The sequence below is a fragment of the Kribbella albertanoniae genome (genome assembly GCF_004348455.1).
GTDB lineage: Bacteria > Actinomycetota > Actinomycetes > Propionibacteriales > Kribbellaceae > Kribbella > Kribbella albertanoniae.
The window spans coordinates 1-56,985 of the sequence record NZ_SMKA01000007.1; the positions used below are offsets into that span (position 1 = coordinate 1).

Below are 56,985 nucleotides of genomic sequence, written 5' to 3' on the forward strand. Positions count from 1 at the left end.
CCCTTCACCTTGTCCCTTCTCCCCTCGAAATTTCAGGGGAGAACCAGCACATTGAGGGGATATCCGGGCTCTTGCTCGGTGTGCAGGTTCTGTACGGCGGCGGTCGTGGTGGCGCGCGTCGCTCGGATGCGCCCGGTCTCCTACGGCGTCGGTGTGCGGGTTCTGTACGGCGGCGGTCGTGGTGGCGCGCGTCGCTCGGATGCGCCCGGTCTCCTACGGTGGCGGTTGCCCGCCCCTGCGGCCGGTTTACAGATGGGTGTGGCTGGGCGAGCGCCTGGCTGGGCGAGCTGGCGAGGCCGGCAGGCAGAGGCGGAGGTCGGCGGGCAGAGCTGGAGGCCAGCGGGCAGAGGTGGAGGTCGGCGGGCAGGGGTCAACGAGGCTTGGGGCGGACGGGTTGTGGTTGCTGCCGGTGGTGACGAGGCGTGTCGCGGACCCGTCGCGGGTGGTTCGAGGCAGCGCGGGTTGGTTGGGCGTGCTGTAAACGGCTGTCCGGGCGCGGCTGGGGAGTCCTACCACCCGAAAACGACGGGCAGAACTCCCCAACCCCCGCAGCAACCAGCCGAACAGCCGAACCGCGTACACCAACTGGGGACCCCGGACACCCGACCAGGTGTCCGAACTCCCCAGTTGGTGACCGCAGTACGCCAGCTCACCTGCACGCGGCCCAGCAGAGCGCCGTACCGCAACGTCCGAAGCACCCGCACACCAGGCCCTCCGGATCGTCGGACGCTAATCACCGCCCGGAGCTAACGTCCGAAGGACACGCGCGCCTGGTCTCCGGATCGTCGGACGTTAATCACGGCCCCGGCTAACGTCCGAAGGACGCGCGCGCCTGGTGTTCGGATCTTCGGACGTTGTGACGGGCAGGACGGGCACACGCCGGACAGGAGAACCAAGAATGAGGGGAGGAACGGGGGTCCGACGATGGAAGCAACGTTCATGCTGCCGCCGGGGTGGCGGTCCGTCGGCGCTTGCCATCCGCAGGGTGGGTTCACTCGACGCGGCACGTCAAGCAGGGCGGGCTGGGCGGTTCCGGAGTTGTGTTCCTAACCACACCCTTACGCGAGGGGTGAGACGAGGGATGCCCAGGGGGCGACCGGGGAACGTACTCTGGGGTAGCCCCCCAGGCAGGGTTCGTTGCCGAACCCCGCGCCCCCGCCCGGCATAGGCCGGAAGACCGCAGGAGCACCAGATGTCCGGATCCAAAGTTGTCGCGCTCGGCCACTACCAGCCGGAGCGAGTGCTCACCAACGCCGAGCTGGCGACCATGGTGGAGACCAACGACGAGTGGATCCAGAGTCGCGTCGGCATCAAGGAGCGCCGGATCGCGGCGCCGGACGAGCAGGTCGACGAGATGGCTTGGCGGGCTGCCGACAAGGCGCTGGCCAATGCCGGTATCGACAGCAGCGAGATCGACTACGTCGTGGTCGCCACCTGTACGGCGATCGACCGCTCACCGAATATCGCCGCCCGGGTCGCCGCGCGGCTCGGCCTGGCGCACCCGGCCGCCCTCGACATCAACACCGCCTGCTCGGGTTTCGCCTACGCGCTCGCGACCGCCGATCAGGCCATCCGGGCCGGCGCCGCGACGAAGGCGATCGTGATCGGCGTCGAGAAGCTGAGCGACTGGACCGACTGGACCGACCGCACAACTTGCGTGCTGATCGGTGACGGTGCCGGGGCGGCTGTGCTGGTCGCCAGCGACGAGCCGGAGGTCGGCCCGGTCGTCTGGGGTTCGGTGCCGGAGATGTCCGACGCCGTACGGATCGAGGGCCGCGAGGGGAAGTTCCAGCAGGCCGGGCTGAGTGTCTTCCGCTGGGCCACCACGCAGCTGCCGGAGATCGCTCAGCAGGTCTGCGAGAAGGCCGGACTGAAGCCCGAGGAGCTCGGCGGCGTCATCCTGCACCAGGCCAATCTGCGGATCATCGAGCCGCTGGCCAAGCGCCTCGGCGCGGTCAACGCGGTGGTCGCCAAGGACGTGGTCGAGTCCGGCAACACCTCCGCGGCGAGTATCCCGATCGCCTGGTCGAAGTTGGTCGAGAAGCGCGAGATTCCGTCCGGCGCGCCGGTGTTGTTGTTCGGATTCGGCGGCGGTCTCTCGTACGCCGGACAGGTCGTCCGTACCCCCTGACGCGGCAGGCGTCAACCGCTTCCGGAGCCCGTCCACGCGGGAATCCGGCATTGCACGGTCCAGATGCACGAGCGCGTGCACGCGCAACTGCAAGTTCAACCGGACCGAGGGTCCCCGCGAAGGTGGTCCGCGGGGACTTAGCACCCATGACCCGCGGACAACCGCATAGACTCACCTTCCGTGGCCCCGAACTCCGACAAGAACAGCACCGGCGCCCGGATGCGCGCGACCCTGATGGCAGTGGCACCCGGTACCGAACTGCGTGAAGGCCTGGAACGGATCCTGCGGGGCCGGACCGGCGCCCTACTCGTCCTGGGACACGACAAGGTCGTGGACTCGATCTCGACCGGCGGTTTCGAGATCGGCATCGAGTTCACCGCGACCGGTCTGCGCGAACTGAGCAAGATGGACGGCGCGATCGTGCTCGACCGCGATGCCACCAAGCTGATGCGGGCGGCCGTGCACCTGATGCCGGACCCGTCGATCCAGACCGACGAGACCGGGACCAGGCACCGCACCGCCGACCGGGTCGCCCGGCAGACCGGCTTCCCGGTGATCTCGGTGTCGCAGTCCATGCACATCATCGCTTTGTACGTCGACGACCAGCGTTACGTACTCGAGGACTCCGGCGCGATTCTCTCCCGGGCGAACCAGGCGCTCGCCACCCTCGAGCGGTACAAGCTGCGTCTCGACGAGGTCTCCGGCACCCTGTCCGCGCTGGAGATCGAGGACCTGGTCACGGTTCGAGACGTGGCCGCGGTCGCGCAGCGGCTCGAGATGGTCCGCCGGATTGCCACCGAGATCGACGGCTACGTGGTCGAGCTCGGCACCGACGGCCGCCTGCTCACCCTCCAGCTGAACGAGTTGGTCGCCGGAGTCGCCGGTGAGCGTGAGCTCGTCGTCCGCGACTACCTCCCGCCGGCCAGCGGTCGCAAGGCCAAGACGGCGGACGACGTACTGCTCGAGCTGGACGCGGTCAGCCCGACCGACCTGCTCGACATCGGCCAGGTCGCCCGCGCCCTGCAGCTCGGCGGCGCCGAGCAGTTGGACGCCGCGGTCACCCCACGCGGCTACCGCCTGCTCGCCAAGGTCCCCCGCCTCCCTGGCGCCGTCATCGACCGCCTGATCGAGCACTTCGGCCACCTGCAGAAGCTCCTCGCCGCCAGCATCGACGACCTCCAAACCGTCGAAGGCGTCGGCGAGAACCGCGCCCGCACAGTCCGCGAAGGCCTCTCCCGCCTAGCCGAGTCGAGCATCCTCGAGCGCTACGTCTGACCCGCGGTGTCAGGCGATGGTGAAGGCTTGCGAGACTGATTCGCGGCCGGAGAACTCGGCCTTGACCACGTAGGTCCCTGGCTTGGCCACCGGTTGTCCGGGGAGGCAGCCGGGGCCGGAGCGGTGTCCGTTCCAGACCACGGTGCTGGCAGCTTCTTTGCCCTTGGCAACGACTAGCGTGGCCTTCGGAATCGCTTGCCCACAATGGCCTGTGGTCCAGATCAGGTCCGCGCCGGAGGTGACCGAGACGGTCAGCGAGTCCGGCTCGACAGTTGCCTTGCACTCGTCAGAGACGGCGTCCAACCGAACGACGAAGTTCAGCGCCGCGCCGGAGGTGACTCGGCGAGCAGCCGGCATCACCTCGACCCGGACATTCGACGCGGAGCACTTCACGTCCTCGGGCGGCGTCGTCTTCGAAGACTTCTCGGTCGGCTTGTCACTGGTCTTAGCGGTCGGCGTCTTCGACGGCTTGACCGACGGTTGTGGTGTCTGCGACGTCTGCGGGTCGCCGACAGCCGCTGACTTCTTCGGGTCGCCACCACCGGGGAACAGCTGAAAGATCAGGAAGAACAGCAGCGCCAAGACGAACAACACCAGTCCCCGACGGAACCAGTACACGCTGGCGGGCAGGTGCCCGACCGGATGGAGCAGGCTGCTCATGCACGCACCCTAATATCGGCTCTGTGCTCTACCAGTCAGGCTCGCCGCTCGCCTCTCTCCACACCTCTGTTCTGGAGTGGTACGACGCCAACGCGCGCGTACTGCCGTGGCGGGATCCCGCAGCGGGTCCCTGGGCAGTCATGGTGAGCGAGTTCATGCTGCAGCAGACACCGGTCGCGCGCGTGCTCCCGGCGTACCAGAGGTGGTTGGAGCGGTGGCCGAAACCGGCAGACCTGGCCGCAGAGCCGCCAGGTGAGGCTGTGCGGGCCTGGGACCGGCTCGGGTACCCCCGACGCGCCCTGCGGCTGCACGCGGCAGCACAGGCGATCGTGGAGCGCCATGGTGGAGAGGTGCCGGACGACCACGCCGCACTGCTCGCTCTGCCCGGTGTTGGCACCTACACCGCCGCTGCGATCGCCTCGTTCGCGTTCGGGCAGCGGCACGCAGTCGTGGACACCAACGTCCGCCGAGTGCTCGCCAGAGCCCTCACCGGCGTCGCACAGCCGACCATCTCCCCCACTGCGGCCGACCAGCGCCTGGCCGTCACAGCGCTCCCGGAAGACGTCCGCACCGCCGCCCGCTGGGCAGTGGCGTCCATGGAGCTCGGTGCGCTGATCTGCACAGCCCGTACGCCGAGATGCGGCGACTGCCCGATCCGCAGCCAGTGCGCGTGGGTGCTGGCCGGCAGTCCGCCGTACGAGGGTCCGCCGCGCAAGGGCCAGACCTACGAAGGCACCGACCGCCAAGTCCGGGGCCGGCTGCTCGCCGTCCTGCGCTCCGAGCACGGCGCCGTACCGAAGAAAGCACTCGACGCCTGCTGGCAGGACCACGTCCAACGCGAACGCGCCCTCGACGGCCTGGTAGCCGACGGCCTAGTCGAGCCGCTACCTCGCAACCAGTACCGGCTACCTACCTAAGCTGACCCACACGCAAAGGCCGGCTCGCACCAAGCGAGCCGGCCTTTTGACGTCGTACTTAGTTCTTCTTGCTGCCGGTGGTGGCTTCGGCGTCGTCGTCGGCCAGCAGGTCGAGCGGCATCGCGGGCTGGCCGGACAGCGTCGCCAGCATCTGGCGGACGTTGGTCAGCTGCGCGTTGATGCTGTCCCGGCGCTGCGTCGCGGCCGCGAGCTCGCGCTCGGACTCGGCGCGGATCCGCTCGGACTTGTCCTTCGCGGCGGCGACGATCTCCTGAGCCTGACGGTTCGCGTCGGCCAGCTGCTGCTGGGACAACCGCTCGGCCTCGGAACGCGACCGGTCGGCCTCCCGCTGCACCTGCGCAGCGCGGTCGGTGACGGCAGCCAGCTGCTGCTCGGCGAGCGCCGTACGGGCAGCGAACTCCTGTTCGACCTTGCCCCGGCGCTCGGCCAGGGTGGTCTCGAAGGCGGCCGCGGCCTGTGCGGACTTCGCACGCTCCTGCTCGTAGAGAGCCTGCGCCTCAGACCGGCGGGCGGTCGCGTCGCGCTCGGCCTCGTCGCGCATGTCGTCGGCCTGGGTGCGGGCCTCCTCGAGGATGCGAGCGGCCTCCGCGTCCACCTCGCTCTTCCAGTCCAGGGAGTACTGCTCGGCCTCCTTGCGGACCTTCTTCGCGTGCGACTCACCGTCGGCGACGATCGCCTCGGCGTCGGTCCGCGCACGGGTCACCAGGTCGCGGGCCTCGTCATCGGCCAGCGACAGGATCTTCGCGACCCGCTCACCGAACTCGGTGAACGTCGGGGCACGGTCCTTGTTGTCCTCCTGGGCGGAGATAACGGCCGATTCCGCGGCGTCGGTGCGCTGCTGGAGCTCCTGGACGTGCCGCTGGAGCTGCTCGGACTGCTGCTGCAGAGCGGTCAGCGAGGTGGTCAGCTCACGGATGTGCTGATCCACCTGAGCGGGCTCGTAGCCACGCAGAACGGTACGGAACGGGGTTGGGCTTTCACTGCTCATGTTTTCCGATACTCACTTCGATGGGTGGGTGGATCACACATTGTCACTGACAAGGATCTGACTGTCACGTCCTCATCCTGATTCCCCCGTGGAACCCTCACTGGAAGACATTCCACCACCTGGGCGGAACCCCGGTACAGCGAGTGCCTCGATCACACCCGAAAGCTGGGTGAGCTCCTTGGTGATCTCGTCGCGGCGCTGATTGAGTGCCGCGACCCTCGCCTCGGCATCGGCGAGTAGTTTACGGGCCTGCGCGCGCAGTTCGTCCGCATGCTCGCGGGCCTGGGCCTCGAGCTGCTGAGCTTCGGCGCGGGACTTGCGAATCAGCTCATGCGACTGACGCTGGGCGTCGGCGAGATCCTTGGCCGCGCGTTCGCGCAGAACCTGGGTGCTGGACTGGGCTTCGGTCTCGCGGCGGGTGGCCCGGTCGACGATCTCCTTGGCCTCGAGCTCGGCCGCGGCCTTCACCCGATCGGCCCGGGCCTGCGCCTGCGCGGTCACCTTCTCGGCCTCGTGGCGCGCCGTCGACAGGGTCGCCTCGGCCTGCGAGGAGGCGGAATCCAAGGTGTGCTCGGCGAGCGCGGTGAGTTCGGCGTTCTCCTTGGCGATCGCTTCCTGGGTCTGCTTGAGCCGGCTGGTCGAGCGGCTGACGACGCGGCGCAGATGCGCCCGCTTCTGCAGCAGCAACTCACTGGCCTGCGCAGCGGCCTTCTCGCGAATGCTCTGCGCCTCGGCCTCGGCGGTACCGATCAGGTCGTCAACGGTCTTCTTGCTCCACAGCGTCTGCTTCTCGGCCTCGGCCAGCGCCGTCTCGGCCGCCTTGTTCGCCTCGTCGACGATCCGCTGGGCTTCGCCAGTCGCATTGCGACGGTCGGCCTCGATCGAGTCGACGACCAGCTTGGCCTGGGCCCGCGCGTCGGCCATCAGCCGCTCGTTGGACAGCTCGGCCTCGGCCTTGCGCTCGGCGATCTCGGCCATCGCCTCGGCCCGGACCTTGTCGATTTCCAGCGAGATCGCGGCGAGTTTGGCCCGCTCGGTCTCCTCGAGCTCGGCCGTCCGGCGCTCCAGCTCGGCCCGGTTCTCGCCGCGCAACCGCTCGATCTCGGCATGCGCCGCGGCGATCTGGACCCGCGACTTCTCCCGGGCTGCCTCGACCTCGCGCTCGACCGCGGCCCGCAGCTGGGCGGCCTCGCTCTCGGAGCGAGCGATCAGCTCCGCCTCGTTCTGTACGGCGGCCTGCGACACCAGCGCGGCCTGCTCACCGGCATCGGCCACCAGCTGCTGTGCCTCGCGGCCGGCCCGGTCGACCATCAGCTCGGCCGCTTCACGCGCCTCGCGGGCCGCCACCAGCAGCTCGTCGGCCTCGTCCTTCACCCGAGCGGCCTCGGACTCGGAGCTTTCCTTCAACCGGGCAGCCGCAGATTCAGCCTCGTGCTTGACCCGGGCGGCCTCGGACTCGGCCTCGGCCTTCACCCGGGCGGCTTCGGCCTCGGCACCCTGGATCCGGCGGTCGGCCGCGGCCTGCGACTCGGCCCGCAGCTGGTCGGCTGCCGCCTGGCTCTCGGTTCGCAACTGCTCGGCGGCCGTTTCGGAGTCGTGGCGCCGCTTGGCCACTTCGTCCGCGACCGTCGCGCGCAGTTGCTCGGCCGCGTGTTCGGCCCCTGCGGTCATCCGCTCGGCGAGGGTCGTTGCCTCGGATCGGACGCGCTCCGCCTCGGCCGTCGACTCGGCTCGGAGCTTCTCGGCCGCCTCCGCCGCCTCACGCCGTACCCGGTCGGCCTCGGCGGTGGACTCCGCCTGCAGCCGCTCAGCGGCCTCCTGGGCCTCGGACCGGACGCGTTCTGCCTCGGTCTCGGACTCGACGCGCAGCTGCTCGGCCGCGCGATCGGCGTCGTTGAGCAGGCGCTGCGCCGAGGAGGTGGCGTCCGCCCGCAGCTTCTGGGCCGCTGCCTCGGCCGCGGCCCGGAGCTGCTCGGTCTCGGTCCGGGCGCGCTCGGCCTCCTCGCGGGCCAGGTCGTTCTCGTACTCCGCCTGCTCGCGCAGGGTGTCCGCGATCCGCTGGGCCCGCTCGAGCACCCCGCCCGCTTGCCGCACACCAAAGGAACCGGTGTCGACGACCGGTTCCTGGGTCAGGGGCAGACGCGGCGCGTCCATGCGACGAGATGATTCCATCCTCGGCCCCCTTTCCGACAGTCCGGGCTCCATCAACGTGGTCACAGGGTTACAACGCGGTACAGGGGTGCGAGGTAACTTCTTTTTCATGCCGCTGCGCGATCTGCCCACCGAACGGCAGGCGGCAGCAGCGCTGATCCGTACTGATCTGCTCACGCATCGTAGGACCATACGACGTACCGGCAAACCTGGTGTAGTGCTTGCGTGTCTTGCGGCCGGCGCGCTGTTCGCGGTTCTGCTACCAGGCCGGACCGGCACAGGCTGTTACCTCTGGCGGGCCAGCATGCAACCGGTCGGCGGCCGGTCCGCGGCCCTCGTCCTGCCGGTCGTGATCGTGCTGCTGATCCTCGTGGATCGCTTGTCTGCCGAGAGTTTCGGGCTTCGGCGGCAGGTCCGCGGATGGGGTACGGCGATGGTCGCGGGGGTCACCATGGTGGCCTGGACCGGATTCGTCCAGCAGGGTCGGTCGACCTGTTCTTTCTCACCGGCTGTGATCGGCACACTGGCCTGCGGGACCATCGCCACCGCAGTCGCCGGGTACTGGGCAACCCAGTTGCTCAGGCGTCCGATGACGCCTCGGCCAACACTTGGGAACGACTCGCCGAACCCGTCCGCTGAGCCGCTGAATCAGTCCGAATTGCGGGCACTCTTTGTCCGAATGATCGATCGGACCGAGAGTTGGACCCCGATCCGGGGCCGGATGATGCCGTTCGCAACCGGCACTCTCGCCGTACTGGTCGTCCTCTCAACTGTCCTGCCGTGGCGTGAGCTCCGGGATCCGGTCGCGGTCGGTCTCCCGGACGCCGGGCTGATCCGGGTGCAGCTCTGGGAGATCCCGTCGGCCCGGAGCTGGGCGCTGCTCCTCTGCGCGCTCGCCGTCGCGACCCTGGCCACTCAAGGCCTTGTACGACATCTGGCGGCCGTCGCGTGTGGCGCCGCCACCGTGGCTGGGCTGGCGGCGCATCTGCTGTGGCTGCCACCGATACTGCCGAACGGCGTCGGGTATCGCTCAGGCGTCGGCGCCTGGACCGCTCTGGTGCTGGCTGTCCTTCTGATCGCCACTGGGCTGATCGGTGGCCGGCTGGTCGTTTTGCTCGGCGGAATCGGCGCAGTGGCCGGACTGCTCATTCCGTCTGCGACAGGTACGACGTACCGGCCGGAGACGACTGCGGGTGTGCCGCACCGGATGCTGGACCTGCACGGCAGCCAGCTGGTCGATCGGCTCGGGATGCGCGTCGCCATCGGCACATCTGATCCGCTCGACTCGTTGGCGAGCACTCTGGACGGTTCACCCGGGCAGTGGCTGCTGGGGCGGACAGGTTCGGAGAGCTCAACAGTCTTCGCGTACGACGGCGGTGTCGCCCTGCCCCAGGTGACGTTGAACCACGGTCCCACCGCACCGGCCCTGTGGGGTGTCACCGAGAACCACCTGCTGTTGCTGGCCGGTGGAGCGCGCGGGAAGCCCTGGGCGGTCCTGTCCGTCCCACTCGACCTGGCGCAGGCGGATATCAGCCTCAGCCACAAGGACCCCGACGGCAAGTACTACGTGACTCCCGGAGTAGAGGTCCTTGCCTCAGGCGTCGGTCCGGGGCTGAGCCATCGCAACGCGGACCGGTCGATTGTGCTGTGGGGTGGTTCGACCACTTGGCAGATCCCGGCCAACCAGCTCCGGCCCGGCATGCGGTTGCAGGACTTCGTGATCAACCCAGGAGCTGGTGCACCAGGTAATGCGGTGTCCAGTGGCCCAGACGGTACGACGGTCTGGCGCACGAGCGGGACCGGTCTGGCGATGGCACGTCCAGGCGGAGCCACTCAGCAGCTGACCGGGGTGGCGCCAGCGGGCTGCCTGTTGAGCAAGGATGCTGCCAGCTCCTCGATGACAGTCGATGCGTTCGCGGTCGATGTCCGCGGCAACATCTGGCTGGGCGGTGGTGCGCCGACCTCCGTGATCACACCGGACGGCGTACTGCGCAAGCTGCCCGGAGGCGCTGACGGTGTTAGCAGTATCGAGGCACGGCCGGACGGGTCGGTGCTGCTGGGGACTGCACCAGGTGGCGGTGGTCAGATCCTGCAGATCCCAGATGCGGCGAGCGCAGCCTCGACGTACCCGGCCGCACCCGAACCGGAGCCGCGCTGCGACCGACGGACACCAGCACGCGGTACGACGAACTTCCGGGCGACCGTACTGCCGCCGGTCGAGACTGTGGACCCGCAGCAGGGTTCGCCGGGCGTGAGTACCCAGCTCGGTCTCGACGCAGCCGGGAAGCTGGTGCGGATCCGGCTGCCGCTCGCTGCCCACGACTGGGCGCCCGACGGTCAGGGCGGAGTGTGGTGGACCCTTGCGGATCCCGACCGCGCCGTACACCTAGTGCGTGGCCGAAGCACAGTGCACCGCGAGCTGAACCTCTACGGACCGGACGGCGTACGACGGGTTGTGGTCAACGGTGAACTCCGGCCGCTCAGTGATGCGCCCGGGACCTGGTTCGCCGGACCCGATGGCAAGCTCTGGGGGTACGACGCTGTGCACCTGCTGCGCGTCGAGGCCGGCCGGGTCACTGTGCTCGCAGGTCCGGGGCAGGGTGTGCCGCAGGCTGCAGACCAGGTGACGGTGATCGGTCAGGCGCTGTACTTCCAGCTGGGTAACGATGTGGTCCGCTTGGACGTCGCCCGATGAGCACGCTCCCGGATGAAGAGCTGCCAATCCGTCTGGCGGCTGCCGAGCAGCAGCTGGCCGTCAACGAGCACCGGTGGTTCGCCCGGGCCGGAGTGCTCGCCGCACTGGCCACCGGCCTCACGCTGCTGCTGCCATGGACCTACAGCCGTCGACTCGGCCTGTCGGTCTGGCAACTGGGCATCGAAACCCAGCCACAGCTAGCCCTCACCTGGCTGGTCGGTCTGGTTACCACCGTCGCGTTGCTGGTCCTCAAGCCCGGTCACAAGGCGCAGGCCGCGGCCGGCATCGTCGCAGTCATCACTCTGCTCTTGCTGGCCGGTGCGCACCAGGCAGGTCAGGTAGAAGCCCTGGGCGACACGTGGCCCGGGCCCGGACCAGCCATAGCTCTCGTGACCACGGTCTGCTGGCTCGCGGCCACCACGGCCCACCTACTCAGCCAGCGCACCGGCCACAGCACACCGACCCCGGCAACCATCACCCGCACCATCAACCAGCTCCGGCGCCGCGAACCCTGATCAGACCTGGACCGCCGGTCTGCGTTCGAGGCGACATTCCAGGCGGGTGGCCAGAGCGCCGTACCCGGCCTCGAAGGCGACGTCTCGGGCTCGGCGGAGCAGACGGTCGGCCCGGCCGGGCTGTGGTGCGCAGTCAGCCAGGCCGGTGAGGGCTTCGACGATGCCCAGGGGGTGATCGCGGTCCTGGCTGAGGCGGAAGGCCAGCTCGAACTGTTCGGCAGCCGGCTCTCCACGGCCGGCGCTGAGCAGGCTGCGGCCCAGGTGCAGCCGCGCGTCGACCTCGTCGAGGTGGGTGCAGTTGCCGATCGCCAGCGTCAGGGCCTGCTCGTGAATCTCGACAGCCAGCTTGGTGCGGCCGAGGCGGCGGTGCGCCTCACCCTGGTGACACAAGGCGTAGCTCATCGAGAAGTCCAGCTCGTGCGCTGCGGCCAGGCGTTGCGCAGCACGTGTCGCTTCGAGGGCCGGCAGCGGGTTGTCTTCCGCGAGACGGCAGACGGCGATGCCGTTCAGCAGCTCCGGTTCGAGTCGCTCGTCACCGATCTCACGCGCCAGATCCAGCGCCCGCTCGTAGTACTCCAGCGCCATCGCAAACCCATGCTGCCGAACCGCCAGTGCAGCAAGGCGTCCCAGCGTCTCGACGACCGCTTCGCGATCCCCGGCCAGATGCGCGAGCCGCAACGACGTACGCAGCAGATCGGCATGACTCGACGACGGATCCAGCGTGCCCTGCGTGTACCCCAACGATCCCAGGATCCGCGCTCGCAACCCCGGCTCGTCCTCCGGCGCCAACTCCGCGGCCCGGCGCAGGTCGCACAATCCCTTCTGCGGACCACAACGGAACTGCCCGAAGTTCCCGCGCAGGAACAGCAGTCGCGCTTCACCGACCGCGTCCTGCTGCCGCACGGCAGCAGCCAACCCGATCGTCAGTACGGCGTCCAGCTCGTCCAGCCTGCTACGACCATGCAGGTAAGGGGCCAGCACCAACGCGAACCGCACCGCGGCCGCATCCTCAGCAACCTCCAACGCAGCAAGCAAGTTCGGCCGCTCGACGTCAGCCCAGGTCGGATCAGGCTCCGGCCCGGCCGCCGTCAGGTAGTACTCGACAAGCCGGCCGACTGCCTTCGCGTCATCGGCAACCTCCGCGGCATACCCACGCAGCAAGTCGTGGAACTCGTACCGCCCCGGCCGCGGCCCCAACAGCAAGCTCGCATCCACGAGGCTCTCCAGCAGCACCTCAGCCGCCGGTACGTCGATCCCGGCCAGCGCCGCGGCAGCGTTCGCGTCGAAGTCCTTGCCAGGGAAGAGCCCGAGGCAAGCGAACATCCGGCGCTGATCCTCGGGCAGATGCTCGTACGACACCGCGAACGCCGACCGGACCCCGTTCGAATCGCCGTCGAGCTCGCGTAGCCGGCGCCGTCCGCGCAGCCGTTGGTTCAGGTGCTGCATCGACCAGGCCGGCCGATGCCGCAACCGCGCGCCCGCTATCCGCAACGCCAACGGCAACCGCCCGCAGTGCTCGGCCAGCTCGCGCACCGCGGACTCGTCGCCACCATGCCGATCCGGCCCGGCGATCTCGATCAGCAAGGCCGTCGCAGCGTCCATCTCCAGCAGGCCGAGGCCGAGCCGGCGCTTGGCATCCAGCTCGACGAGCAACCGCCGGCTCGTCACCAGCACCGCACAACCCGATGCCCCCGGCAACAATCGCCGTACCGTCTCCGCCTCCGGTGCGTTGTCCAGCACGACCAGCAACCGCAGTCGCGCCGACTTCGACCGCCACAACGACAGCCGGTCCTCAAGGCAGCCAGGAATCTGATCCGCCGGTACGCCGATCCCGCGCAGCAGGTGGTCGACCGCCTGCTCGGTCCCGAGTGGCTCGCGCCCCGGCGTGTGCCCGTGCAGATCGACGAACAACTGACCATCCGGGTACTGCGCCGCCAGCAGGTGCCCGGCCTGGACCGCCAGCGCGGTCTTGCCGATGCCCGCCATCCCGTCGATCGCGAACACCGGCGGCGCGGATCCGGCAGTCGCCCGCAAGGCGGCAACCACCTCGGCCAGCTCCGCAGCCCGGCCGGCGAACGCAGCCCCGCCGTACGGGAGTTCGTTGCGCGACGGCACCGCAGGCGCCTCTACCTGCAGCAGCGTCTGCTGAGCAGCGCGCAGTTCGGGGCCTGGCTCAATCCCGAGCTGTTCGACGAGCGTCCGGCGTACTCGCTGATAGGTCTCGAGCGCCTCGGCCTGCCGACCACTCCCAGCCAGCGCATTCATCAGCAGTACGGCGAACCGTTCGTCGAACGGATGGTCGGCAACCAGACTGATCAGCTCGGGAATCGCCTCGACATGCCGGCCCGCGGCGAGCTGCAACTGGATCCGGGTGCCGAGCGCCTTCTCGCGACGCTCGGCGATCCGGCGGCGCTGTCCAGCCAGGTACTGCCCCGGCAGACCGCTCAACGGCTGACCGCGGAACAGCGCCAACGCCTGATCATGCAGTGCTAGCGCCTGCTCCGGATCACTGTGCAGACCAGCAGCCCGCACGGTCGTCTCGAAGCGCTCCAGATCAAGGACGCCAGGATCGAGCCGCAACACATAACCCGCCGTCGTCCGCTCCAGCCGCGCATCCGGCGGCAGCGACTTCCGGATCCGGTACACGTACGTCGGTACGACCTTGATCCCGGTCGGCGGCGGATCGTCGTCCCACACCAGATCGAGCAACTGCTCCGGCGTCAGCACCCGGTGGGCATTCAGCGCCAGCACCGCGAACATCGCCTGCTGCCGCAACGGCCCGACCGAAATCTCCGCATCACCGCTGCGGACGGTGAGCGGCCCGAGCAGATCGATCCGGAGCCCCGACGGCATCTTCGCAGTGTAGGAGCGTAATTGCCCGGCTACCCAGATCCGGACACCTTTCGACCACCGTCGAATAGCTCCTCACAGATGCGCAGGAAAACCCGCACGGTAGCGGCCGGGAGTCGTGCCGATCAAAGCGGTGAAGGCCTCGATGAAACCACTCGGATTCGACCAGCCACAGGCATGAGCGACCTCGGTCGTGGTGCGGCCGTCGGCCAGTAGAACGAGCGCGTGACAGATGCGGAGCTGTGTTCGCCACTCGTAGAACGTCATCCCGAGTTCGTCGTGGAACAGCCGGCTGAGAGTCCGGGCTCCGGCTCCGACAATCCGCCCGAGCTCGCCCAGCGGTCTGTTCTCGGCGGGGTCCTCGGCGAGGATCCGGGCAATGGCCCGCAGCCTGTCGTCGGTCGGTGCCGGCAGGTGCAAGGGTGGCTCGTCGGCTTCGCAGAGCTCGTCGACCAGGACACGTCGGAGGCGAGCCTCGGCACCGGCGTCATAGCTGTGCTCACTCGTGAGCGCGAGGATGACTTCGCGGGCCAGAGCGGAGGCGGTGAAGACCACCGGATGCTCGGGCACACGGCGAGCCAGCGAGACCGGCAGGAACAGAATCCGCATGTCCGTCGTGCTGTGCGCCCGATGCGCGTGCTGGAACCCGGCCGGCGTCCAGGCAACCCGGTTGGCCGGCACGACCGACGTACCGCGGACTGTTTGCACGGACAGTACGCCGCTGGCGGCGTACACCAGATGGCCCTGGGCGTGGGAGTGCAGTGAGCTGGTGCCGCCCGAGCGCCAGAGGTGGACGCCACCTGACGGCCACAGCCGGGACGCCTCGGGAGTTTGGCGTGCATCGGGCATAACTTGGCATCCTATCGGTGGTCGGCCAAGGCCGGCAGTAGCGACTGTGGACGCATGATGCGAGCTGCGGTGTGTGTACGGGCCGGTGGGCCAGAGGTGCTGGAGATTCGGAAGGTCCCGATTCCGGCCGTTCCGAGCGGGTGGAGCCTGATCGAGGTCAAGGGTGCGGGCCTGAACCGTTCCGAGCTCAGGACCCGCCAAGGACACTCGCCGAGCGTGACGTTCCCGCGCATCCTCGGGATCGAGTGCGTCGGCGTCGTGGCGGAGTCGGCCGATCCACGACTGCCCACGGGGACCACGGTGGCGGCCGTGATGGGCGAGATGGGCCGCGCGTTCGACGGCGGCTACGCGGAGTACGCCGTACTGCCGAACGACCTGCTGATGCCGATCACCACGACTCTTCCGTGGGAGGTGCTCGCGGCGCTGCCCGAGACCTATCTGACTGCGCAGGGCTCGCTGGATGCGCTGAGGATCGCGTCCGGTGACCGGCTGCTCATCCGTGGTGGGACCTCGTCGGTCGGGATGGCGGCGGCCGCGATCGCCACTGCCGTCGGCGCCGAAACCGCAGCCACTACTCGATCGCAAGCCAAGGCCGGCGCCCTGCGCACCGACCACGCCTTCGTCGACGAGGGCGGGTCGCTCCAGGCCGCCGTACGGGCGTTGTGGCCCGAGGGGCCCGATCACATCCTCGATCTGGTCGGCGCCCGGACCGCGCTCGACTCCCTGGCGCTCGTCCGTCGCGGCGGCACCGTCTGCATCTCCGGCTCACTGAGCGGCTGGCTCATCCCCGATTTCGAGCCGATCGCCGCCATTCCGTCCGGAACCAGACTGACGTCCTTCCACAGCAAGGACATCGCGGGTAACACCCGAGCCCTTCAGTACATCGTCGACCAGGTCGAGGCCGGCGCCTACCGGCCCACTGTCGACCGCGTCTTCGGTTTGACCGAGGTCGCCGCCGCCCACCAGCACATGGAGTCCGACCAGGCCGTCGGCAAGGTCGTCATCGTTCCCTGATCGGAACGACGAAGGGCCCCACGCCGGAGCGTGGGGCCCTTCGCTGACTAGCTGTGTCTTACGAGTCCTGCAGACCCGAGGTGCCACCGGCGGCGAGGTCGGTCAGCTCCAGGTCGGAAGCGCCGGCCTTCGGCGTTCCGGTGAAGGTGAAGTACTCGCGCAGGCCGTCGGCGTCGACGGTGTCCTCCGGGGCGACGTCGACCAGGACGATCTGGCCGGGCCGCAGCTCCCCGAACAGGATCTTCTCGGCGAGGACGTCCTCCACGTCGCGCTGGAGAGCGCGGCGTAGCGGGCGGGCGCCCAGGACCGGGTCGAAGCCACGGTCGGCGACCAGTGCCTTCGCCGCCGGCGTGAGCTCGATGCCCATGTCCTTGTCCTTCAGGCGCTCCTCCACCTGGGCCAGCATCAGGTCGACGATCTTGACGATGTCGTCCTTGCTGTGCTGGTGGAAGACCACGATCTCGTCGACCCGGTTCAGGAACTCCGGGCGGAAGTGCTGCTTGAGCTCCTCCGTCACCTTGGACTTCATCCGCTCGTACGAGCCCGAGGTGTCCGCGGTCTGCGAGAAACCGAGGGCCCCCTTCGAGATGTCCTTGGTACCCAGGTTGGTGGTCATGATGATGACCGTGTTCTTGAAGTCGACCACGCGGCCCTGGGCGTCGGTCAGGCGACCTTCGTCCAGGATCTGCAGCAACGAGTTGAAGATGTCCGGGTGGGCCTTCTCCACCTCGTCGAACAGCACCACGGAGAACGGCTTGCGGCGGACCTTCTCGGTCAGCTGGCCACCCTCTTCGTAGCCGACGTAGCCAGGAGGCGAGCCGAACAGCCGGGAGGCCGTGTGCTTCTCCGAGTACTCCGACATGTCGAGGCTGATCAGCGCGTTCTGGTCGCCGAACAGGAACTCGGTCAGCACCTTCGACAGCTCGGTCTTACCGACACCGGACGGGCCGGCGAAGATGAACGAGCCGCTCGGGCGGCGCGGGTCCTTCAGGCCGGCGCGAGTACGCCGGATCGAGCGGGACAGCGCCTTCACCGCGTCGGTCTGGCCGATGTAGCTCTTGGCCAGCACCTTCTCCATGTCGAGCAGTCGCGAGGACTCCTCCTCGGTCAGCTTGAAGACAGGGATACCGGTCGCGGTGCTGAGCACCTCGGCGATCAGCTCCTCGTCGACCTCGGCGACGACGTCCATGTCGCCGGCCTTCCACTGCTTCTCCCGCTCGGCCTTCGCGTTGATCAGCTTCTTCTCGTCGTCGCGGAGCCCCGCGGCGCGCTCGAAGTCCTGAGCATCGATCGCCGACTCCTTCTCCCGGCGCACGTTCGCGATCTTCTCGTCGAACTCGCGCAGGTCCGGCGGAGCCGTCATCCGGCGGATCCGCAACCGGGCGCCGGCCTCGTCGATCAGGTCGATCGCCTTGTCCGGGAGGAACCGGTCGGAGATGTAGCGGTCGGCCATCTGCGCGGCGTTCACCAGCGCGGCATCGGTGATGGTCACCCGGTGGTGCGCCTCGTAGCGGTCGCGCAGACCCTTGAGGATCTCGATCGTGTGCGCGATCGAGGGCTCGGCGACCTGGATCGGCTGGAAGCGGCGCTCCAGCGCGGCGTCCTTCTCGACGTACTTGCGGTACTCGTCGAGGGTGGTCGCACCGATGGTCTGCAGCTCCCCACGGGCCAGCATCGGCTTCAGGATGCTCGCCGCGTCGATCGCGCCCTCGGCCGCACCGGCCCCGACGAGGGTGTGGATCTCGTCGATGAACAGCACGATGTCACCGCGGGTGCGGATCTCCTTCAGCACCTTCTTCAGGCGCTCCTCGAAGTCACCGCGGTAGCGGGAACCCGCCACCAGGGCGCCGAGGTCGAGGGAGTAGATCTGCTTGTCCTTGAGCGTCTCCGGGACGTCACCACGGACGATCTGCTGAGCCAGACCCTCCACGATCGCCGTCTTGCCGACACCCGGCTCACCGATCAGGACAGGGTTGTTCTTGGTCCGCCGGGACAGCACCTGCATGACCCGCTCGATCTCCATCTCGCGCCCGATCACCGGGTCGAGCTTGGCCTCACGAGCGGACTGGGTGTAGTTCCGGCCGAACTGGTCGAGCACCAGGGAGCTGCTCGGAGCACCCTCCGCGGGTGCACCGGTTGTCGTGGGCTCCTTGCCCTGGTACCCGCTCAGCAGCTGGATGACCTGCTGCCGGACCTTGTTCAGGTCCGCACCGAGCTTGACCAGGACCTGCGCTGCGACACCCTCACCCTCGCGGATGAGGCCGAGCAGGATGTGCTCGGTGCCGATGTAGTTGTGACCCAGTTGCAGGGCCTCACGCAGGGAGAGCTCCAGCACCTTCTTGGCGCGGGGGGTGAACGGGATGTGCCCGCTCGGTGCCTGCTGCCCCTGGCCGATGATCTCCTCGACCTGGGAGCGGACGGCCTCGAGCGAGATACCCAGGCTCTCGAGAGCCTTGGCGGCGACACCTTCACCCTCGTGGATCAGGCCGAGCAGGATGTGCTCGGTCCCGATGTAGTTGTGGCTGAGCATCCTGGCCTCTTCCTGAGCCAGGACGACTACCCGACGGGCGCGGTCCGTAAATCGTTCAAACATCGCCAAAGCGCTCCTTGCCTCAGAGGAGTCGGACGTGCCGTGTGGGCCGACCCCCGTACATGCATGCTAGTCCCCGGTACCGACAAGCTCGCTCTGGGCGAACAAACAATCACTGTTGGATCGGACACCCGGGCGGCATCACAAGGGAACAACCCCACGGATCTCCAGGGTGTTCCCGCCTGACCACGATCGGACAGCATGTTCGCCACCAGCGAATTCCTGCTGGATGGCTGCCCGGTCAGGCACTCCGAGGACCACCTGTCGTGACCGAGATGTCCGCATCCTGAAACAACCGGAATGCGGACGGTCCCGATACTCCAAGAGTACCGGGACCGCAAGACCTAGCTGAAATTACTTGGCTTCGTTGTACGCCGCACGCACCTCGGCCGAGATCCGGCCGCGCTCGCTGACCTCGTAGCCGTTCTCCTTGGCCCAGGCCCGGATGTCGGCGGAGTCCGACGCGGACCGGCCGCGACCGCGGGCCCGTCCGGCGGCACCGCGGCGACCGGCCACCCGGCGGGCCGAGCCGACGTACCCGGCGAGGGCGTCGCGCAGCTTGGCGGCATTCTTCTTGGAAAGGTCGATCTCGTACGTCGTCCCGTCCAGCCCGAAAGTCACGGTCTCGTCGGCCTTACCGCCGTCGAGATCGTCCTCGAGGACCACCTGCACCCTTTGCGCCATCGATGACAATCCTTCCTGCACCCGTCACCGGGCACAATCCCTGCCGAATTGTTTGCACCTGATTTGTACCGCACAAACCACCCGCTTGTCATTCTCCGTGCGGAATGTTCCGGAAAGTTGTGACGCCCACCTCGTGACCTTCCGTATTCAAATAGCCCCAGAAAATGCAGTGGGCCGCGGATGTGCTATGCAGCATCCGCGGCCCAGTTGCACGAAATCTCCCGGATTCACTCCGGCCGGAGCAACGGGAAGAGAATCGTCTCCCGTATACCGGCACCGGTGTAGAGCATGATGAGCCGGTCCAGACCCATCCCCATCCCACCGGCCGGCGGCATCCCGAACTCCATCGCGCGCAGGAAGTCCTCGTCGAGTTCCATCGCCTCGGGATCACCGGCGGCGGCCAGCAACGACTGTTCCACCAGGCGATCCCGCTGGATCACCGGGTCGTTCAGCTCCGAGTACGCGACCCCGAGTTCGACCCCGTTGACGAACAGGTCCCAGGCCTCGACCAGGCCGGGGATTTCCCGGTGCGGCTTGGCCAACGGCCGCGCCGACTCCGGATAGTCACGCACAAACGTCGGCTGGATCAGGTCGTGTTCGCACAACTTCTCGAACAGGTCGACGGCGATCTCACCGGCATTCCGGCCCGGCTGCAGCTCGACCTCGTGCTGCTCGGCCAACTTCAGCAGGGCCGGCAGGTCGGTGGTCTGGTCGACACTCTCGCCGACCGCTTCGGACAGCAGCCCGAAAAGCGTCGCGTGCCGGAACGGCTGGGTGAAGTCGATCTCCTGCCCGTCGCGCGCGGTGACCGTCGTCCGCCCGATCGCCGCCCCGGCGTTCCGGATCAGCTCCTGGATGAGTTCGGCCATCGTGTCGTAATCGCCGTACGCCTGGTACGCCTCGATCATCGAGAATTCCGCCGCGTGGGTCGAGTCCAGCCCCTCGTTGCGGAAGGTCCGGCCGATCTCGAAGACCCGGTCGACCCCACCGATCATCGCCCGCTTGAGGTCGAGCTCGAGCGCGATCCGCAGCTTCATCTCCTGGTCGAACGCGTTCAGGTGCGTGCTGAACGGCCGCGCCGCGGCACCACCGTTGGTGAGCTGCAGGACCGGCGTCTCCACCTCGATGAAACCATGCGCGTCGTACGTCGCCCGCAGCGACTTCAGTACGCCGGCCTTGGCCCGGACCATGTCCCGGGCCTCGGGGCGAACGATCAGGTCGACGTACCGGAGTCGGACGCGCGCCTCCTCGTTCAGCGGCTTGTGCTCGTTCGGCAGCGGGCGCAGCGTCTTGGCGGCCATCTGCCAGCCGGTCGCCTGCACGGACAGCTCGCCGCGGCGGCTCGTGACGACCTCGCCCTGGACGGCCAGCAGGTCGCCGATGTCGACGAGCTGCTTGAACCGGGCCAGCTCCTCCTCGCCGAGGTCGGCCAGCGACAGCATCACCTGCAACTCGGTCCCGTCGCCCTCACGCAGCCGGACGAAGCAGAGCTTGCCGGTGTTCCGCAGGAAGATGACGCGCCCGACCACCGACACCTGCTGGCCGGTCTTGGTGTCCGGCTCCAGCTCCTGACCGTCGTACGTCGCGCGCAGGTCCTTCAGCAGGTGCGTCCGCGCTACCGAGATCGGGTAAGGCTGCACTCCTTCCGCCAGCAGGCGGTCACGCTTCTCCCGGCGGACCCGCATCTGCTCCGGCAGGTCGTCAGTCGGGTCCACGTGTGTATCAGTCATACGCCAAGGCTAGTGACTGACCACCTCCACCACCGAATCCTTTGTTCTGACCACGAGTACGGCGGCCACCCCCGCCCCGATCACACAGGCCGCTCCGCAGGCGAGGAAGGTCATCCGCGGGCCGAGCACGCCGCTGAGCAGCCCACCGAGCGGTAGCGCAATCAGGCTGAACCCCCGGACCGTCCCGGACAGCGCCGCGACCACCCGGCCACGGACCGCCTCGGCAACTCGGGTCACGATCAGGGTGCTGGTGGCCGCATTCAGCATGCCGCCCCCAGCTCCGGTGATGACTGCTCCGACGATCAGCAGCACCACACCGTTCGCCACGCCCATGCACGCCGTACCCAGGCCGATGCCGGCCATCCCGGCCAGTACGGCGCGCGCTCGGGAACTGGATGCGGTCAGCCGGCCGCTCCCCCAGGCGCCGAGGATCGCACCGGCGCCCTGAGCAGCCAGCACCCATCCGTAGCCGGCTGCGTTCAATCCGACCTCGTTCGTGACCAAGAAGACCTCCGCCACGTTCACCGCCTCGCCCACCAGGACGAACGCCCACAGGCACGCGACCAGCACCCGGAGCAGGGGATCGCCGAGCAGTGCACTCAGCCCGGCGCTGAAGCCACCGGGCTCCCGGGCGACACCAGGCACCGGCCGGCGCCGTGTGCGCACCAGACCGGCCACCACTGCCAGCAGTCCAAAGGTGGCCGCATCCACCAGCAGCGCATCGCGGCCACCGATCCACTCGACCAGAACACCTCCGACCGCAGACCCGACGAGCATGGCAACACCAATCAGCGCCTGACTCGTACCCGTCGCTCGGCCGACCAGGTCCTCCCCCACGATCCGCGGGATCAGCGCACCCCAGCACGGCCCGGCCACCGCCTGCCCGATCTGCAGCACGCACACCAGCCCCACGGTGCTCACCAGGTCGTGACTGAACGCCAGCGCCACACCGGCAACGGCCTGCAGCGAGGTCGCGCAGACCAGCACCACGCGCGAGTCGTAGCTGTCCACGATCCGCCCGGCCACCGGAATCATCACCACGGTCGGTACGGCGAACGCCAGCAGCAGAACCGTGATCGCCCCGGGCCCGCCGTACTCCTTGACCCGGAGCATCAGCGCGACCATCGCGATCGCGTCCCCGGCGTACGACAACGCCCGAGCCGGCAACACCAACCGAACGTCCCGCTGCGACCACAACGAACTCTGAAGGGTTTGCTTCACAAATGTGAAGTAAACCCTTCACATCTCCATCCGTCAACCCCGCCACCTTGAGCACCCCTCAACCACTCCGCGCGGCCACCCAGGACCGAACCGTGCCCAAGGTCGCGACCCCGCGGCACCTTGAGCACCCCTCAACCACCCGCCGCGCGTCAGAACGGTCGAACCGCTCCCAACGTCGTACCGGCTCTCGCCCCGCGACCTTGAGCACCGATCAACCATCTGACGCGGGCACGCGTGACTGAACCGTGCTCAAGGTCGGGGCGGGGCGCCACCTTGGGCACGGGTCGACCACTTTTCGGGGGTGCGGGTGGTTGAGGGGTGCTCAAGGTGGGCGCGGTTAGGGTGGCGGGGTGGCCGAGAAGACGCAGGTGGTGCTGACGGATCCGCGAGCGATCCGGGCGCTGGCGCATCCGGCGCGGCAGGTCGTGATCGACGAGCTGTACAACGGGCGGGTGCTGACTGCGACCGAGTGCGCGGAGCTGGCCGGGCTGACCCCCTCGGCGATGAGCTACCACCTGCGAGCGCTCGAGCGGTGGGGCATCGTGGAGCGCGCCGACGAGTCCGCCGACGGCCGGGAGCGCCCCTGGCGAGCGCCGGCGCGGGGGCTCGTAATCCCGTCGCAGTCGACGCCGTCCGGGCGGCTGGCGAACCAGGCGATGATGCGGGTCGCGGTGGACCGGATGCTCGAGCTCTTCGCCGACATGCCCGGGGACGACCCTTGGGACGACGTCAGCGCGATGAGCCGGTCCCGGCTGTGGCTGACGCACGAGGAGACCGGGCAGCTGATCACCGAGCTGCAGGAGCTGGTCGACCGCTACCGGAAGGGCCGCACCAAGGCGGACCACCCCGCGGACGCCCGTGCGGTCCACACGATGTTCACCGTCGTAGCGGCCGGAGAGGCACCGAAGGCCTGATTTCGGCCCAAAGTACTTCCCGGGTCAGTTAACTGGTTGCCGACCGATGTAACTATGGGTACATGGGGGAAGCGCTGGCAATCGCGATACCGACCGGTGGACTGGCTGTTCTGGCGTACCTGGTGGTGGGGCTCGTCATCGGCATCGAGAGCATGGGGGTGCCGCTGCCGGGCGAGACCACGCTGATCGCCGCGGCGCTGCTGTCGTCCCAGGGCGACCTGCGGCTCGAGTTCGTGATCGGGGCCGCCGCGACGGGTGCGATCATCGGCGACTCGGTCGGTTACTACATCGGCCGCCGGGCCGGCCGCGGCCTGTTCGACCGGCTCGGCCGCCGGTCCAAACACTTCTCGGCCGCCCGGATCGAGCGCGCCGAGAAGTACTTCCACCGGTACGGCGTCTGGACGGTCTTCTTCGGCCGGTTCGTCGCACTGCTCCGGATCTTCGCCGGCCCGATGGCCGGCACCCTGCGGATGCCCTACCCGAAGTTCCTGATCGCGAACGCGACCGGCGGGATCGCCTGGTCCACCACGATCGGGATCGTTGCCTTCCACATCGGTGACAACGCGGACAAGATCTTCGGCCAGCTGTCGATCTGGGCGCTCGTGGTGGTCGTCATCGGTGCGGTCGCGGCCTACGCCTACTACAAGATCCGCCGCCGGCACCGGGCCGACGAGCCCGGTCTCGAGACCGAGTCCGCCGAGGCCTAGGGCCGGATCCGCAGGTCCAGCTTCGGGGTGGTCAGCCCGTCCATGTTGCGGCCACCGGATGCGGCCGGTGGCAGCACCCAGCGGTACGAGTAGGTGCCGACGGCACCGATCTTGAACCCGAAGACGGCCTGCCCGCGCCGCAGCGCCACCAGCTTCACCGACTTCCAGCTGCGGGTCTGCCGGTTCCACAGCTGCAGGGTCGCCGTGGACGTGTACCCCGGCGCCACTCTGGCGAAGATGGTGACCATCTCGCCACGCTTCTTGTTGTTGCCGCCGAGGTACCCACCGGCGATCAGCCGGACCACTGCGCGGGTGAAGACCGCCGTACTGGCCGACTCGCTCGTCAGCACGCCCGGCTTGGCGTAGGGACTCGCCACTACTTTGTACGGTCGGCTACCCGCAGTGACGACCGGGATGTCGTAGTGCCCACCCGCCGTGGTCTTGCCGCGGGCCACCGGACTCCAGCGCGCCTTCGGCGTCACCTGGGTCAGCACGGTCAGCGGTATACCGGCCGAGGTGGTCTGCTGCAGTGCACAGGCGGTCTCGGCAGCGCAGAACGTCTCCTGCAGGACCACGCGGCCTCGCACCCGCACCGGCAGGCTGTACTGCGCCAGTGGCGGAACGAATACTGTCGCCGAACTGGTCAGCCCGACCACCTGGCCACCGAGGTTGCTCGACCACTCGTTCTCGGTCCGCAGCTGGAACAGGAACGGTGGCTTGATGCTGTTGATCACCTTCCGGGTCGAGGTCGTCCCCGGGGCGATCGGTGCCGGCTGCGTACCGGGCCGGCCGACTATCGGCACGTACTTCTGAGCCTTCGGACCGTCCACGTCGAGCGGGTCGTTCGGGGTGAAGTCCTGCCGTGCGGCCGGCACTGCCCAGCGGATCAGCACGCCACGGCCCTGGGCGACCGCGAAGGCCGAGTTCGGCCGGACCGGTCCGTCGGTGTCGAACACCGGGGACTTCGACGGCTTGCCGGTCAGCCCCTCCCTGGTCGTCCCGTTGGTGACGACCACGCGGTAGTTGCCGTCCGGCGGGAACGCCGAGGTCGGGATGTCCCAGCTGTTCCCCTGCGTGGCCGGCAGGTACTGGACGTACGACGGGCTTTCGCTGAGCACACCCTCGATCGTGATCCGGTTGGGTGCGTCGGCGTCCTTCCAGGTCACCCGGACGGAGTTCTTCGCAGCGCCCACCCAGCTGACCGCCACGGCCGACGGCGACGGATCCGCCGTACAGGCGGTCAGAACGGAAGCACTGGCCACAACGACCAGTGCCACGGCGAGTATCCGCCGCACTCGGACCACCTCGTTCCAGTACCTCACTACTGACGGGCTGCACGATATACCGTGGAAGCAGTCACCTCGGGGGGACGACCAAGGGGGGAACACCATGGTTTATATCGCAGTACCCGAGAACCAGGATTTCTACGACAAGCACCGCGCTCCGGCCGGACACGTGCCCAACTACGTCAGCGCCTTCGCTGCACGGCCGGCCGTCTTCGATGCCTGGCTCCAACTGAATGCCGCCGTCAAGGCATCGATGGACCTGCGCCGCTACGAGATCGCCACGTTCGCAGCGGCCACAGCGCTCAAGTCGAGCTACTGCAGCCTCGCGCACGGACAGATCCTCACCAACAACTTCTACACGGCCGACGAGGTGACCGAGTTCGCCGGCGAGACCGCTGATGACCCGGTCGACCGCGCAGTGATGGCCTTCGCCCGCAAAGTCGCCCTGGCCGCGGACACCGTCACGCAGGAGGACGTGGATGAGCTCAAGGCGCACGGTCTGGGCGACGACGACGTACTGGATGTCGTGCTGGCCGCAGCAGCGCGCTGCTTCTTCTCCAAGACCCTGGACGGCACCGGCACCCAGCCGGACTCCGTCTTCAACGCTCTCCCGGAGACCCTGCGGACCGCACTCACGGTCGGGCGTCCGATCGAGAGCTAGGCGTGGTTGCGCGCGAAGGCCTGGTGCAGACCGCGCAGGGTGAGCAACGGCTCGTGCTGGACCGGTGTTGCGAGGTCGCGCAGCAGCAGCGGCGCCAGGGCACCAGTCAGTACGACGGGTGTGTCCGGAGCGAAGGACTGGTCGGTGCGGATCCGGTTGACCAGTCCGTCGACCATGGCCGCGAAACCGTGCACAGCTCCGGACTGCAGCGCCTCGACCGTGTTCTTGGCGACCAGCGTGCGCGGCCGGACCAGCTCGACCCGGCGGAGCTGGGCAGCAACATCACCCAACGCGTCGGTCGCAGTCTCGATGCCGGGGGCAATCACTCCCCCGGCGAACGCACCGGCTGGGTTGACCACGTCGATGGTGATCGCCGTACCGACGTCGACGACCAGACACGGAGCGCCGTACAGCTGGACCGCAGCTAGTGCGTTGGCGATCCGGTCCGTTCCGACCTCACGCGGGTTGTCAACCAGCACTGGCAGACCGGTCTTCACACCCGGTTCCACTACGACACTCGGCACGTTCTGGTAGTAGCGCGTGACCAGGTCGCGGAATTCGTGCAGCACCTGCGGTACGGCGGAGCAGACCGCGATCCCGGACACCGGGGCCTCACCAGCGAGCAGGCCCTGGATCAGCACCGCCCACTCGTCCGCCGTACGGCGGGGGTCCGTGCCAACCCACCAGTGGCGTTTGACCGTGCCTTCGAACACCAGCCCCACAAGGGTTCTGGTGTTCTCGACTGCGACGGCCAGCAGCATCAGACGGCCTTGAGGTCCAGGGCGATGTCCAGCACCGGCGCGGAGTGCGTGAGCGCACCGACCGCCAGGAAGTTCACACCGGTCTCGGCGACCTCCCGGGCCCGGTCCAGCGTCAGCCCGCCGGATGCCTCCAGCTTCGCGCGGCCGGCCACCTTCTCGACGGCCTCCCGCAACAGTGGGACATCCATGTTGTCGAGCAGGATGAGCTCGGCACCGGAGTCCACTGCGATCAATGCGTCCTCGACCGAGTCCACCTCGACCTCGACCGAGATGTCCGGGAAGGCCTTGCGTACCAGCCGGAACGCCTCAGCCACGCCGCCAGCCGCGATCACATGGTTGTCCTTGATCAGTGCGGCGTCGGACAGACCCATGCGGTGGTTCTTACCGCCGCCACAGCGAACGGCGTACTTCTCGAGTGAACGCAGCAGCGGCATCGTCTTGCGGGTGTCCCGGATGACCGCACCGGTGCCCTCGACCGCATCCACCCAGCGCCGGGTCAGCGTGGCCACACCGGACAGGTGGCAGAGCAGGTTGAGCGATGTCCGCTCGGCAATCAGCAGCTGCTGGGTCTTGCCGCGAATCGTCATCAGTACGTCGCCCCGCCGTACTGACGCGCCGTCGGCCACGGAGTACTCGAGCTCGACCTGCCCGGGCGCTGCGACCTGCCGAATCACCAGTTCGGCAATCTCGAGGCCTGCGACCACGCCGTCGGCCCGGGCGACCAGCTCGGCGACCGAGATCTGCTCCGGGTCGACCGTGGCGGTCGTCGTGACGTCCACACCACCGGCGAGGTCCTCCTCGAGCGTGGCTCGCACGAGGTCACCGACCCACTGCCGGTCGACGGTGTCATCCATGCTGGTCGTTCTCCTTGCTCTGTGGAACGAAGGTCGCTCCGGGGCGGGCACACTCGCCGTCGGCGAGCAGTGTCAGGTCCAGATTGCCTGACCACTGCTGGTCGTCGCGATCCGGGTGGTCCTCGCGCCAGTGCGAGCCGCGGCTCTCCTCACGCACAGTCCCGGCGGCAATCAGAGCAGACGCGACCGTCACCAGGTTGGTCGCCTCCCAGCCCGGAGTGCCTGGCTCACCGGCCGGCTGCTCGATCAGCTTGGCCAGCGCTCCACCTGCTTCGGCCAGACCGGACGCGCTCCGGATCACTCCGGCTCCGACCGTCATGACGCGCTGTAGCTCCGGTACGACGTCCGCGTCGACCAGACCGGGGATGCGGGTGTCGACGGCCGGTTCACGCAGCTCCGGCAGGCCCTTGGCCAGGTGAACGGCGATGCGGTGCGCGAACACGAGTCCTTCGAGCAGAGAGTTCGAGGCGAGCCGGTTGGCGCCGTGGACACCAGTACACGCGACTTCGCCGCAGGCGTAGAGACCTGGCACCGAAGTCTGCCCGTTCAGGTCGGTCCACACCCCACCGGACGAGTAGTGGCAGGCAGGTGCGACCGGGATCAGCTCACGGACCGGATCGATACCGTGCGAGCGGCAGGAGGCCAGGATGGTGGGGAACCGCACCCGCCACTTCTCGTCACCGAAGTGCCGGGCGTCCAGGTACACGTGATCCTTGCCAGCGGCAAGCATCTCCCGCATGATCGCCTTCGCCACGATGTCCCGCGGAGCCAGGTCAGCCAGCTCGTGCTGCCCCTGCATGAAGCGTTTGCCCTCATGGTCGACCAGGAACGCACCTTCACCGCGGACAGCCTCGGAGACCAGCGGCTGCTGGCCTTTCGCGCTCTTGCCCAGCCACAGCACGGTCGGGTGGAACTGCACGAACTCCAGATCGCGCACCTTCGCGCCGGCCCGGAGCGCGAGCGCCATACCGTCGCCGGTGGAGACGCTCGGGTTGGTAGTCGCGGCGTACAGCTGTCCAAGGCCACCGGACGCGAGGATCACGGCGCGGCTGCGGATCGCGCCGATACCGTCGAGCTGGCCCTCACCCATCACGTGCAGGGTCACACCAGCTATAGCACCGTCCTCGGCGCGCAGCAGGTCGATGACGAGCGCGTGCTCGATCAGGCGGATGTCCGGCGCTCGCTTCACCGCGGCGACGAGAGCACGCTCGATCTCCGCACCGGTCGCGTCGCCACCGGAGTGCGCGATGCGGTTGCGGTGGTGGCCGCCCTCACGCGTCAGCGAGATCTCCCCGTTGGCCAGGGTGTCGAACCGCGCCCCCAGCTCGATCAGGTCCCGAACTGCATCAGGCCCTTCAGTCACAAGCGCCCGTACGGCGTCTGGGTCGCACAGCCCGGCCCCTGCGACCAGAGTGTCCTGCAGATGGTCTTCCGGAGAGTCCTCGGGGCTGAGCGCGGCAGCAATGCCGCCCTGCGCCCACTGGGTCGAACCGGAGGCGACAACGTCCTTCGTCACCACCAGCACGGTCCCGAGCTCACGGGCCTTGAGTGCGGCAGTCAGCCCGGCAATACCCGAGCCGATCACCACCACGTCAACTGTGTCGGTCCAGCCCGGCTCAGGTGCAGCTAGCCGTTGCGGGACAGCGGGTGCGGTCATTCAAGGACCGTATCAACCGAATTCATCGCAGCGTGATGGAAATGTTGTCAATGAGACGAGTCTGACCCACGCGGGCAGCTATGAGCATGCGGGCTTCGCCCGGGCCGATGACCGGGCCCAGGTCGGGCGCACGCAGCGCCAGGTAGTCGATCTTGACCGACGGGACCGCCTCCAGCTCGGAGTGGGCAGCAGCCAGTACGGCGTCCGGTCCGTTCATGCCGGCCTTCGCGCCGGCCGTGAGAGCGCGGTACAGAACCAGCGCCTCGTCACGCTCGGTCTCGTCGAGGTACCGGTTGCGTGAGGACATCGCGAGACCGTCAGGCTCGCGGACTGTCGGCACCGGCACGATGTCGACGTTCCAGTCCAGGTCGCAGACCATCTCGCGGATCAGCGTCAGCTGCTGGTAGTCCTTCTCACCGAACAGCGCCAGATCCGGCTGAGTCAGGTGCAGCAGCTTCGACACCACCGTCAGGACCCCGCCGAAGTGACCGGGCCGGACCATCCCCTCCAGCTCGTCAGCGAGCGGACCGGGATGCACAGTGATCGAGGGCTCGTTCGGATAGAGCTCGTCGCGGGACGGGTTGAAGACCAGGTCCACACCCTCGCTCTTCGCGATCGCCAGATCGCTGGCCAGCGTGCGTGGGTAGCGGTCGAAGTCCTCGGTCGGCCCGAACTGCAGCGGGTTCACGAAGATCGTCAGCACCACGCTGCCCTCGGGGCCGACGCGTTCGCGCGCCTCGGCCAGCAACGCCGCATGCCCCTCGTGCAGCGCGCCCATCGTCATCACCACGGCCCGCGGCCGGATCGCCGCCGCTGCCCGCAGTTCCGCCTTCGTCTGGGTGAGTCTCATCGCGGTGCCTCCCCTGTCCGATACCGCTCCAGCACCTCGCCGAACCGGGCTGCCGTGCCCGCGTCCAGCCGTCCGTCCGCCACCACCAGGTCCACCGTCGCCCGCGCCAGCTCGGCGTACGTGCTCGCCGTGCGCCCGTGCAGTCCTGCCAGATGTGCTGCCACCGTGTCGACATCGCCCCGGGCAATCGGCCCGGTGAGCGCATGATGACCGGATCGCAGCGTGTTGTCGAGGGTTGCCGTCAGGAGTGGCCGGAGTGTTGCAGAAGGGTCTGTAACACCGGCTTCCCGCAGTACGGCGAACGCCTGGGACAGCAAGGTGGTCAGGTGGTTGGCGGCGTGCACCACACCGGCGTGATAGCGCGCCCGCTCCTCGTCAGCGACCCACTGCACCTGTGCACCAAGCGCCTTCACCAACCGCTCCACGACCTCCCGGGCAGCATCCGGCGCGGTCGCGGTGAAAACCACGTCCTGCAGCTCAACGGCATCCGCACCGGTGAACGTCATCGGCGGATGCAGCGCCACCGGGGTCGCCTGAAGCCCCTGCAACGGTGCGAGCCCATGTGCACCCGACAGATGCACGACGTACTGCTCGGTGGTCAGTGGAAGCGCGTGAGCAACCGCAGTGATCGCAGCGTCCGGAACAGCGACCAGTACGACGTCAGCGCGACCGGTCACCTCGTCGGGCGACAGCACCGGCACATGCGGAATGAGGCGGGCGGCGCGATCACGTGACGCGCTCGACCGCGCGGAGACTCCGACCAAGGGATACCCGGCTGCCGCCATGGCTGCTCCCAGGGCGGTTCCGGCCCGGCCGGCTCCGATCAAGCCGATCCGTTCCATAGCTCACTCTCTTCGTCGTTCCAGTCCCACGGGTGGGTACCAGACGATCTGGCTGTCAGCCTAGGCGATGAGACGATGGTGTGGTGACTGATGCCTGGGCAGCCCGCACCGAACTGACCGCGATTCTGATCACAGTCCCCGAGCTGGCGGCGTACACGGATCGCTGGCGTTCGGTGTCACGGTCCACCGCGCGACCACAGGTCCCACTGACCGAGCTGATCCCACCACACGTCACCGTGCTGGTCCCGTGGGTCAGGGAGCCCACAGAGCAGGATGTGGAGCGACTCCGGGCAGTCACCCGGTCCGTGCAGCCGTTCGAGCTCAGCTTCCCGACAGCCGGCCAGTTCCCGAACGGAACCGCCTGGCTGCGGCCAGAACCGTTCGATGCGGTCAGTGCGCTGCTCAAGACCGTTTACGCAGCCTTCCCCGAGTGCCCGCCGTACGGCGGAGAGTTCCCGGACCCACATCCGCATCTGACCATCTCGTCGTCCGCACAGGGCGGTCCGGCGGTTGTGGCCGAGGCCCAGGCCGCACTGGCCGCCGTACCAGCGCCCGTGGGCCGGCTGACCGAGCTGGGCCTCTGGCGCGAGGACAAGAACGGCGTGTGGAACCAGTTCGGCGCCGTACCGCTGGGTGACTAGATGCGGAAACCGATGGGAGCTGGAGCCTTCTTGGTCTGCCACTCCGTCGGCAGATCCGCCGGGATGAGCTCACGCACCTGATCGATCGACGGGTCGGGGAGCCCGACGATCCGGACCGCCTGCTGCGCAACCGTCGCCTCGAACAGGTTGCGCACGTCCCGGCCGTTCCCGAACTCCTCCTCGGCCAGCAATGGCTCCAGCAACTCAGCAACCCGGTCGAGTACGCCGTCGGCCAGCACGAACCCACCCGCAGTGGCCTGCGACCGGAAGATCTCCTGCAGCTCCAGGACGGAGTAGTCCTCGAACTCCACTGTTGTGGGCACCCGCGACCGCAGCCCGGGGTTGAGTTCGAACAGCATCTCCATCGGCTCGGTGTACCCCGCCAGTACGACGACCAGATCGTCGCGGTGCTCTTCCATCAGCTTGATCAGAGCGGTGATCGCTTCCTTCCCGAGGTCGTCCTGCTCCGCAAGTGAGTAGGCCTCGTCGATGAACAGCACGCCGCCCAGCGCCTGCTCGACAATTCGCCGTACCCGCGGCGCACTGCGGCCGTAGGCATCGCCGACCAGGTCGACACCAGCCGTCTCCACCAGCTGGCCGACACCGAGCAGTCCGAGGTCCCGGTAGATCGCAGCGAGCAGCCGGGCCACCGTGGTCTTGCCGGTGCCCGGGTTTCCGACGAACACCATGTGCCGGGACCGCTCGGCCGGTGGCATCCCTGCCTTGGCTCGCAGGACGTCCGCCTTAGCCTCCGATGCCAGCCGCTCCACGGTCGCCTTCACCTCGGTCAGACCGATCATCTGTGCCAGCTCCGCCTGCGGATTCGCGTGGCTGCGCAGGTCCAGCAGACTGGTGTTGGCCACACCGGTGACGTCCGCGAGGACCAGCTCTCTGACTTGCTCGTGAGTCGGATCCTCCTCCGCCGCCAGCCGGACCGCCTGCTGGGTAGCGATCCGCTCCAGCAGCGTCCGGATCGTCCGGGCGTTACCGAACCCACGGGTCCGAGGCACCTTGCGCAGCGCGGCCAGGAGAGCCTCGGACGCGTCCGGTGCGATCTCGAAGCCGGCCTGCTCCACCGACTGCAGGAACATCTGGTGCAGCTCCGTGTCGAGGTAGTCCGGGAAGTTCACGAAGCTGCGGATCCGCGAGGCGATCCCGGGGTTGCTCTCGACCAGCCGGTACATCTCCGCGGGGTAGCCGGCCATCACCACGACCAGGTCGTCGCGGTGCGTCTCCATCAGCTGGATCAGCGTGGCCAGCGCCTCGTGCCCGAAGTCACGCCCGGACCCACCGGCCAGCGAATAGGCCTCGTCGATGAACAGCACGCCGCCCAGCGCCCGCTCGACCACCTCGATCACCTTCGGCGCGGTCTGACCGATGTACTGGCCGACCAGGTCCGCCCGGCCGACCTCGACGAGGTGACCCGACGACAGCATGCCGAGGTCGCGGTACACCTCGGCCAGCAGCCGCGCCACGGTCGTCTTGCCCGTCCCCGGATTGCCGCTGAACACCAGATGCCCCATCGGCTTGGGTAGCCGCAGACCGGCCTCGGCACGGGCCTTCGCCAGCTTCGCCTCGGCCACCAGCTCGTGCACGCGGGTCTTCACCGGGCCCAGACCGAGCAGTGCGTTCAGCTCAGCGATCGGATCGCCTTCGGCGCCCGGCTCCTGTTGGTCATCCGGGGCGACGGCTTCGCTCGGCGAGGCGAGCGTCGCCACCACCCGCGGCCGAGCTGTGTAGAGCGCCCGCAGCGCCCGCACGAAGCCGGGGGTCAGGTCGAGCTCCTCCGACGCCTTCGGTCCGTCCGGCAGGCCGGTGAGCACCGCACCGACCTGGCTCGTCGCAGCAAGCCACTCTCTCGCCTCGTACACCGCCCCAGCCTCGACAGCCCTGGTCAACCAGGCCAGGCGCCGGCGCCGCCAGTCGGCAGGGTCGTGCTTCCCGGTCGCATTCTCGAGCGCCTTCTGCACCTCCGCCGTACCGGCTGGTCCCAGCACGGTGAAGGACATGCCTGCAGGGAGATCCGGCCGCCCGACCTGGCGGACCAAGTCCGCCAGCTCCTCGGCGAACGGTCGATCCGACTCGGGCGTCGCCGTACTGATCCGCTGGTACGCCGCCTGCAGCCGCTCGACGCCCGCCACGAGCAGGTCCACCGGGTTACCGGACAGACTCGGGAAGGCGGCTACTACGTCATCGCTGGTGAATTTCTCGGCCCACAGCTTGGTGAGCGGGCCCCGGGCGAGCGTCTGATGCGCAGCGAGCAGACCGGTATCGCCCAGCACCCGGTCCAGCATCGCGGTCATCAGCGTCCGCCGCGGTTCGAGCGGTGGTATCCCCGCCAGCAGGTCGAGCGACGCCCGCGCGCCGGCGAGCACCTCGTTCTGCCGCTCCCTCTCGCTCCTCGGCAGCAGGACCAGCGGTAGCTGGAACTTCATCGATGTCTGCCGCCAGGAGTCGAGAGCTGGGTCCAGCTCGGTCGGCTTCAGCAGGTAGCGGCTGATCAGGATCCGGTACAACGGCGCCGCCGTACCAGCCAGAATCGCGGCGGTCGGCAGCAGGCTCCGGAAGGCCCAGTAGAAGACGTTCACCAGCTGCGGTGCATCCGGACGCAGGTAGCTGTGGCCAGGCCCAGTGCCGACAAGTCCGAGGCCGGGGCGCTCGACCAGCTCCGTCACCCTGGCCCGAGTCTCCGCGAGCCACTCTGGCGTGAACGCGAACGGCGCCTGGTCACTGACGATGTCGAAGACCGGCTCTCCGGTGAACAGGACCGAGAGCTCGTCGGGAAGGTTCGGCATGATGAGGCGATCCTAGAATCGCTCCGGTCCATACCTCTCTGAACGCCACACCTCTCCGAACGGCAGCCATGACCTACCGCACCGCTTGGCAGCACGCCCTCTACGGCGCTGACGGCTTCTACCGGCGTGAGCGGCCGGCAGCTCATTTCCGTACGTCGGTGCACGCGTCCGAGCTGTTCGGTCGGGCCATCGCCCGGTTGGCTCGCCAGGTCGGTGCGGATCAGGTGACTGATATCGGGGCCGGCTCCGGTGAGCTGGGCCGAGTACTGCGGGCTGAGGGCCTGCAGGTGCTTGAGATCGAGCTGGACGATCAGCTGCCCGACCGACTGACCGGACTGGTCGTGGCCAACGAGTGGCTCGACAACGTCCCCTGCGAACTGGCCGAGTGGGACGAGGACGGCGTACCGCACTATCTGACCGCTGACCTGACACCAGGTGCTGTTGTCGAGGGCAACGACCTGGACTGGTTGCAACGGTGGTGGCCTGGCGAGCCAGGGGACCGCGCCGAGATCGGTCTGGCCCGCGACGAGGCCTGGGCCGCCGTGGTCGACCGCATCCAGCACGGGACCGCACTGGCCATCGACTACGGGCATGTAGCCGACGACAGACCGCCGTACGGGACCCTGACGGGTTTCCGCGACGGACGTGAGTGCGCCCCCGTGCTGGATGGCACCTGCGACATCACGGCACACGTGGCACTGGACTCGCTGGCGGCCGCAGTCAACGGCCGCCTCCAGACTCAGCGCGAAGCCCTCACCCAGCTGGGCGTCTCAGCCCGCCGCCCGCCACTCGACCAAGCCACCAGCGACCCCACGAGCTATCTGACCGCCCTGTCCGCAGCCGGCGAGGCCGCCGAGCTCCTGGACCGCACCGGCCTAGGAGCCTTCGGCTGGGTGCTCAGTCACTCCCCGGCGAGCAGCGGGGCGGTGTCGGTCGTGTACCGCGAGTAGACCGGGTCGACCAGCGTCGCGGAGAGCTTGCCGAGGTTGGTGATCGGCGTGGTCGTACCGGTGGCGTGACCGATCGAGTACACGTACGCCGAGTTGGTGTCCCTGTCGATCGCAGTGAGCAGCGTCCCCGTGCCGCACTTGTCAGCAACCAGCGTCTCGAACCCCTGCCAGGTGGAACCGCGCACCGTCTTCACGACCGGCTTCAGCGACGCAGTGGTCGGGATCCGAATCGTCTGCAGCACACCGGCCTTGGTGGTGGCCAGGAACGTGTCATAGCTAGCGGTCTGGCTGATCAGCGTCATCGCCTTGACCCCTGCGAACCCAGGCGTCGACGCAACCGTCTTCCAGCCCGACGTCCAGCGGAACAGCACTCCGTCGTTCCGCAGCCCGTACCGAGCATTCCGCGTGAGCGAAACGTGCGACTCCTCCACCATAGTGAACTTGTCCCAGCCGTCCGCGATCTCGGTCAGGTCCTTGAATTCCTCGTCACGATCCTCGATGTAGCCATACCGCGAGGCATACAAGGTCGATCCGAGCACGACGTACCCGTTGGTCGACGACCCGTTCACATCAGGCCCCCAGACGAAACGCGACGCGATCCGCGCCTCCCCGGCCCCATACAGGTTCCGGTCAACCACAGTCGCGCTCGTCGGCGGCTTGGTCCCCTGCACATCAGTGATCACCGCATCACCAGCACCGTTGATCGACCGCAACGACCCCTGACAAGCAGCAGCCACCGCCGTCCCCCCACTCACCACAGCCAAACTTCCCAGCAGTACAACGGACGCCGCCACCGCAGCAGCACGCTTAAAAGTCTTCATGCCCCCCACGATGCGGACTAGCCCATAAAAGTTACGACTGGTCGGGGCGGGTGCTCTCGATGGCTTGTCTGGCTTGGCGGGCCTGGTGGGCTTGGGCTTGGGTCAGCCAGGCGGCTTCTTCGGCGGAGCGGTGGAGGGCTACGGCGTTGGTGGGGCCTTGGGGGGTGTCGATGTGCACGTTGGCCAGGTTGAGGCGGCGTTGGATGGGGCCCTGGGCCAGGCGGACGGACTGGGTCTTGTGGTGCAGGACTATCGAGGTACGGCGGCTGATCCAGCCGGCGGTGGTGACGAAGACCTGCTCGTCGGCGCCGTAGGCCAGGTAGCGCCAGCCGATCGGGCGGAGCCATTTGGCTCGCTCGGGGGCGCGCTGCAGGTCGATGGCGTCCAGGTTGAAGCCGGGGAGCACGCGGGCCAGTACTGCGGCTACTTCGCCGCGCTCGCCGACTGGGAGCAGTTGTGCGCCCTCGTTCCCGCTTTCGCCGTCCTCTTGGCCGCCCGCGACACCTGCGATGTCCAGCTCCACCCGGGACCAGCCCAGGAGACGCCAGATGAGTGGCTCGGTGATCAGCAGGCCCTGGACGCGGCCCGGTGGGATGGTTTGGCGCTGTACGTCGAAGAGGCCGCGCTTGGTACGTAGGCCGTGGTCGGTCTGGGACAGCGTGAAGCCGTGGTTGCCGACGACCTGCTTCCAGATCGGCTGGACCACACCGAGCAGCAGCGGCAGACCGGCGAACAGACCGATGTGGAAGTCGAGCACCATGGTCGCGACGATCAACCAGATCAGTGCGCCGGCGCTGCCGAGGACGGTGGACGACAGCAGGGTCGCACCGAGCAGGCGGTTGGTCGGGACGACCAGTAGCGGTGGCGCCTCGTTCTGCTGCTCCTGGTCCTGCTGCTGGGCTACCTGCTCGCCCTTGGCGCGGACCAGCAGGATGGTGCGCAGCTGGCCGGCTTCGGCGTACTTGAAGTAGCTCAGCTTGCCGTCGCTCTTGCCACCGCCGGCCACGTCCATCCGCAGCTCGGCCATGCCGAACAGCCGGGCCACAAACGGCTGGGCCACGTCGATCGCCTGGATGCGGTCGAACCGGATGATCCGGGTACGCCGGAACAGGAAGCCGCTGTCCACCCGGATCGCATCCTCGGTCAGCTGCCACTTGGTGAACCACCAGGACAGTGCGCCGAGCAGGATGCCACCGACCAGTACGCCGGCCAGTCCGATCCCCGCGACCTCCAGATTGCTCCGCAGCCCCTCGTTGTTGACCAGGGCGAACGCTGCGACGACGAAGTACCCCCAGCCCTTCACGAACGGCGTCAGCGGGTGCAGCCGCGCACCCATCTGCTCCACCACTGGTGGCTGGGCCGGTGGGACGGGCGCGGGCTCGGTCACAGGCCCCACGCCTGTGCCTGGCCGAGCGCGGACAGCCGGTCCCGCAGCCGGGCGGCCTCATCCGGGTGCAGCCCGGGGATCTTGGCGTCGGTCGCCGGCGTGGCCGTGTGCAGCTCGACCGTGGCGATCCCGAACGCGCGCTCCAGCGGCCCGGCGGCCACGTCCACGAACTGCATCCGCCCGTAGGGCACCACGACCAGTTCGCGGAACAGGATCCCGTGGCTGACCATCAGCTCGTCCTCGCGCTCGGCGTACTTCCACGAGCGCTGGTTGCGGCCGATCAGCACCCACGACCAGACGAACACGGCCGCGATCACGACCAGCCCGAGTACGCCGTACAGCCAGCCCAGGGTCATGCCGAGCGCAAGCAGCGCCGCGATCCCGAACACGCCGGCTGTGATCGCCGCACTGACTCGCCGGACCGACGCGAGCTGCGGTGACACCGGCGTCCAGCTGACATCGGAGGGTGCAAAGAGGTCGTCCACAACCCCAGCCTGTCACGATAGGGGTTATGAGTATCGAGAAGGTGGTTGGTGTCGGCGCGGGAGCTGCTGGTTTCGACCCTGCGTTCGAGCGGGGTGGGACCGGGGACGGCTCCCAGCTGCCGACCACCGACATGGTGCTCAACATCGGTCCACAGCACCCGGCGACGCACGGCGTACTGCGGCTGCGGCTGACTCTGGACGGTGAGCGGATCGCCGGGTGCGAGCCGATCGTCGGCTATATGCACCGCGGTGCGGAGAAGCTGTTCGAGGTCCGCGACTACCGGCAGATCATTGTGCTCGCGAACCGGCACGACTGGCTGTCCGCGTTCGCCAACGAGCTCGGCGTCGTCCTCGCGGTCGAGCGGATGATGGGCCTGGAGGTGCCGGTCCGCGCGGTCTGGCTGCGGACCCTGCTCGCTGAGCTGAACCGGGTCCTCAACCACCTGATGTTCCTCGGCTCGTACCCGCTCGAGCTGGGCGCGATCACGCCGGTCTTCTACGCGTTCCGGGAGCGGGAGACCATCCAGGGCGTGCTGGAGGAGCTGTCCGGCGGCCGGATGCACTACATGTTCAACCGGGTCGGCGGCCTCAAGGAAGACCTGCCGCACGGCTGGCTCGGCCGCACCGCCGCCGCCTCCGCCGCGGTCCGCAAGCGGCTGCCGGACATCGAGAACCTGATTCTCGGCAACGAGATCTTCCGCGCCCGCACAGTCGGCATCGGCAAGCTCTCCCCCGAGCTCGTCGCCCAGTACGGCGTCTCCGGCCCGATCGCCCGCGCTTCCGGAGTGGACGCCGACCTCCGCCGCGACGAGCCCTACCTCGCGTACGGCGAACTCCACGACGTCCTGCGCGTGATCACGCGGAACGACGGCGACTGCTTCTCACGTTTCTGGGTGCTGCTCGAGCAGGTCAAGGTCTCCCTCGACCTGGTCGACGCATGCCTCGACAAGCTCTCGTCGATGCCGGCAGGCCCGGTCAACGTCCGGCTGCCCAAGATTCTCAAGGTCCCCGAGGGCCAGACCTACGCCTGGACCGAGAGCCCGCTCGGCATCAACGGCTACTACCTGGTGTCCCGAGGCGACAAAACCCCGTGGCGGCTCAAACTCCGCTCCGCCAGCTTCAACAACATCTCCGCCCTACCAGCACTGCTCCCAGGCACCATGATCCCCGACATGATCGCCATCCTCGGCAGCATGTTCTTCGTAGTCGGCGACATCGACAAGTAGGCCTCAGGCCTGCAGGTCCTTGACTGGTGGGCGGTGGGCGGTGGCGATCAGCTTCTCGATCTCGGCGGCGGGGGCGGGCTTGCCGAGGTCGTTGTAGCCCTCGCCGAAGATGCGTTCCAGCGAACTGCCTTCGGACAGGTAGGGGTGGACGTACACGGGCGTCTCGCGCTCGTGCCGCCAGCTCTCGCTCAGCGGACCGACCTCGACCGCGTCCCAGCCGAGCTTGTCCAGCAGCTCGATGACCGTCTTCCGGGCTTCTGCGTCGTTGCCCGAGACCGGCAGCGCACTGCGGTCGTCGGCACCGGCAGGCCGGGCCAGGTTGAGCAGGTGGACCATTGCGATGTTGTTGAAGACCTTGACCGTCTTGGACTCCGGCAGGTGCCGCTGCAGCAGGTCGGCGGTCTTCACGGTCTCGTTGTCGAGCTCTTCGATCCGGCCGTCGCGGCCCGGGTAGTAGTTCATGGTGTCGATCACGACCTTGCCCGCGAGGGGCTCGACCGGGATCTCGGCGTACCGGCCGAGCGGGATCGTCACCACGACGACATCCCCCGCCTCGGCGGCCTCAACCGCCGTACCGGCCCGCACGCCCAGCTCGGCGGCCTTCTCCCGCAGGCTCTCCGGGCCGCGCGAGTTGGCCAGTACGACGTCTATACCTGCCGCGACCGCGAGCTTCGCCACTACGGTCCCGATGTTTCCACTTCCGATGATGCCAAGGGTCGTCATACCCAAGGACAACTCGCGAAGGGCCGAAGGTATTTCAGACGCCGGCCTGGACGATCAGTTCGGTGAGCTCGTCGGCGAGTGCCGGAGCGACCGCGAAGGTGCCGCGGGAGGCCGGGGAGTGCTGGCTGCCGTCGAGGTCGAGGACCTGCAGACCGGCCTCGCGGCAGATCGAGACGCCGGCCATCGTGTCCCACGGTTTGTTCGAGTACATGATCGTCGCGTCGAAGAAGCCGTTGGCGGTGAACGTCAGCGCGGCCGCCGCCGTACCGATCTGGCGCAGCCGCTGCACGCGCGGGACGAGCAGGCTGTGCAGCTCGAGCCGGCGCGGGTTGATCTCGGCCGCGTCCTCGCTGATCGCGTAGTCGCCCATCGCGATCAGGGCCTCGTTGAGCGTCGTACAGCCGCTGCCCTGGATGGCCTTGCCGTTACAGGTCGCGCCGAGACCCTCGGCGGCGGCGTACCGGGTGCCGAGCGCCGGGTGGTCGATCACTCCGAGGACAGCGCGGTCGTCGACGATCAGGCCGAGTGAGATGGCCCACAACGGCATCCCGTGGACGAAGTTCACCGTCCCGTCGATCGGGTCGAGGACCCAGCGGGTGCCCTCGGTCGGGCCGCCCTCCTCCTCGCCCTCGATGCCGATCTGCGGCGCCTCGCGCTCCAGGAACTCCCGGATCTTCCGCTCGACCGCGTAGTCGACCTCGGACGCCATGTCCCGGTCACTCTTGAACGTGAGCGTCCCGGGTCCCCGGGTATCGGTCACTGTCCGTCCTTGGTCGACGGCAGCCTGGGCGACTTTCAGCAGCTGAGCGAGATCCACACCTCAGAACCTACCTGAGTGCCGGAACGCGTTTGCCGAATCTCAGGAGGCGGCGAGACCGCGCAGCTTGAGATCCACCACGGTCGGGGCGTCGGCCTGGGAGTGTTTGTCGCCGGCGGCAACGACCGTGGCGACCTCCTCGTCGATCTTGTCCAGCCGCGCGTCGATCTTGTCCAGGCGGCGCTGCATCAGGTCGACGAACTCCGCGTTCTCGACGACGCGGGCGCTGGTGATCCGCGAGTACTCCTGCGCGACCTGGGCGCGTTCGTCGGAGTGGGCGAGCCGCTCGACCAGCAACTGGTGGCGGAACAGCACCGAGGCAGCAATCGCCACCGCTACCGCAGCGATGGCTGCAGCGCGGAGAATCCAGGTGTTCTGAGTGAACAGCGCAACGCTGACACCGAGGCAGACAACGATCAGCAGAGCGTTGGCGACGGTGAGAACTGTGGTCCTGGTTCGACGGCGGCTACCCCTTGACCCCATGGACCGTCATGTTAGGCGGTCTCGTCGGGGTCCTCGGGAATACGACACGCACGTTCCAGCAACAATCCGGCCGTGACGACCAGCACCGAGATCACAGCGGCGAGGCCGGCCATGATCACTCTGTTACGAGGACCCGAGGCGCTCAGGCCTCCCAGGAAGGATAACGCGAACCCTGCGTACACACCGGTGCACAACGCGCCGACGAACGCACTGGCCTTCCCGATCAGCAACAGGAACACGGCCCGCTGCGGTTCGACCCGCTCCCGCCGTACCTGAACCCGCTGTTGGGTGTTGCGCGCCGCGGCGAACAGCAGCGCGGCCAGGAACGCCCAGGCGACCAGCGTCAGCCAGGAGATGTTCGGCGCGACGCCGTCCCCGGCCTCGATCGCCTTGATCATGGTGAAACCGACCGCGGCACCCAGTACGGCGATTGCCACCAGCAGCCGCCGAGAGGTCGGCCGGACCGAGCCCGGACGCCGTGGCTCCTGACCGGAACCCGGAGCGCGATCGGACTCGGGACCGCCGGAGGCCACTACTGGAGCTCGAGATCGAGCTTGGTCACACCTTCGGTGCCGACCTTCTCCAGCAACTCCGCGACCGGGCCGTGCCCGAGCAGGACGGCGTCCGGCTCGATGTCCAGCCACGGCGCCAGCACGAACGCGCGCTCGTGCGCCCGCGGGTGCGGGATGGTCAGCTCCTCGGACTCGATCGTCTTCTTGCCGTAGGTGATCAGGTCGACGTCCAGCGTCCGCGGCGCGCCCTTCACACTGCGCTCACGGCCGAAGGCCTGCTCGACCGCGTGCGCGCGGTCCAGCAGCAGCTCGACCGACAGGGTCGAGTCCGCCAGCAGGACGACGTTCAGGTACGGGCCGGACTCGTCCGGCCCGCCGATCGGCTGGGTCTCGTAGACCGGCGAGACATCGACCACGACGACGTCCGGGGTGTCCCGCAGCGCGTCGATCGCGCCCTGCAGGTTCGCCTCACGGTCGCCGAGATTACTGCCGAGCGACAGGATCACCTGGCGAATCGGCTTGAGGCCACCGCTCAGGGTGTCCGCGTCGATGACGTAAGGACTTGGGGTCTCGGTCACGAGGATTCTCCGGCTCTGCGCTGCACGGTCAGGACAACGTCGTCGAACGGCACCGAGATCGGCGCCGAGGGTTTGTGGATGGTCACCGCGGTCGCTGTCACCCGCCGGTCGGCGAGACACAGCTCGGCGATGCGCTGGGCGAGGGTCTCGATCAGGTCCACCGGATCGCTCTCGATCGCTCGATGCACCTGCTCGGCGACCACGCCGTAGTTCACGGTGTCGGCCAGGTCGTCGGAGGCCGCGGCGGGACGGGTGTCCAGCTCCAGCCGGACGTCCACGACGAACTCCTGCCCGTCGGCCCGCTCGTGATCGAAGACCCCATGGCGTCCAAAGCCGCGAATGCCACGAATCTCGATCACGTCAGGGGGAGACACGGGCCCACTCATTCCGCCTCCTCCTGTTGGCCCCCAGACGACAGTACCGGGGAGGCATGGTGGATCCACAACCGCCAGCCGGTCGAAGTTTTACGGAAGACGTTCGTCGCGAGCGCCTTGCCACCCGCGAAACCTTCTTCCGGAGCACCGTCGCCCGAGGACAGGACATTCTCCGTACACGTGACGTATGCCACGTCTTCATCCACCCGCACCTGCACATCGGTGAGGAAGAACTGGATGTACGGCGTGTTCGCGAAGATCATCGCCCAGGCCCGCATCATCTCGGAGTACCCGTAGATGGCGGCGTTGCCCGGATGGATACAGACCGGGTCCGGTTCGGGCAGCCAGACGGCCGCCATCAGATCCAGGTCACCGGCCTCGAACGCGTTGTAGAACGAGGTGTTGGCGTTCAGCACGACGTCCTCGACGGTCGTCCCGCGGGCGCCTTCGCTCGGCCGGGGGCTCCCGGATCCGTCCGTCATACGGTTCCCCATCTCTTCGCCACTCGGACCGCGTCCGCGGTGGGCGCCACCACATGCGCCCGGACACACCAGGCTCCTGCGGCTGCGGCCAGGGCGTTCACGGCCAGGCTCGCGTCGTCTCGTCGTACAGCCGGCCGTAGTGCACCGGTCTCCTCATCGGCGAGCAGCCTACCGAGGAACGTCTTGCGGGACGCACCGATCAGCAACGGCCGGCCCAGTACGGCGAATTCCGGCAGCCGCCGCAGGATCTCCCAGTTGTGGTCCGCGTTCTTGGCGAAACCGAGCCCGGGGTCGAGGGCGACCCGGTTCAGATCCACCCCGGCGGCCCGGATCACCTCCAGCCGCTCGGCCAGCTCCGCGATCACCTCGGCCACGACATCGTCGTACTCGGCCTTGTTCTGCATGTTGATCGAATGGCCACGCCAGTGCATCGCGACATACGGAGTACGGCGCTCGGCCACCAGCGCGAGCATGTCCGGGTCGGACTGGCCGGCGGACACGTCGTTGATCATCGTGGCGCCCGCGGCGAGGGCCAGCGCGGCGACCTCGGAGCGCATGGTGTCGACCGAGATCAGCGCGCCCTCGGCGGCCAGCGCCTCGACCACCGGCAGCACGCGGCGGATCTCCTCGGCCTGCGACGGCCGCTCGGCCCCCGGCCGGGTCGACTCACCACCCACGTCGAGCAGGTCGGCGCCCTCCGCGAGCAAGTCCCGCCCGTGCTTGATCGCGGCGGCCGGCTCGAACCACTCGCCACCGTCGGAGAACGAGTCCGGTGTCACGTTCACGACGCCCATGACGAGACTCCGGTCCAGCACCGGTAGCCCGTCCACGTGACCCCACGAACCGATTCCCACCCGCCCACCGTAGTGGGCGGGTCGGACACATCAGGAATCAGCTACCTAGAACCAGGCTTGTCTGGGTGCCGCGGAGGGCTTCCTCGATCGGCTGCGAGTAGGACTCGTTGGGCCGGTTGGACTTGTCCAGGCACTTGCCGTCGATCAGCGCCGCGCCGCTGGTGATGCCCTGGGCGTAGTGGCCGGTCATGTTGGCACCGCCGGAGTCACCGGACTCGACACAGGCAGTGTGCTGGAACAGGCCGCGGACGATCCGGTTGTTGCCGTAGTTCACCGTCACGTTGTTGGCGACGATCCGGCCGCAGGTCCAGCCGGTGCTCTTCCCCGACTTGCACAGCTCGGATCCGACCGTGGGACTCGCCGTCCCGTACACCGCGACGCTGCCGGAACCCCAGCCCTCGACGTACCCCTGCTGGTCCCAGCCTTCGATCACGTCGACACTGCCGAAGTCGTCCCCCGGGAAGCTCGAGGTGACCGTGTTCCCCAGGATGTAGCCGTTGCGCGAGAACGACGGTTTGCCGTTGGTGCAGTGGCCGGCGGTCAGGAAGACCCGGGTGCCCTTGCTGCTGCGGGCGTTGAAGCCGAGCGAGCAGACATAGCCGGTGTTCTTGTCGACCTGGAGGCCGCCGCGCAGGCTGAAGTCGTCAGCCGTCGGGACCACCTTGCCGTAGACCGTCCGCACCGTGACCTGGTCGCCGTGTCGCTTGGCCCGCTCCAGGAACCGCTCGGTGAGCACATCGCGCGCCCCCTTCGGGACGCTCACCACGACCGTGCCGCTGATCGGATCGACGTACCAGGAGCGCACCTTGCCGGGCCGCGACTTGACGGCCAGCCGGTTCAGCTCGGCCTGCACGGAGTTCAGCTCGGAGGCGGTGAAGCGCACCAACTTCGGAACCGCTCCAGCGGCCCGGACCAGCTCGGCCGTCGCCGCATCCGACACCGCGACCACCAGGTCACCGGCGCTGTCGTAGTAACTACCGATCGCCCGCGACCCGAGCTCGGTCTCCAGCGCCTCGGCCGTCACCGAAGATTTCGCGGCCGGCCCGACCAACTTCGTCGGCTCCACCCGCGGCCCGTCCACCACCTGACGCTTGGCGTCATCCGCAGTGGCCCAGTTGGCCGCCACCAGTCCGGCGGCAGTCAGTACAGCTGCGCCGGCGAGTGCGGCGCCGACCCGATAACGCCCCGACATTCCTTGTCCTCCTCACCGCCGGCGCCCGGTCCCCGTCGAACGAACGCCCTTACGGAAAGTAAACGCATCGGAACGGAATGTCCACAGCTACCAGCTCACAATCCCAACGACCGAGACCCGAAGGAGCTACGCGCCCCGCCTGACGGGATGGCTCACAGGCTCGCAGAGGTGGCTCTTCGGGCCTGCTGCAGGCTCTCCAGCAGCCGGAATGCGTTCGCGGGCGACCGCAGGAGGTGACCGGTTTCCACCAGAGCCCGGTACTCCTCGAGCGACAGCAGTACGGCGTCGCCTGCCTCCGAGGTGATCTCGATCGGCGTTCGGTCGGCGTTCACCCGTGCAATCAGCCCAAGCAGGTCCTTACGCGCGGCAGCAGCCGAGATCACCATCTGTCCTTTCTCGCGATCAAGCTATTGCGCCACTCAGCCGACGATGAGGCTCATGGCTTCGGCTCGGGTGACGGGGTTGCGGAGCTGGCCGCGGACGGCGGAGGTGATGGTTTTGGCGCCGGCTTTGCGGACGCCGCGCATGGTCATGCAGAGGTGTTCGCACTCGATCACGACGATGACGCCGCGGGGTTCGAGGAGTTCGACCAGGGACTCGGCGATCTGGGTGGTGAGGCGTTCCTGGACCTGGGGGCGTTTGGCGTAGACGTCGACCAGGCGGGCGAGTTTGGACAGGCCGGTGATCCGGCCGTCCCGGTTCGGGATGTAGCCGACGTGGGCGACGCCGGTGAACGGCACCAGGTGGTGCTCACAGACGCTCCAGACCTCGATGTCCTTCACCAGGACCATCTCGTCGTGCTCGAGCTCGAACGTCGTACTGAGCACGTCCTCGGCGCGCTGACCCAGCCCGGCGGTGATCTCGGCGTACGAGCGCGCCACCCGGGCCGGCGTCTCCCGCAGCCCGTCGCGGTCCGGGTCCTCCCCGATCGCGAACAGCAGCTCCCGGACAGCGCGTTCGGCCCGCGCATGGTCGAACTTCGGTGACGTCATTCGGTCAGCGTAAGCAGAAGCCCCGCCAACCTTGCGGATGGCGGGGCTTTTGGCGCTCAGATCACTCGTGCATCGGCGGGGTCGGGCCGCCACCGTAGTTCGGCGGCTTCACGGCCTCGTCCGGACCGACCGAACCACCGGGCAGTACGTCGGACAGTGAGCCGTTCTGCTCGGCCGGGGACGGCAGCGGCATCACCGGCGGCTGGTCGGACGGGATCCGGGTCGCGGACCCGGTCCAGGCCGGCCGGCGCTCCTTCTTGACGATCGGACCGAAGATCTCGGCGATCTGGCCCTTGTCCAGGGTCTCCTTCTCCAGGAGCTCCTCGACCAGGTGATCCAGCACGACGCGGTTCTCGACCAGGATGTCGAAGGCCTCCTGGTGCGCGTTCAGGATCAGCTTGCCGACCTCTTCGTCGACCGCGGCCGCGATCTCCTCGGAGTAGTTGCGCTGGCTGCCGAAGTCGCGGCCCAGGAACGGCTCACTGCCGTCCGAGCCGAACTTGATCGCGCCCAGCCGCTCGGTCATGCCGTACTGCGTGACCATCGCGCGGGCCAGGGCCGACGCCTTCTCGATGTCGTTGCTGGCACCGGTGGTCGGGTCGTGGAAGACCATCTCCTCGGCAGCACGGCCACCGAGCATGTAGGCCAGCTTGTCGAGCATCTCCGACCGGGTGGTCGAGTACTTGTCCTCGTCCGGCAGCACCATCGTGTATCCGAGGGCCCGGCCGCGCGGCAGGATCGTCACCTTGTGCACCGGGTCGGAGTGCGGCAGCGCCGCGGCGACCAGGGCGTGTCCGCCCTCGTGGTACGCCGTGAGCACCTTCTCCTTGTCCGACATCAAGCGGGTACGACGTTGCGGGCCCGCGATCACGCGGTCGATCGCCTCGTCCAGCGCCTTGCTGTCGATCACCTGCATGTTCGAGCGGGCGGTCAGCAGGGCCGCCTCGTTCAGCACGTTGGCCAGGTCGGCACCGGTGAAGCCCGGCGTCCGGCGGGCCACTGCCCGGAGGTCGACGTCCTGCGACATCGGCTTGCCCCGGGAGTGCACCTTCAGGATCTGCTCACGGCCCGGCAGGTCCGGCGCGTCGACGGCGATCTGCCGGTCGAAGCGGCCGGGCCGCAGCAGGGCCGGGTCCAGTACGTCGGGCCGGTTGGTGGCCGCGATCAGGATCACTCCGCCGCGGACGTCGAAGCCGTCCATCTCGACCAGCAGCTGGTTCAGCGTCTGCTCGCGCTCGTCGTGGCCGCCGCCCATACCGGCGCCACGGTGCCGGCCGACGGCGTCGATCTCGTCGATGAAGACGATCGCCGGCGCGTTGGTCTTGGCCTGCTCGAACAGGTCGCGGACCCGGGAGGCACCGACACCGACGAACATCTCGACGAAGTCCGAACCGGAGATCGAGTAGAACGGCACGCCGGCCTCACCCGCGACCGCGCGGGCCAGCAGGGTCTTACCGGTACCGGGCTGGCCGTAGAGCAGCACGCCCTTGGGGATCTTGGCGCCGACGGCCTGGAACTTGCCGGGCTCCTGGAGGAACTCCTTGATCTCGCCGAGTTCCTCGATCGCCTCGTCACAGCCGGCCACGTCGGCGAACGTGGTCTTCGGGGTGTCCTTGGTGATCAGCTTGGCCTTCGACTTGGCGAAGCTCATCACCCGCGAGCCACCACCCTGCATCGAGTTCATCAGGAAGATGAAGACCACGGCGATCAGCAGGAACGGGATCAGCGTCTGGAACACCTGGCCGATGAAACTCGGCTTCGGGTTCTCGACGTTGTACTTCTCGACCTTGCCGTTCTGGTAGAGGTCCTGCAGCGACGCGCCCAGCGAGTTCGCCTGGCCGTCCACCCAGAACGCCCGGATCTTGGTGCCGTCGGTCTTCTCGAGCCGGATCTCCTGGTTCGGGTCGACCAGCGTGACGGTCTTGATCACCTTCTCGCCGGCCGGGGCGTCGGTGGCCTGCTTGATCACCTTGACGACCTCACCGGTCGGCTGGGTCTTGTAGCCGGACGAGCCGGTCAGGAGCTGTCCGATCACCAGCACGCCCAGGAAGGCGAGGATGATCCAGAACAGGGGTCCGCGGAAGATGCGCTTCACGTCCATGATCGAGGCCTACGCCCCGTCCCTCCTAGCTCGGCAGGCCCGGGTTTCGCGGGCTTGAGACGGTACTACCAGTCCAAGTGTCTCGTGCCGGGCAAGCCTGCCGACCACGAGGGTCACCGATAGACCGTACGACCTGTTGTACAGGCTGTCACCAAGTTCAGGAGTAGACGTGCGGCGCCAGCGTCGCCACACACCGCAGGTTCCGGTACTTCTCCGCGTAGTCGAGGCCGTAGCCGACGACGAACTCGTCCGGGAGCTCCAGCCCGACGTACTTCACCGGGACCTGCATCTTGGCCGCGCCCGGCTTCACGAACGCCGTGCACAGCTCCAGCGAGGCCGGCTTGCGCGACTCCAGGTTGCTGACCAGCCAGCTCAGCGTCAGGCCGGTGTCGATGATGTCCTCGACGATCAGCACGTGCCGGTTGGTGATGTCGGTGTCCAGGTCCTTCTGGATCCGGACCACACCGGACGACTTGGTGCCCGACCCGTACGACGAGATCGCCATCCAGTCCATCTCCACGTGCCGCGTGAAGGAGCGGGCCAGGTCGGCCATCACCATCACCGCACCGCGCAGAACGCCTACCAGCAGCAGGTCCTTGCCCTCGTAGTCCGCCTCGATCCGACCGGCCAGTTCCCGCAGCTTCGCCAGGATCTGGTCCTCGGTGTAATGGATCTGGGTCAGGTCCTTCTCGATGTCCGCCGCATCCACGGGGATCAGCCTGTCACATCAGGACCGAAGATTATGAATCCGCCTCGACGGATGGCGCGGATGCCTTGGGGCAGGTCGATCCAGCGCTGGCCGCGCCAGTCGGTGATGAGCGCGTCGACGGCTGCGACGTGGCCGGCGTTCAGGTCCGTGGCTCGGGAGCCGGCCTCCAGGGCAGCCTGACGCAGGACACGCGTGCGGAGTGCTGCGGGCTCGTCGGCGACCATTCCGACGTCACACAGCACCTCTCCGTCAGTACGGCGTACTGCCGTCTCCGCGAGGTCTGCCGCCAGCATGTCGAGGGCGTCGGCGTCCGCCCGGAGCAGTCCGGCCGTCCGGGCGAGCGCCTCGACCACGCCGGGCCCCAGTGCCTCTTCGAGCACCGGAAGCACCTCGTGGCGGACCCGGACGCGCGTGTACGTCGGATCGTCGTTGTGCGGGTCATGCCAGGGCCGCAGGCCGGCCGCGATACAGGCAGCGGCCGTGGTGGCGCGTGGAACCTCCAGGAACGGCCGCCGGAGCAGTCCGGCGACTGCGGCCATCCCAGCGAGCGATCTGGCCCCAGAACCGCGCCCCAGCCCCAGTAAGACAGTCTCAGCCTGGTCGTCCCGCGTATGCGCCAGCAGTACGACGTCCGCCGCGAACTCGTCAGCAGCCGCCCGCAGAGCGTCGTACCGGGCTGTTCGGGCCGCACCCTCCGGTCCGCCCTCGCGGCCGACCTCTACCGCGCGGACCTGGACCGGATCGAGCCCCACCCCGCGACACTGCTCCGCAGCGATCTCCGCAGTCCGTGCGGAGTCCGGCTGCAGACCGTGGTCGACGACGACGGCACCTGCCCGCAGCCCTAGCTTCGGCGCCTCAAACGCAGTTGCCGCAGCCAGCGCGAGTGAATCGGTCCCACCGGAGCAGGCGACCAGTGCGGTCGTTCCGGCAGGCAGGTCGGACAGGGCGGACCGCACCGCCTCACGGGTACGGGCGATCGCAGGATGCAGCCGGCCGCGACGCTCAGCGACCAGCTCCTCGGCAGTGCTGCCGCCGGCCTCAGCCGTGGAGTCGACTGACCCAGGCATCGGGGTTCGCGATCTCGTTCTTGGTGGGCAGCGTGTTCGGCCCGGTCCAGACCCGGTTGAACCCGTCCATGCCGACCTGCTCCACCACGCGCCGTACGAACGCGGCGCCGTCCTTGTACTGCTTCAGCTTCGCGTCCAGCCCGAGCAGCTTCTTCAGCAGCTGGTCCACCGGGTTCCCGCCCTGGCGCCGGGAGGTGAACTTCGACCGGATGGCGTCCACCGTCGGAATCACCGACGGCCCGACCCCGTCCATCACGAAGTCCGCATGGCCCTCCAGCAACGACATGACTGCGGTCAGCCGGTCCAGCACAGCACGCTGCTCCGGCGACTGCATCAGGTCGACCAGGCTCAGGTCGGCCTCACCGCGCACCGACCGCCCGAGCCTCTGCACGGCCTCCCGGAACATCGCCGCGTACGCCGATGCGTCCAGCTCTGCCTGGTCGAGGAACAGCCCGATCTCGGAGCGCAGGTGATCCCGCAGCCACGGAACCGCGGTGAACTGCACCCGGTGCGTCTCCTCGTGCAGGCACACCCACAACCGGAAGTCCCGCGGTACGACGCCCAGCTCGGTCTCGACCTGCATCACGTTCGGAGCCACCAGCAGCAACCGGCCGGTGAGGTCAGGACGAGCCGGGTCTGGCTCCGACGGGTAGAACGGGTCGAACTGACCGAGCACGCGAGACGACAGGAACGCCAGCAGCGCACCGGCCTCGATCGCGGTCACCCGGGAGCCGACTGCAGATGACAGCCCACCGGTCCGCTCGGCCTTCTCGCGCAGCTTGTCCGCCAGCGGCTGCATCACGGTCCGGAAGCCGTCCGCGTTCGCCTGGACCCAGCCGGGCCGGTCCACGATCACCACTGGCGCAGTGGCCGATGTGGCCTGCAGTCCGGTGAAGTCGCGCACGTGGTGCTCGGAGTCCGCCGCGAACTGGCGCAGCTCGGCGACCACCTGGTCCGCCTCGGCCCGGCTGACCACCGGGCCCGGGCGCAGCAGCTTGCGCGCCACACCGGTCGCCAGCTGCCAATCGACCATCTCAGCCGCAGTATCGCCGTCCGCCGTACTCATAAGTCGACCCTAGTCCCAGGAGCAAGCCTCAGCACCCGCAGTTGGCCAGTGCAGCGGCTGCTCTGTCCAGTGCGGCCCGAGCGTCGAGTGTCTTGGGCACAGGAACGCTGTCGCTCGCCACAGCGAAGGCCAGCAGCGTGCCGCTCCGCGTCCGGACCATTCCGGCCAGGCTGTGCACCCCAGTCAGCGTGCCGGTCTTCGCCCGGACCAGTCCGGTCCCAGGGCCTGCACTGCCGGAGCCGAAGCGGTCTTCAAGCGAACCGCTGAAGCCTGCGATCGGCAGCCCGGTCAGAAGGTGCCGCAGCTCCGGGTGGTCCTTAGAAGCAGCCACCCGGACCGCACCGGCCAGCAGATCGAGCGGGACCTTGTTCGACCGGGCCAGACCACTACCGTCGTAGATCTGTGCCTTGCCAACGTTCAGTCCGAGCTTGGTGAGCGTCTCCTCGAGCCCAGTGACACCACCGGTGTACGAGCCACCGTTCTTCGTCGCCAGCCCGACCTGACGCAGCAGCACCTCGGCTCCGTCGTTGTCGCTGTGCAGGTTCACGTACTCGACGATCTGACCGACCGTCGGCGACGCCACCTTCGCCAGCGCCGCGGCGCCGGCCGGTGCGATCTTCGGCTTCGCAGCACCCGCGACCTTGACCCCATTGGCGACCAGCAGCTTGCTGAAGGCGACCGCTGCGGCCTGCGAGGGCGAGTCCGCCCGCTTGGACATCCCCTTCGAGAGGCGCCCCTGGTCCACCCACAGCGCCGACGTCCGCGCGGCAATACCTTCGGGCAGGTAGTTCGGCTCCCACTTCGCGTTCCCGGCCGGACCGGTGAACAGGGAAGCGTCGTACCCGAGGGTGACGCTGGTAACACCCTGCGCCTTCAGAGCCTTCGCCGTACTCGCAGCCAGCGCCGCCAGCGTGGCGCGGGTCGGGTAGTCCTGCGCCGACGGCTTGGCGGTCAGCAGCGGGTCACCGCCACCGACGAGCACGATCGACCCCTTGCCGGCGCTCACCACCTTCGTAGTGAACCGGTGCTCCGGGCCGAGCGCAGCCAGCGCCGACACCGTGGTCAGCAGCTTCAGAGTCGACGCAGGCGTGTACGGCGTCGCCGTACCGGTCGAGAAGACCACCTTGCCGCGGTCGACGTCGTACACGTAGACACCCCGGTGCTTGCCCAGCGACGGGTCCGCGAGGACTCCGGCCAGCGCCTTCTGCACACCCGCAGTAGTCGGCGCCGCACCCTCCGGCGCCGCCGGAGCGAGCACTGCGGGAGCAGATACCGGTACGGCGCTCGCGCCGCCCGCCAGCCCGAGACACAGGGTCGAGGCGAGCAGCGTGACGAACGCCGCACGAGGAGGACGGGCCACCGGGCTGCTCCTGTCATTTGGTCGGTCCGAACCGTGACAGTATCTGCCGTATGGAGTTCGACGTCTTCATCGAGATCCCCAAGGGCACCCGCAACAAGTACGAGCTGGACCACAAGACGAACCGGCTGCGGCTCGACCGCACCCTGTTCACGGCCACTCAGTACCCGTCCGACTACGGCTTCATCGAGGAGACGCTGGGTCAGGACGGCGATCCCCTGGATGCGCTGGTGCTGCTCTCCGAGCCGACCTTCCCCGGTTGCCTGATCAAGGCGCGGGCGATCGGCATGTTCCGGATGACCGACGAGAAGGGCCCGGACGACAAGGTCCTCTGCGTCCCCGCCGGTGACCCGCGCCAGGAGCACCTGCGCGACATCCACCACGTGCCGGAGTTCGACCGCCTCGAGATCCAGCACTTCTTCGAGGTCTACAAGGACCTCGAGCCAGGCAAGTCCGTCGAGGGCGCAACCTGGGTCGGTCGCGCCGACGCCGAGGCCGAGATCAAGGCCTCCTTCGAGCGCCTGAAGGCCGAAGGCCACTAACCGCTACACCTGACCGCCGGCCCGCCACCACGGTGCCGGCGGTTCGTCATTCCCCGCTGACCGACGGCTTAAGGTTGAGGCGTGGAGCTGCGGCAGATGCGGTACTTCGTTGCTGTTGCGGAGGAGCTGCACTTCGGGCGGGCCGCCGAGCGGCTGTACATCTCCACGCCGACGCTGAGCCAGCAGATCAAACAGCTCGAGCGCGAAGTCGGTACGACGTTGCTGATCCGGCACAGCCGGGGTGTCGAGCTGAACCCGGCGGGCCAGGTCTTCCTGGCTCGTGCGCGGGAGACGCTCCAGGCGGCCGGGCTGGCGGTGAAGGACACGCGCCGGGCCGCTGGGCTGGACGAACCGGTACTGCGGCTCGGACTGCTGAACGGCGTACCTGGATGGTTGCCGGCGGCCCTCGAACAGCTTGCGGCCGAGCGGTTCCCGGAGAGCACGGTCACGCTGGAGGCAGGCACCACCACTGAGCAGGTCCGCATGCTCGCAGCGGGTGAGATCGATCTCGGACTGGTTCGGATGCCACTGACGTTGCCACCAGCAACGACTTCGGAGTGGCTGGCAGAGGAGGAGATCGGCGTACTGATGGTCGCCGCCCATCCCCTAGCGAGCACCACCGAACTGACGGCCGACGACCTGGCCGGACTGGAGCTGATCTGGATCCCGCGCGCGACGGCGCCCGAGTTCCACGACGACTCGTTGCAGCGACTGGGCGGCGACCTGCGCTTGAGCGATATCACGATGAGCCATTCACAGCTCCGCTCGGCATTGCTGGTACGGCGATCCGCGATCAGCCTCGGCTCCCGGCGCGCGGCGACCGCTGATGTCGTGTGGCGCCCATTGCAGGGCCGCCCGCTGGTCACCCGGTACGCCGCGATCTGGCGCACCGACTCGGACAACCCGGTGCTGCAGGCAATGACCGTTAGCCCGGGGCTAACGCCCGTGAGGCAACAAGTCATGGAGGACTGACGACCGTCCTGGTTGGCTCGAGGACATGCGCAAAGAACATGTAGTCATCGTCGGCGGGAGCTCCGGCATGGGCCGCGCGCTCGCGGCCGAACTCGTTGCCCAGGGCAGCGAAGTGACCGTGGCCGGGCGTTCCGTCGAACGGCTCGCCGCGGTCCGGCGCGAACTCGGCGTACAGACCGTCGCGATGGATCTTCTGGTCGAGGAGGACATCGCGAGACTCTTCGCGACGACCGGCCGGATCGACCACGTCGTCAGCACGGCCGCCGATATCCGCGGCGCCTACCAGCCGATCAGGGCGTACGACGTGAACTCGGCCCGCCCGGCGATCGGCTCCAAGTTGTTGGGCCCGCTACTGCTCGCCAAGCATGCCGCGCCAGCACTCGAACCTGGCGGGTCGATCGTGTTCACCTCGGGGATCGCGGCGTACCGGCCGGGACCGGGTGCATCGTTGCTAGCGGCACTCAACGGAGCGCTCGCCTCGCTGGCCGCGGCACTGGCGGTCGAGCTTGCGCCGTTGCGGGTCAACGTGGTGTCGCCGGGCTGGGTGGACACCCCGATCTGGCAGGACGTCGCGGGCGACGCCGCCCCAGCTACTCTGGCCGCGATGGCGGCCCGCCTGCCGGCCGGGCGCATCGGTCGCACCCAGGACATCGCGGACGCGATCATCGCCCTGCTACGCAATGGATTCATCACTGGCACCGTCCTGCACGCCGACGGCGGACACCGGCTGGTCTAGGTTTGCGAGCGCTCCCGGCAGTCCTCGGTTGCCGGGAGCAATGACTTACGGGCGCCCGAAGAAGTCCGGGGGCTCCCAGTAGTAGACGCTCTGGATCTGGACCGGCTTGCCGGACCGCGGCGCGTGGATCATCCGGCCGCCGCCGAGGTACATCGCGACGTGGTGGATGGTCCCGGGGTCATTGGGATCGATCGACCAGAAGATCAGGTCGCCCGGCCGCAGTTCGTCCTCGTCGATGTGCCTGGTCTGCTCGTACTGCGCCACGCTGTAGTGCGGCAGCTGGATACCGGCCCGCTTCCAGGCGCCCATCATCAGGCCCGAGCAGTCCCAGCGGGACGGACCGACGCCGCCCCACAGGTACATGTCGCCGAGCTGGGACAGCGCGAAGTTGATCGCAGCGCTCGCCCCGCGGCCCGATCCGCCGTTCCCGCCGTTGCCGGGGCGTTCCCGCGGCGGCTTCTTCTTGCCCGGATTCTTCTTGCCCTGCTCACGTTCGCGAGCCTCCTCGGCCTGCTCCCGCGCCCGTTCCCGCGCGCGCTCGGCGGCCTCGCGGGCTTCGATCTTGCGCCGCAACTCGGCGGCCTTCTTGGCAGCAAGTGCGGCGGCGCGCTGTCGCGCAAGCTCCTCGAGCCCCCGCTGCCGCTGTGCGGCGACCTTGACGGACGTGTTCTGCAGGACGGCCAGCTGAGCGATCGACTGCTGCCGCTGGACACCCATCGCGGTCACCGCGGCCGACTGCGCAGCCTCGGCGGCCTCGGCCGCCTTCTTCGCCTTGGCAGCCGCTTCGGTTGCGTGCTTCACCTTGGTGACGGCCTGGTCGGCCTGCACCTTGAACAGGTTGGTGACCACCTGGTTCGCCGTGTACCGCAGGTACGAACCCTGCATCGCGCTCGACACCGTGTGCGCCGTACCGGCCGAGTCGAGCAGCTGCTGCGGCCCTTCCGCGGTGAACAGCGGCGCCAGCTTCGCGATGTCGCCACCGCCCTGGTACGACGCGATCGCGAAGCGGCCGATCTGCTGCCGCTGAGCGTTCAGGGTCTTCTCGGCCTTGGCCGCCCGGTCGGCAGCCGTGGCCGCTTCCTTCTTGGCCTGCTCCAGCCGGTAGACCGCGCCGTTGTAGGCCTCGTCGGCGATCCCGGACTGGATCCCGAGCTGCTCGAGCCGGGCCTCGGCCGCGGCCAGCTGCTGCTCGATCGCCTTGACCTGCCCGGCCTTGTCGGCGGCCGCCTGCTTGGCCCGCTCGACGGCGGCCTGCGACGGGATCACCGGCGGCTTAGGCTTGGCCTGCGCCGCGACCGGAACCACCATCATCGAGCCGGCCAGACAGACCGCCAGCACACCGGAAAGCATCAACTTTCCGGTCTTCCCAGTGCTGCGCATCTGGTCGTTCCTTCCACCCGGTCACGGTGCCCTTCCCTGGCCCCATGAGCGCTTTTGGTCCTCCTGGACCACATACGTGACACTAGTTGCCTGTGGCCCCATTGGGAACAGTTTTCACACAAGTATCTTTGTTTCACCTGCGTGTCGACTTGACAAACTACAAGCTTGTAATTCACAAGAAGGCACCCACCCGACCGAAGTCAGGTGGGCGCCTAGCGCTGAATGGACGGTTCAGCGAAGGGTGAACGAGGCAACGACCGGTAGGTGGTCGGAGGCCAAGCTCACGGGGACTTCAGCTTTCAGTGGGACCAGCTGCGGACTGTGCAGCAGGTAGTCGATCCGGGCGGTCGGGCTACTCGCCTCGATCGTGTAGCCGGGACCGACGCCGACCTCGACCCAGGTGTCAGCCAGTACGTCGGTCATCAACTTCATCTCCGGCGTATCCGGCCGCGCGTTCAGGTCACCGACCAGCATCGTCGCCTGCTCCGACGTGCCGAGCAGCTCGACCACCTTCTGCGCCTGCTCCAGCCGCTCCGCGTTGTTGTTGTGGGTCAGGTGCGTGTTGGCGAACCGCAGCTCCGCTCCCCGGACCTTCACCGTCGCGACCGCGAGTCCGCGCTGCTCACCGGCCGGATACCGCGGCAGGAGCGTGTTGGTGAAGTCCTTGATCGGGTACTTCGACAGGATCGCCGTACCGTACTGGCGGCGCGGCTCCCCCGGGTTCAGCGGCGGCAGATCGAGGTTCGCGGCGTACGCGTAGTGCATCTTCAGCCGCTTGGCGAACCAGGCCGGCTGATCGACCCACTTGCTCCGCTCACTCCAGTGCCGATCGACCTCCTGCAGGCCGACGATATCGGCGCCGTTCTGCTCGATCAGAGCCGCGATCCGCTCCAGATCGAGTACGGCGTCAACCCCTGCGC

52 protein-coding genes (1 of these 52 only partly in view) are annotated in these 56,985 nt (G+C 68.2%); 15 read left to right on the forward strand and 37 right to left on the reverse strand.

Going from position 1 to position 56,985, the window contains the following annotated elements:
* The first annotated feature begins 1,192 nt into the window (after window positions 1-1,192).
* Together E1261_RS03425 and disA are read left to right on the forward strand one after the other, a co-directional pair.
* On the forward strand, window positions 1,193-2,131 hold the full coding sequence (locus E1261_RS03425) for a beta-ketoacyl-ACP synthase III (protein ID WP_132401654.1): 939 nt from the start codon (window positions 1,193-1,195) through the stop codon (window positions 2,129-2,131).
* 219 nt (window positions 2,132-2,350) lie between these two features.
* Window positions 2,351-3,406, forward strand: a complete 1,056-nt coding sequence (disA, locus tag E1261_RS03430; RefSeq protein WP_132401854.1) for a DNA integrity scanning diadenylate cyclase DisA — start codon at window positions 2,351-2,353, stop codon at window positions 3,404-3,406.
* A 9-nt stretch (window positions 3,407-3,415) separates the two neighbouring features.
* Here disA and E1261_RS03435 read toward each other — a convergent pair whose 3' ends face one another.
* Window positions 3,416-4,066 (reverse strand): hypothetical protein, encoded by a 651-nt coding sequence (locus tag E1261_RS03435; RefSeq protein WP_132401657.1) that lies wholly within the window; start codon window positions 4,064-4,066, stop codon window positions 3,416-3,418.
* Window positions 4,067-4,089: 23 nt separating this feature from the next.
* Between E1261_RS03435 and E1261_RS03440 the strand changes: the two genes are divergently transcribed.
* Complete coding sequence (locus tag E1261_RS03440) at window positions 4,090-4,983, forward strand: A/G-specific adenine glycosylase (RefSeq protein WP_202874278.1); 894 nt, start codon at window positions 4,090-4,092, stop codon at window positions 4,981-4,983.
* Window positions 4,984-5,041: 58 nt separating this feature from the next.
* Here the strand turns inward: E1261_RS03440 and E1261_RS03445 are convergent, their stop codons facing one another.
* Both E1261_RS03445 and E1261_RS03450 read right to left on the reverse strand, forming a co-directional pair.
* The gene (locus tag E1261_RS03445) at window positions 5,042-5,992 is read right to left on the reverse strand and encodes a DivIVA domain-containing protein (RefSeq protein ID WP_132401660.1); all 951 of its coding nucleotides are present in this window, start codon (window positions 5,990-5,992) and stop codon (window positions 5,042-5,044) included.
* 72 nt (window positions 5,993-6,064) lie between these two features.
* Window positions 6,065-8,146 (reverse strand): kinetoplast-associated-like protein, encoded by a 2,082-nt coding sequence (locus tag E1261_RS03450; protein WP_132401662.1) that lies wholly within the window; start codon window positions 8,144-8,146, stop codon window positions 6,065-6,067.
* 106 nt (window positions 8,147-8,252) lie between these two features.
* On the opposite strand from E1261_RS03450, the gene E1261_RS03455 reads away from it, so the two are divergent.
* Window positions 8,253-10,838 carry a hypothetical protein gene (locus E1261_RS03455; protein ID WP_132401665.1) on the forward strand — a complete coding sequence of 862 codons (2,586 nt, stop codon included), beginning with the start codon at window positions 8,253-8,255 and terminating at the stop codon, window positions 10,836-10,838.
* On the forward strand, window positions 10,835-11,353 hold the full coding sequence (locus E1261_RS03460) for a hypothetical protein (protein WP_132401668.1): 519 nt from the start codon (window positions 10,835-10,837) through the stop codon (window positions 11,351-11,353). Before E1261_RS03455 ends, E1261_RS03460 begins: the two co-directional genes overlap by 4 nt.
* Here E1261_RS03460 and E1261_RS03465 read toward each other — a convergent pair whose 3' ends face one another.
* Both E1261_RS03465 and E1261_RS03470 read right to left on the reverse strand, forming a co-directional pair.
* Window positions 11,354-14,206 (reverse strand): AfsR/SARP family transcriptional regulator, encoded by a 2,853-nt coding sequence (locus tag E1261_RS03465; RefSeq protein ID WP_132401671.1) that lies wholly within the window; start codon window positions 14,204-14,206, stop codon window positions 11,354-11,356. It abuts the gene before it with no gap.
* Between the two features lie 72 nt (window positions 14,207-14,278).
* Window positions 14,279-15,052 (reverse strand): helix-turn-helix transcriptional regulator, encoded by a 774-nt coding sequence (locus tag E1261_RS03470; protein WP_132401674.1) that lies wholly within the window; start codon window positions 15,050-15,052, stop codon window positions 14,279-14,281.
* 54 nt (window positions 15,053-15,106) lie between these two features.
* On the opposite strand from E1261_RS03470, the gene E1261_RS03475 reads away from it, so the two are divergent.
* On the forward strand, window positions 15,107-16,066 hold the full coding sequence (locus E1261_RS03475; protein WP_202874279.1) for a zinc-binding dehydrogenase: 960 nt from the start codon (window positions 15,107-15,109) through the stop codon (window positions 16,064-16,066).
* Between the two features lie 58 nt (window positions 16,067-16,124).
* On the opposite strand, the gene E1261_RS03480 is transcribed toward E1261_RS03475, so the two are convergent.
* The 4 genes from E1261_RS03480 to E1261_RS03495 form a co-directional block, all read right to left on the reverse strand.
* A complete protein-coding gene (locus E1261_RS03480; protein WP_132401676.1) occupies window positions 16,125-18,659 on the reverse strand; it encodes an ATP-dependent Clp protease ATP-binding subunit in 2,535 nt (844 codons plus the stop codon).
* Window positions 18,660-19,010: 351 nt separating this feature from the next.
* A complete protein-coding gene (locus E1261_RS03485) occupies window positions 19,011-19,340 on the reverse strand; it encodes a histone-like nucleoid-structuring protein Lsr2 (RefSeq protein WP_132401678.1) in 330 nt (109 codons plus the stop codon).
* Window positions 19,341-19,567: 227 nt separating this feature from the next.
* Entirely contained in the window at window positions 19,568-21,070 is a 1,503-nt protein-coding gene (gene lysS / locus E1261_RS03490) for a lysine--tRNA ligase (RefSeq protein ID WP_132401681.1), read from the reverse strand.
* 9 nt (window positions 21,071-21,079) lie between these two features.
* Entirely contained in the window at window positions 21,080-22,291 is a 1,212-nt protein-coding gene (locus tag E1261_RS03495) for an MFS transporter (RefSeq protein ID WP_132401684.1), read from the reverse strand.
* Window positions 22,292-22,641: 350 nt separating this feature from the next.
* Here E1261_RS03495 and E1261_RS03500 point away from each other — a divergent pair, with 350 nt between their 5' ends.
* The gene (locus tag E1261_RS03500) at window positions 22,642-23,205 is read left to right on the forward strand and encodes a winged helix-turn-helix domain-containing protein (protein WP_132401687.1); all 564 of its coding nucleotides are present in this window, start codon (window positions 22,642-22,644) and stop codon (window positions 23,203-23,205) included.
* A gap of 62 nt (window positions 23,206-23,267) precedes the next feature.
* On the forward strand, window positions 23,268-23,912 hold the full coding sequence (locus tag E1261_RS03505; RefSeq protein ID WP_132401690.1) for a DedA family protein: 645 nt from the start codon (window positions 23,268-23,270) through the stop codon (window positions 23,910-23,912).
* Here the strand turns inward: E1261_RS03505 and E1261_RS03510 are convergent.
* Window positions 23,909-25,207 carry a hypothetical protein gene (locus E1261_RS03510; protein ID WP_132401693.1) on the reverse strand — a complete coding sequence of 433 codons (1,299 nt, stop codon included), beginning with the start codon at window positions 25,205-25,207 and terminating at the stop codon, window positions 23,909-23,911. The two genes, E1261_RS03505 and E1261_RS03510, sit on opposite strands and share 4 nt — an antisense overlap.
* Window positions 25,208-25,301: 94 nt before the next feature.
* On the opposite strand from E1261_RS03510, the gene E1261_RS03515 reads away from it, so the two are divergent.
* A complete protein-coding gene (locus E1261_RS03515) occupies window positions 25,302-25,859 on the forward strand; it encodes a carboxymuconolactone decarboxylase family protein (protein WP_132401696.1) in 558 nt (185 codons plus the stop codon).
* Here E1261_RS03515 and E1261_RS03520 read toward each other — a convergent pair.
* Genes E1261_RS03520 through E1261_RS03540 form a run of 5 tightly spaced genes read right to left on the reverse strand, consistent with a single transcriptional unit; the run spans window position 25,856 to window position 30,823 of the window.
* Window positions 25,856-26,620 carry a type III pantothenate kinase gene (locus E1261_RS03520; RefSeq protein WP_132401699.1) on the reverse strand — a complete coding sequence of 255 codons (765 nt, stop codon included), beginning with the start codon at window positions 26,618-26,620 and terminating at the stop codon, window positions 25,856-25,858. The two genes, E1261_RS03515 and E1261_RS03520, sit on opposite strands and share 4 nt — an antisense overlap.
* The gene (nadC, locus tag E1261_RS03525) at window positions 26,620-27,474 is read right to left on the reverse strand and encodes a carboxylating nicotinate-nucleotide diphosphorylase (protein ID WP_132401702.1); all 855 of its coding nucleotides are present in this window, start codon (window positions 27,472-27,474) and stop codon (window positions 26,620-26,622) included. Before nadC ends, E1261_RS03520 begins: the two co-directional genes overlap by 1 nt.
* Complete coding sequence (locus E1261_RS03530) at window positions 27,467-29,131, reverse strand: L-aspartate oxidase (RefSeq protein WP_132401705.1); 1,665 nt, start codon at window positions 29,129-29,131, stop codon at window positions 27,467-27,469. Before E1261_RS03530 ends, nadC begins: the two co-directional genes overlap by 8 nt.
* 22 nt (window positions 29,132-29,153) lie before the next feature.
* Window positions 29,154-29,981, reverse strand: a complete 828-nt coding sequence (gene panC, locus E1261_RS03535; protein WP_132401708.1) for a pantoate--beta-alanine ligase — start codon at window positions 29,979-29,981, stop codon at window positions 29,154-29,156.
* Window positions 29,978-30,823 (reverse strand): Rossmann-like and DUF2520 domain-containing protein, encoded by an 846-nt coding sequence (locus E1261_RS03540; RefSeq protein ID WP_132401711.1) that lies wholly within the window; start codon window positions 30,821-30,823, stop codon window positions 29,978-29,980. Before E1261_RS03540 ends, panC begins: the two co-directional genes overlap by 4 nt.
* 83 nt (window positions 30,824-30,906) lie before the next feature.
* On the opposite strand from E1261_RS03540, the gene E1261_RS03545 reads away from it, so the two are divergent.
* Window positions 30,907-31,464 carry a 2'-5' RNA ligase family protein gene (locus tag E1261_RS03545; protein WP_132401714.1) on the forward strand — a complete coding sequence of 186 codons (558 nt, stop codon included), beginning with the start codon at window positions 30,907-30,909 and terminating at the stop codon, window positions 31,462-31,464.
* Here E1261_RS03545 and E1261_RS03550 read toward each other — a convergent pair.
* On the reverse strand, window positions 31,461-34,259 hold the full coding sequence (locus E1261_RS03550; RefSeq protein WP_132401717.1) for an AAA family ATPase: 2,799 nt from the start codon (window positions 34,257-34,259) through the stop codon (window positions 31,461-31,463). The genes E1261_RS03545 and E1261_RS03550 overlap by 4 nt on opposite strands.
* 68 nt (window positions 34,260-34,327) lie before the next feature.
* On the opposite strand from E1261_RS03550, the gene E1261_RS03555 reads away from it, so the two are divergent.
* Window positions 34,328-35,209, forward strand: coding sequence for an SAM-dependent methyltransferase (locus tag E1261_RS03555; protein ID WP_132401720.1), 882 nt, complete (start codon window positions 34,328-34,330; stop codon window positions 35,207-35,209).
* Here the strand turns inward: E1261_RS03555 and E1261_RS03560 are convergent.
* From E1261_RS03560 to E1261_RS03570, 3 genes are read right to left on the reverse strand one after another with little or no spacing between them, the layout of a single operon-like run.
* Window positions 35,161-36,030, reverse strand: coding sequence for a hypothetical protein (locus E1261_RS03560; protein ID WP_132401723.1), 870 nt, complete (start codon window positions 36,028-36,030; stop codon window positions 35,161-35,163). The two genes, E1261_RS03555 and E1261_RS03560, sit on opposite strands and share 49 nt — an antisense overlap.
* Window positions 36,031-36,061: 31 nt before the next feature.
* On the reverse strand, window positions 36,062-37,417 hold the full coding sequence (locus E1261_RS03565; RefSeq protein ID WP_132401725.1) for a PH domain-containing protein: 1,356 nt from the start codon (window positions 37,415-37,417) through the stop codon (window positions 36,062-36,064).
* A complete protein-coding gene (locus E1261_RS03570) occupies window positions 37,414-37,902 on the reverse strand; it encodes a PH domain-containing protein (RefSeq protein ID WP_132401728.1) in 489 nt (162 codons plus the stop codon). The genes E1261_RS03565 and E1261_RS03570 overlap by 4 nt, the downstream gene beginning before the upstream one ends.
* A gap of 26 nt (window positions 37,903-37,928) precedes the next feature.
* On the opposite strand from E1261_RS03570, the gene E1261_RS03575 reads away from it, so the two are divergent.
* The gene (locus tag E1261_RS03575) at window positions 37,929-39,128 is read left to right on the forward strand and encodes an NADH-quinone oxidoreductase subunit D (protein WP_132401731.1); all 1,200 of its coding nucleotides are present in this window, start codon (window positions 37,929-37,931) and stop codon (window positions 39,126-39,128) included.
* A gap of 3 nt (window positions 39,129-39,131) precedes the next feature.
* On the opposite strand, the gene E1261_RS03580 is transcribed toward E1261_RS03575, so the two are convergent.
* The 16 genes from E1261_RS03580 to dacB all read right to left on the reverse strand — a co-directional run bounded on the left by E1261_RS03580 (window position 39,132) and on the right by dacB (window position 52,438).
* The gene (locus E1261_RS03580) at window positions 39,132-39,863 is read right to left on the reverse strand and encodes an NADPH-dependent F420 reductase (protein WP_272948546.1); all 732 of its coding nucleotides are present in this window, start codon (window positions 39,861-39,863) and stop codon (window positions 39,132-39,134) included.
* Window positions 39,864-39,885: 22 nt separating this feature from the next.
* Entirely contained in the window at window positions 39,886-40,668 is a 783-nt protein-coding gene (locus E1261_RS03585; protein ID WP_132401737.1) for an inositol monophosphatase family protein, read from the reverse strand.
* A gap of 42 nt (window positions 40,669-40,710) precedes the next feature.
* Window positions 40,711-41,151 carry a hypothetical protein gene (locus E1261_RS03590; protein WP_132401740.1) on the reverse strand — a complete coding sequence of 147 codons (441 nt, stop codon included), beginning with the start codon at window positions 41,149-41,151 and terminating at the stop codon, window positions 40,711-40,713.
* An 11-nt stretch (window positions 41,152-41,162) separates the two neighbouring features.
* A complete protein-coding gene (locus E1261_RS03595; RefSeq protein WP_132401743.1) occupies window positions 41,163-41,684 on the reverse strand; it encodes a DUF3180 domain-containing protein in 522 nt (173 codons plus the stop codon).
* A complete protein-coding gene (gene folK, locus E1261_RS03600; RefSeq protein WP_132401746.1) occupies window positions 41,684-42,241 on the reverse strand; it encodes a 2-amino-4-hydroxy-6-hydroxymethyldihydropteridine diphosphokinase in 558 nt (185 codons plus the stop codon). Before folK ends, E1261_RS03595 begins: the two co-directional genes overlap by 1 nt.
* Complete coding sequence (gene folB / locus E1261_RS03605) at window positions 42,238-42,627, reverse strand: dihydroneopterin aldolase (protein WP_132401749.1); 390 nt, start codon at window positions 42,625-42,627, stop codon at window positions 42,238-42,240. Before folB ends, folK begins: the two co-directional genes overlap by 4 nt.
* Entirely contained in the window at window positions 42,624-43,097 is a 474-nt protein-coding gene (locus E1261_RS03610) for a nuclear transport factor 2 family protein (RefSeq protein ID WP_238175990.1), read from the reverse strand. The genes folB and E1261_RS03610 overlap by 4 nt, the downstream gene beginning before the upstream one ends.
* The gene (gene folP / locus E1261_RS03615; protein WP_132401866.1) at window positions 43,094-43,891 is read right to left on the reverse strand and encodes a dihydropteroate synthase; all 798 of its coding nucleotides are present in this window, start codon (window positions 43,889-43,891) and stop codon (window positions 43,094-43,096) included. The genes E1261_RS03610 and folP overlap by 4 nt, the downstream gene beginning before the upstream one ends.
* Before the next feature lie 97 nt (window positions 43,892-43,988).
* On the reverse strand, window positions 43,989-45,143 hold the full coding sequence (locus tag E1261_RS03620; protein ID WP_132401752.1) for a S1 family peptidase: 1,155 nt from the start codon (window positions 45,141-45,143) through the stop codon (window positions 43,989-43,991).
* A 152-nt stretch (window positions 45,144-45,295) separates the two neighbouring features.
* On the reverse strand, window positions 45,296-45,529 hold the full coding sequence (locus tag E1261_RS03625) for a type II toxin-antitoxin system Phd/YefM family antitoxin (RefSeq protein ID WP_132401755.1): 234 nt from the start codon (window positions 45,527-45,529) through the stop codon (window positions 45,296-45,298).
* Between the two features lie 33 nt (window positions 45,530-45,562).
* Window positions 45,563-46,135, reverse strand: a complete 573-nt coding sequence (folE, locus tag E1261_RS03630) for a GTP cyclohydrolase I FolE (protein WP_132401758.1) — start codon at window positions 46,133-46,135, stop codon at window positions 45,563-45,565.
* 61 nt (window positions 46,136-46,196) lie between these two features.
* Window positions 46,197-48,236: an ATP-dependent zinc metalloprotease FtsH gene (gene ftsH / locus E1261_RS03635; protein ID WP_132401762.1), complete on the reverse strand. Its 2,040-nt coding sequence runs from the start codon at window positions 48,234-48,236 to the stop codon at window positions 46,197-46,199.
* Window positions 48,237-48,393: 157 nt separating this feature from the next.
* Window positions 48,394-48,945, reverse strand: a complete 552-nt coding sequence (gene hpt, locus E1261_RS03640; RefSeq protein WP_132401765.1) for a hypoxanthine phosphoribosyltransferase — start codon at window positions 48,943-48,945, stop codon at window positions 48,394-48,396.
* 5 nt (window positions 48,946-48,950) lie between these two features.
* On the reverse strand, window positions 48,951-50,012 hold the full coding sequence (tilS, locus tag E1261_RS03645) for a tRNA lysidine(34) synthetase TilS (RefSeq protein ID WP_132401768.1): 1,062 nt from the start codon (window positions 50,010-50,012) through the stop codon (window positions 48,951-48,953).
* Complete coding sequence (locus E1261_RS03650; RefSeq protein WP_132401771.1) at window positions 49,984-51,078, reverse strand: zinc-dependent metalloprotease; 1,095 nt, start codon at window positions 51,076-51,078, stop codon at window positions 49,984-49,986. The genes tilS and E1261_RS03650 overlap by 29 nt, the downstream gene beginning before the upstream one ends.
* A gap of 28 nt (window positions 51,079-51,106) precedes the next feature.
* The gene (gene dacB / locus E1261_RS03655) at window positions 51,107-52,438 is read right to left on the reverse strand and encodes a D-alanyl-D-alanine carboxypeptidase/D-alanyl-D-alanine endopeptidase (RefSeq protein ID WP_132401774.1); all 1,332 of its coding nucleotides are present in this window, start codon (window positions 52,436-52,438) and stop codon (window positions 51,107-51,109) included.
* 50 nt (window positions 52,439-52,488) lie between these two features.
* Between dacB and E1261_RS03660 the strand changes: the two genes are divergently transcribed.
* From E1261_RS03660 to E1261_RS03670, 3 genes are all read left to right on the forward strand, one after another.
* Window positions 52,489-52,977: an inorganic diphosphatase gene (locus tag E1261_RS03660; protein ID WP_132401777.1), complete on the forward strand. Its 489-nt coding sequence runs from the start codon at window positions 52,489-52,491 to the stop codon at window positions 52,975-52,977.
* Window positions 52,978-53,058: 81 nt separating this feature from the next.
* Complete coding sequence (locus E1261_RS03665; protein ID WP_132401780.1) at window positions 53,059-53,949, forward strand: LysR family transcriptional regulator; 891 nt, start codon at window positions 53,059-53,061, stop codon at window positions 53,947-53,949.
* A 25-nt stretch (window positions 53,950-53,974) separates the two neighbouring features.
* Entirely contained in the window at window positions 53,975-54,685 is a 711-nt protein-coding gene (locus E1261_RS03670; protein ID WP_132401783.1) for an SDR family oxidoreductase, read from the forward strand.
* A 45-nt stretch (window positions 54,686-54,730) separates the two neighbouring features.
* Here E1261_RS03670 and E1261_RS03675 read toward each other — a convergent pair whose 3' ends face one another.
* Both E1261_RS03675 and E1261_RS03680 read right to left on the reverse strand, forming a co-directional pair.
* Window positions 54,731-56,065, reverse strand: coding sequence for a C40 family peptidase (locus E1261_RS03675; protein ID WP_132401786.1), 1,335 nt, complete (start codon window positions 56,063-56,065; stop codon window positions 54,731-54,733).
* A 231-nt stretch (window positions 56,066-56,296) separates the two neighbouring features.
* Window positions 56,297-56,985: the 3' portion of an endonuclease/exonuclease/phosphatase family protein gene (locus tag E1261_RS03680; RefSeq protein WP_132401789.1), read on the reverse strand. 124 nt of this gene lie beyond the right edge of the window; the window shows 689 of its 813 coding nt (coding positions 125-813); the start codon falls outside the window, past its right edge; the stop codon is at window positions 56,297-56,299.

Excerpts from the sequence above, each read along its gene's own strand:
- E1261_RS03425 (WP_132401654.1), top strand. The coding sequence starts at position 1,193 with ATGTCCGGATCCAAAGTTGTCGCGCTCGGCCACTACCAGCCGGAGCGA.
- disA (WP_132401854.1), top strand. The coding sequence starts at position 2,351 with ATGCGCGCGACCCTGATGGCAGTGGCACCCGGTACCGAACTGCGTGAA.
- E1261_RS03435 (WP_132401657.1), bottom strand. The coding sequence starts at position 4,066 with ATGAGCAGCCTGCTCCATCCGGTCGGGCACCTGCCCGCCAGCGTGTAC.
- E1261_RS03445 (WP_132401660.1), bottom strand. The coding sequence starts at position 5,992 with ATGAGCAGTGAAAGCCCAACCCCGTTCCGTACCGTTCTGCGTGGCTAC.
- E1261_RS03450 (WP_132401662.1), bottom strand. The coding sequence starts at position 8,146 with ATGGACGCGCCGCGTCTGCCCCTGACCCAGGAACCGGTCGTCGACACC.
- E1261_RS03455 (WP_132401665.1), top strand. The coding sequence starts at position 8,253 with ATGCCGCTGCGCGATCTGCCCACCGAACGGCAGGCGGCAGCAGCGCTG.
- E1261_RS03460 (WP_132401668.1), top strand. The coding sequence starts at position 10,835 with ATGAGCACGCTCCCGGATGAAGAGCTGCCAATCCGTCTGGCGGCTGCC.
- E1261_RS03465 (WP_132401671.1), bottom strand. The coding sequence starts at position 14,206 with ATGCCGTCGGGGCTCCGGATCGATCTGCTCGGGCCGCTCACCGTCCGC.
- E1261_RS03470 (WP_132401674.1), bottom strand. The coding sequence starts at position 15,052 with ATGCCCGATGCACGCCAAACTCCCGAGGCGTCCCGGCTGTGGCCGTCA.
- E1261_RS03475 (WP_202874279.1), top strand. The coding sequence starts at position 15,107 with ATGATGCGAGCTGCGGTGTGTGTACGGGCCGGTGGGCCAGAGGTGCTG.
- E1261_RS03480 (WP_132401676.1), bottom strand. The coding sequence starts at position 18,659 with ATGTTTGAACGATTTACGGACCGCGCCCGTCGGGTAGTCGTCCTGGCT.
- E1261_RS03485 (WP_132401678.1), bottom strand. The coding sequence starts at position 19,340 with ATGGCGCAAAGGGTGCAGGTGGTCCTCGAGGACGATCTCGACGGCGGT.
- lysS (WP_132401681.1), bottom strand. The coding sequence starts at position 21,070 with ATGACTGATACACACGTGGACCCGACTGACGACCTGCCGGAGCAGATG.
- E1261_RS03505 (WP_132401690.1), top strand. The coding sequence starts at position 23,268 with ATGGGGGAAGCGCTGGCAATCGCGATACCGACCGGTGGACTGGCTGTT.
- E1261_RS03515 (WP_132401696.1), top strand. The coding sequence starts at position 25,302 with ATGGTTTATATCGCAGTACCCGAGAACCAGGATTTCTACGACAAGCAC.
- E1261_RS03520 (WP_132401699.1), bottom strand. The coding sequence starts at position 26,620 with ATGCTGCTGGCCGTCGCAGTCGAGAACACCAGAACCCTTGTGGGGCTG.
- nadC (WP_132401702.1), bottom strand. The coding sequence starts at position 27,474 with ATGGATGACACCGTCGACCGGCAGTGGGTCGGTGACCTCGTGCGAGCC.
- E1261_RS03530 (WP_132401705.1), bottom strand. The coding sequence starts at position 29,131 with ATGACCGCACCCGCTGTCCCGCAACGGCTAGCTGCACCTGAGCCGGGC.
- panC (WP_132401708.1), bottom strand. The coding sequence starts at position 29,981 with ATGAGACTCACCCAGACGAAGGCGGAACTGCGGGCAGCGGCGGCGATC.
- E1261_RS03540 (WP_132401711.1), bottom strand. The coding sequence starts at position 30,823 with ATGGAACGGATCGGCTTGATCGGAGCCGGCCGGGCCGGAACCGCCCTG.
- E1261_RS03550 (WP_132401717.1), bottom strand. The coding sequence starts at position 34,259 with ATGCCGAACCTTCCCGACGAGCTCTCGGTCCTGTTCACCGGAGAGCCG.
- E1261_RS03555 (WP_132401720.1), top strand. The coding sequence starts at position 34,328 with ATGACCTACCGCACCGCTTGGCAGCACGCCCTCTACGGCGCTGACGGC.
- E1261_RS03560 (WP_132401723.1), bottom strand. The coding sequence starts at position 36,030 with ATGAAGACTTTTAAGCGTGCTGCTGCGGTGGCGGCGTCCGTTGTACTG.
- E1261_RS03575 (WP_132401731.1), top strand. The coding sequence starts at position 37,929 with ATGAGTATCGAGAAGGTGGTTGGTGTCGGCGCGGGAGCTGCTGGTTTC.
- E1261_RS03590 (WP_132401740.1), bottom strand. The coding sequence starts at position 41,151 with ATGGGGTCAAGGGGTAGCCGCCGTCGAACCAGGACCACAGTTCTCACC.
- folB (WP_132401749.1), bottom strand. The coding sequence starts at position 42,627 with ATGAGTGGGCCCGTGTCTCCCCCTGACGTGATCGAGATTCGTGGCATT.
- E1261_RS03610 (WP_238175990.1), bottom strand. The coding sequence starts at position 43,097 with ATGACGGACGGATCCGGGAGCCCCCGGCCGAGCGAAGGCGCCCGCGGG.
- folP (WP_132401866.1), bottom strand. The coding sequence starts at position 43,891 with ATGGGCGTCGTGAACGTGACACCGGACTCGTTCTCCGACGGTGGCGAG.
- E1261_RS03620 (WP_132401752.1), bottom strand. The coding sequence starts at position 45,143 with ATGTCGGGGCGTTATCGGGTCGGCGCCGCACTCGCCGGCGCAGCTGTA.
- E1261_RS03625 (WP_132401755.1), bottom strand. The coding sequence starts at position 45,529 with ATGGTGATCTCGGCTGCTGCCGCGCGTAAGGACCTGCTTGGGCTGATT.
- folE (WP_132401758.1), bottom strand. The coding sequence starts at position 46,135 with ATGACGTCACCGAAGTTCGACCATGCGCGGGCCGAACGCGCTGTCCGG.
- ftsH (WP_132401762.1), bottom strand. The coding sequence starts at position 48,236 with ATGGACGTGAAGCGCATCTTCCGCGGACCCCTGTTCTGGATCATCCTC.
- tilS (WP_132401768.1), bottom strand. The coding sequence starts at position 50,012 with ATGCCTGGGTCAGTCGACTCCACGGCTGAGGCCGGCGGCAGCACTGCC.
- E1261_RS03650 (WP_132401771.1), bottom strand. The coding sequence starts at position 51,078 with ATGAGTACGGCGGACGGCGATACTGCGGCTGAGATGGTCGATTGGCAG.
- E1261_RS03660 (WP_132401777.1), top strand. The coding sequence starts at position 52,489 with ATGGAGTTCGACGTCTTCATCGAGATCCCCAAGGGCACCCGCAACAAG.
- E1261_RS03670 (WP_132401783.1), top strand. The coding sequence starts at position 53,975 with ATGCGCAAAGAACATGTAGTCATCGTCGGCGGGAGCTCCGGCATGGGC.
- E1261_RS03675 (WP_132401786.1), bottom strand. The coding sequence starts at position 56,065 with ATGCGCAGCACTGGGAAGACCGGAAAGTTGATGCTTTCCGGTGTGCTG.